The 57671-nt window shown below is 67.6% G+C and carries 47 protein-coding genes and 1 pseudogene (1 of these 48 running past the window's edge); 23 read left to right on the top strand and 25 right to left on the bottom strand.

Features of this window, described 5'->3' with window-relative positions:
• The 3 genes from ACFE7K_RS09920 to ACFE7K_RS09910 all read right to left on the bottom strand — a co-directional run.
• On the bottom strand, window positions 1-276 hold the start of the coding sequence (locus ACFE7K_RS09920) for a glycosyltransferase (RefSeq protein WP_375398026.1). Its footprint begins 894 nt before the window's first position; the window shows 276 of its 1170 coding nt (coding positions 1-276); it begins with the start codon at window positions 274-276; its stop codon lies off the left edge, out of view.
• Complete coding sequence (locus ACFE7K_RS09915; RefSeq protein ID WP_375398025.1) at window positions 276-1211, bottom strand: hypothetical protein; 936 nt, start codon at window positions 1209-1211, stop codon at window positions 276-278. Before ACFE7K_RS09915 ends, ACFE7K_RS09920 begins: the two co-directional genes overlap by 1 nt.
• A 72-nt stretch (window positions 1212-1283) precedes the next feature.
• Window positions 1284-2045, bottom strand: coding sequence for a DUF2334 domain-containing protein (locus tag ACFE7K_RS09910; RefSeq protein ID WP_375398024.1), 762 nt, complete (start codon window positions 2043-2045; stop codon window positions 1284-1286).
• 216 nt (window positions 2046-2261) lie between these two features.
• Between ACFE7K_RS09910 and ACFE7K_RS09905 the strand changes: the two genes are divergently transcribed.
• Both ACFE7K_RS09905 and ACFE7K_RS09900 read left to right on the top strand, forming a co-directional pair.
• Window positions 2262-2420, top strand: coding sequence for a hypothetical protein (locus ACFE7K_RS09905; RefSeq protein ID WP_375398023.1), 159 nt, complete (start codon window positions 2262-2264; stop codon window positions 2418-2420).
• 28 nt (window positions 2421-2448) lie between these two features.
• Entirely contained in the window at window positions 2449-2637 is a 189-nt protein-coding gene (locus ACFE7K_RS09900; protein ID WP_375398022.1) for an SDR family NAD(P)-dependent oxidoreductase, read from the top strand.
• A 430-nt stretch (window positions 2638-3067) separates the two neighbouring features.
• Here the strand turns inward: ACFE7K_RS09900 and ACFE7K_RS09895 are convergent, their stop codons facing one another.
• Window positions 3068-3520, bottom strand: coding sequence for an Lrp/AsnC family transcriptional regulator (locus ACFE7K_RS09895; protein WP_375398034.1), 453 nt, complete (start codon window positions 3518-3520; stop codon window positions 3068-3070).
• A gap of 113 nt (window positions 3521-3633) precedes the next feature.
• Here ACFE7K_RS09895 and phhA point away from each other — a divergent pair, with 113 nt between their 5' ends.
• Window positions 3634-4497, top strand: coding sequence for a phenylalanine 4-monooxygenase (gene phhA, locus ACFE7K_RS09890; protein WP_375398021.1), 864 nt, complete (start codon window positions 3634-3636; stop codon window positions 4495-4497).
• Between the two features lie 5 nt (window positions 4498-4502).
• Window positions 4503-5708 carry an amino acid aminotransferase gene (locus ACFE7K_RS09885; RefSeq protein ID WP_375398033.1) on the top strand — a complete coding sequence of 402 codons (1206 nt, stop codon included), beginning with the start codon at window positions 4503-4505 and terminating at the stop codon, window positions 5706-5708.
• Between the two features lie 5 nt (window positions 5709-5713).
• On the opposite strand, the gene ACFE7K_RS09880 is transcribed toward ACFE7K_RS09885, so the two are convergent.
• A complete protein-coding gene (locus tag ACFE7K_RS09880; RefSeq protein ID WP_375398020.1) occupies window positions 5714-6700 on the bottom strand; it encodes an enolase C-terminal domain-like protein in 987 nt (328 codons plus the stop codon).
• Between the two features lie 39 nt (window positions 6701-6739).
• Entirely contained in the window at window positions 6740-7480 is a 741-nt protein-coding gene (locus ACFE7K_RS09875) for a helix-turn-helix domain-containing protein (RefSeq protein WP_375398019.1), read from the bottom strand.
• Window positions 7481-7544: 64 nt separating this feature from the next.
• On the opposite strand from ACFE7K_RS09875, the gene ACFE7K_RS09870 reads away from it, so the two are divergent.
• From ACFE7K_RS09870 to ACFE7K_RS09855, 4 genes are all read left to right on the top strand, one after another.
• Window positions 7545-8903: a hypothetical protein gene (locus tag ACFE7K_RS09870; RefSeq protein ID WP_375398018.1), complete on the top strand. Its 1359-nt coding sequence runs from the start codon at window positions 7545-7547 to the stop codon at window positions 8901-8903.
• Window positions 8900-10294, top strand: a complete 1395-nt coding sequence (locus tag ACFE7K_RS09865; RefSeq protein WP_375398017.1) for an FAD-binding oxidoreductase — start codon at window positions 8900-8902, stop codon at window positions 10292-10294. Before ACFE7K_RS09870 ends, ACFE7K_RS09865 begins: the two co-directional genes overlap by 4 nt.
• Entirely contained in the window at window positions 10287-11324 is a 1038-nt protein-coding gene (locus tag ACFE7K_RS09860; protein ID WP_375398016.1) for a Glu/Leu/Phe/Val dehydrogenase dimerization domain-containing protein, read from the top strand. Before ACFE7K_RS09865 ends, ACFE7K_RS09860 begins: the two co-directional genes overlap by 8 nt.
• Before the next feature lie 95 nt (window positions 11325-11419).
• A complete protein-coding gene (locus ACFE7K_RS09855; protein WP_375398015.1) occupies window positions 11420-13513 on the top strand; it encodes a TonB-dependent receptor in 2094 nt (697 codons plus the stop codon).
• A gap of 9 nt (window positions 13514-13522) precedes the next feature.
• Here ACFE7K_RS09855 and ACFE7K_RS09850 read toward each other — a convergent pair whose 3' ends face one another.
• The 8 genes from ACFE7K_RS09850 to ACFE7K_RS09815 form a co-directional block, all read right to left on the bottom strand.
• Complete coding sequence (locus tag ACFE7K_RS09850) at window positions 13523-14518, bottom strand: dipeptidase (RefSeq protein ID WP_375398014.1); 996 nt, start codon at window positions 14516-14518, stop codon at window positions 13523-13525.
• Window positions 14519-14523: 5 nt separating this feature from the next.
• Window positions 14524-15552, bottom strand: coding sequence for a DUF1611 domain-containing protein (locus ACFE7K_RS09845; RefSeq protein ID WP_375398013.1), 1029 nt, complete (start codon window positions 15550-15552; stop codon window positions 14524-14526).
• A gap of 64 nt (window positions 15553-15616) precedes the next feature.
• Window positions 15617-16168 (bottom strand): helix-turn-helix domain-containing protein, encoded by a 552-nt coding sequence (locus tag ACFE7K_RS09840; protein ID WP_375398012.1) that lies wholly within the window; start codon window positions 16166-16168, stop codon window positions 15617-15619.
• A 58-nt stretch (window positions 16169-16226) separates the two neighbouring features.
• Entirely contained in the window at window positions 16227-17363 is a 1137-nt protein-coding gene (locus ACFE7K_RS09835) for a M20 family metallopeptidase (RefSeq protein ID WP_375398011.1), read from the bottom strand.
• On the bottom strand, window positions 17360-18706 hold the full coding sequence (locus ACFE7K_RS09830) for an MFS transporter (RefSeq protein WP_375398010.1): 1347 nt from the start codon (window positions 18704-18706) through the stop codon (window positions 17360-17362). Before ACFE7K_RS09830 ends, ACFE7K_RS09835 begins: the two co-directional genes overlap by 4 nt.
• On the bottom strand, window positions 18703-20187 hold the full coding sequence (locus ACFE7K_RS09825) for a hypothetical protein (RefSeq protein ID WP_375398009.1): 1485 nt from the start codon (window positions 20185-20187) through the stop codon (window positions 18703-18705). The genes ACFE7K_RS09830 and ACFE7K_RS09825 overlap by 4 nt, the downstream gene beginning before the upstream one ends.
• Complete coding sequence (locus ACFE7K_RS09820; RefSeq protein ID WP_375398008.1) at window positions 20184-21119, bottom strand: alpha/beta hydrolase; 936 nt, start codon at window positions 21117-21119, stop codon at window positions 20184-20186. The genes ACFE7K_RS09825 and ACFE7K_RS09820 overlap by 4 nt, the downstream gene beginning before the upstream one ends.
• The gene (locus ACFE7K_RS09815) at window positions 21116-22423 is read right to left on the bottom strand and encodes a serine hydrolase domain-containing protein (protein ID WP_375398007.1); all 1308 of its coding nucleotides are present in this window, start codon (window positions 22421-22423) and stop codon (window positions 21116-21118) included. The genes ACFE7K_RS09820 and ACFE7K_RS09815 overlap by 4 nt, the downstream gene beginning before the upstream one ends.
• Window positions 22424-22535: 112 nt before the next feature.
• On the opposite strand from ACFE7K_RS09815, the gene solA reads away from it, so the two are divergent.
• On the top strand, window positions 22536-23657 hold the full coding sequence (solA, locus tag ACFE7K_RS09810) for an N-methyl-L-tryptophan oxidase (RefSeq protein WP_375398006.1): 1122 nt from the start codon (window positions 22536-22538) through the stop codon (window positions 23655-23657).
• 121 nt (window positions 23658-23778) lie between these two features.
• Here the strand turns inward: solA and ACFE7K_RS09805 are convergent.
• Window positions 23779-24024: pseudogene (locus tag ACFE7K_RS09805) on the bottom strand (integrase core domain-containing protein); the annotation flags it as partial.
• A gap of 234 nt (window positions 24025-24258) precedes the next feature.
• Between ACFE7K_RS09805 and ACFE7K_RS09800 the strand changes: the two are divergent.
• The 4 genes from ACFE7K_RS09800 (at window position 24259) to ACFE7K_RS09785 (ending at window position 27998) form a co-directional block, all read left to right on the top strand.
• Complete coding sequence (locus ACFE7K_RS09800) at window positions 24259-25038, top strand: hypothetical protein (protein ID WP_375398005.1); 780 nt, start codon at window positions 24259-24261, stop codon at window positions 25036-25038.
• Between the two features lie 62 nt (window positions 25039-25100).
• Complete coding sequence (locus ACFE7K_RS09795; protein WP_375398004.1) at window positions 25101-25412, top strand: hypothetical protein; 312 nt, start codon at window positions 25101-25103, stop codon at window positions 25410-25412.
• On the top strand, window positions 25394-25996 hold the full coding sequence (locus tag ACFE7K_RS09790) for an ATP-binding cassette domain-containing protein (RefSeq protein ID WP_375398003.1): 603 nt from the start codon (window positions 25394-25396) through the stop codon (window positions 25994-25996). Before ACFE7K_RS09795 ends, ACFE7K_RS09790 begins: the two co-directional genes overlap by 19 nt.
• 169 nt (window positions 25997-26165) lie before the next feature.
• The gene (locus ACFE7K_RS09785) at window positions 26166-27998 is read left to right on the top strand and encodes a gamma-glutamyltransferase family protein (protein ID WP_375398002.1); all 1833 of its coding nucleotides are present in this window, start codon (window positions 26166-26168) and stop codon (window positions 27996-27998) included.
• A gap of 61 nt (window positions 27999-28059) precedes the next feature.
• Here the strand turns inward: ACFE7K_RS09785 and ACFE7K_RS09780 are convergent, their stop codons facing one another.
• From ACFE7K_RS09780 to ACFE7K_RS09765, 4 genes are all read right to left on the bottom strand, one after another.
• Window positions 28060-29997, bottom strand: coding sequence for a hypothetical protein (locus ACFE7K_RS09780; protein ID WP_375398001.1), 1938 nt, complete (start codon window positions 29995-29997; stop codon window positions 28060-28062).
• Window positions 29994-31526 carry an amidohydrolase family protein gene (locus ACFE7K_RS09775; protein ID WP_375398032.1) on the bottom strand — a complete coding sequence of 511 codons (1533 nt, stop codon included), beginning with the start codon at window positions 31524-31526 and terminating at the stop codon, window positions 29994-29996. The genes ACFE7K_RS09780 and ACFE7K_RS09775 overlap by 4 nt, the downstream gene beginning before the upstream one ends.
• A 148-nt stretch (window positions 31527-31674) precedes the next feature.
• The gene (locus ACFE7K_RS09770) at window positions 31675-32658 is read right to left on the bottom strand and encodes a Gfo/Idh/MocA family protein (protein ID WP_375398000.1); all 984 of its coding nucleotides are present in this window, start codon (window positions 32656-32658) and stop codon (window positions 31675-31677) included.
• On the bottom strand, window positions 32655-33617 hold the full coding sequence (locus ACFE7K_RS09765) for a zinc-binding dehydrogenase (protein WP_375397999.1): 963 nt from the start codon (window positions 33615-33617) through the stop codon (window positions 32655-32657). The genes ACFE7K_RS09770 and ACFE7K_RS09765 overlap by 4 nt, the downstream gene beginning before the upstream one ends.
• 56 nt (window positions 33618-33673) lie before the next feature.
• On the opposite strand from ACFE7K_RS09765, the gene ACFE7K_RS09760 reads away from it, so the two are divergent.
• Window positions 33674-35572, top strand: a complete 1899-nt coding sequence (locus ACFE7K_RS09760) for an APC family permease (protein WP_375397998.1) — start codon at window positions 33674-33676, stop codon at window positions 35570-35572.
• A 10-nt stretch (window positions 35573-35582) separates the two neighbouring features.
• On the opposite strand, the gene ACFE7K_RS09755 is transcribed toward ACFE7K_RS09760, so the two are convergent.
• Genes ACFE7K_RS09755 through ACFE7K_RS09740 form a run of 4 tightly spaced genes read right to left on the bottom strand, consistent with a single transcriptional unit; the run spans window position 35583 to window position 39000 of the window.
• The gene (locus ACFE7K_RS09755; RefSeq protein WP_375397997.1) at window positions 35583-36686 is read right to left on the bottom strand and encodes an inositol-3-phosphate synthase; all 1104 of its coding nucleotides are present in this window, start codon (window positions 36684-36686) and stop codon (window positions 35583-35585) included.
• Window positions 36687-36698: 12 nt separating this feature from the next.
• Entirely contained in the window at window positions 36699-37616 is a 918-nt protein-coding gene (locus ACFE7K_RS09750; RefSeq protein ID WP_375397996.1) for a glycosyl hydrolase, read from the bottom strand.
• Entirely contained in the window at window positions 37613-38407 is a 795-nt protein-coding gene (locus ACFE7K_RS09745; RefSeq protein ID WP_375397995.1) for a TIGR04290 family methyltransferase, read from the bottom strand. Before ACFE7K_RS09745 ends, ACFE7K_RS09750 begins: the two co-directional genes overlap by 4 nt.
• Window positions 38404-39000: a histidine phosphatase family protein gene (locus ACFE7K_RS09740; RefSeq protein WP_375397994.1), complete on the bottom strand. Its 597-nt coding sequence runs from the start codon at window positions 38998-39000 to the stop codon at window positions 38404-38406. Before ACFE7K_RS09740 ends, ACFE7K_RS09745 begins: the two co-directional genes overlap by 4 nt.
• 276 nt (window positions 39001-39276) lie before the next feature.
• On the opposite strand from ACFE7K_RS09740, the gene ACFE7K_RS09735 reads away from it, so the two are divergent.
• From ACFE7K_RS09735 to ACFE7K_RS09700, 8 genes are read left to right on the top strand one after another with little or no spacing between them, the layout of a single operon-like run.
• On the top strand, window positions 39277-40407 hold the full coding sequence (locus ACFE7K_RS09735; protein ID WP_375397993.1) for an NAD-dependent epimerase/dehydratase family protein: 1131 nt from the start codon (window positions 39277-39279) through the stop codon (window positions 40405-40407).
• On the top strand, window positions 40404-41492 hold the full coding sequence (locus ACFE7K_RS09730) for an NAD-dependent epimerase/dehydratase family protein (RefSeq protein ID WP_375397992.1): 1089 nt from the start codon (window positions 40404-40406) through the stop codon (window positions 41490-41492). Before ACFE7K_RS09735 ends, ACFE7K_RS09730 begins: the two co-directional genes overlap by 4 nt.
• A complete protein-coding gene (locus ACFE7K_RS09725; RefSeq protein WP_375397991.1) occupies window positions 41486-42586 on the top strand; it encodes a glycosyltransferase family 4 protein in 1101 nt (366 codons plus the stop codon). Before ACFE7K_RS09730 ends, ACFE7K_RS09725 begins: the two co-directional genes overlap by 7 nt.
• On the top strand, window positions 42583-43692 hold the full coding sequence (locus ACFE7K_RS09720; protein WP_375397990.1) for a glycosyltransferase: 1110 nt from the start codon (window positions 42583-42585) through the stop codon (window positions 43690-43692). The genes ACFE7K_RS09725 and ACFE7K_RS09720 overlap by 4 nt, the downstream gene beginning before the upstream one ends.
• Window positions 43689-44777: a glycosyltransferase gene (locus tag ACFE7K_RS09715; protein WP_375397989.1), complete on the top strand. Its 1089-nt coding sequence runs from the start codon at window positions 43689-43691 to the stop codon at window positions 44775-44777. The genes ACFE7K_RS09720 and ACFE7K_RS09715 overlap by 4 nt, the downstream gene beginning before the upstream one ends.
• On the top strand, window positions 44774-45808 hold the full coding sequence (locus tag ACFE7K_RS09710) for a glycosyltransferase (RefSeq protein WP_375397988.1): 1035 nt from the start codon (window positions 44774-44776) through the stop codon (window positions 45806-45808). Before ACFE7K_RS09715 ends, ACFE7K_RS09710 begins: the two co-directional genes overlap by 4 nt.
• 13 nt (window positions 45809-45821) lie before the next feature.
• On the top strand, window positions 45822-46835 hold the full coding sequence (locus ACFE7K_RS09705) for a UDP-glucuronic acid decarboxylase family protein (RefSeq protein WP_375398031.1): 1014 nt from the start codon (window positions 45822-45824) through the stop codon (window positions 46833-46835).
• Window positions 46832-48094 (top strand): hypothetical protein, encoded by a 1263-nt coding sequence (locus tag ACFE7K_RS09700; RefSeq protein WP_375397987.1) that lies wholly within the window; start codon window positions 46832-46834, stop codon window positions 48092-48094. Before ACFE7K_RS09705 ends, ACFE7K_RS09700 begins: the two co-directional genes overlap by 4 nt.
• A 55-nt stretch (window positions 48095-48149) precedes the next feature.
• Here the strand turns inward: ACFE7K_RS09700 and ACFE7K_RS09695 are convergent, their stop codons facing one another.
• Both ACFE7K_RS09695 and ACFE7K_RS09690 read right to left on the bottom strand, forming a co-directional pair.
• The gene (locus ACFE7K_RS09695) at window positions 48150-48593 is read right to left on the bottom strand and encodes a hypothetical protein (protein WP_375397986.1); all 444 of its coding nucleotides are present in this window, start codon (window positions 48591-48593) and stop codon (window positions 48150-48152) included.
• Between the two features lies 1 nt (window position 48594).
• Window positions 48595-50655 carry a S9 family peptidase gene (locus ACFE7K_RS09690; protein WP_375397985.1) on the bottom strand — a complete coding sequence of 687 codons (2061 nt, stop codon included), beginning with the start codon at window positions 50653-50655 and terminating at the stop codon, window positions 48595-48597.
• Between the two features lie 196 nt (window positions 50656-50851).
• Here ACFE7K_RS09690 and ACFE7K_RS09685 point away from each other — a divergent pair.
• The coding region (locus ACFE7K_RS09685; protein ID WP_375397984.1) for a hypothetical protein at window positions 50852-57671 on the top strand (6820 nt) is incomplete at its 3' end.

The raw sequence follows: 57671 nt of genomic DNA, 5'->3' as shown, positions 1-57671 counted from the left end.
GACCTCGACCAGGTCCGGCCGCCACCGGTCGAGTGCAGCGTGGAGCCGTTCCTGGTCGTCGAAATAGTGATAGTCGCGATCAAGCGGAAATGGCGGCGCGGCGATCGTCGCTATGACGGCGCCCGGCGCTACTTCCTCGATCCGGTCCTCGGGCCCGGGCGCAAGGATGACGACCTCGTGCCCTGCGGCCGGCACCGCTTTCAGCTTGCGCTCGACATAGGTCCTGACCCCGCCGCCCGCCGGCGTATAAAAGGCACAGACGTCGACGATGCGCATTACAGCGCCTCCATGTCCGCCGTCTCGCGCGCGAGGTCGGCCATCGCCAGCGCTGCGCCGATCACGATTTGCCCGACGAAGATCACGCCAGCCACCAGCGCCACCGTGTTGGCAATATCGGGTGCGCCGTGCAGCATTCCCGCTGCCAGCCCCGCGAACACCACGTCCTTGTTGGGCAGGAACGGCAGGCGGGTAACGAACTGCCGCCCAGCTGCGAGCAACAGCCACCATCCCGCCGAGACATCCGGCACCACCATCGACCATAGCAGCCCGATCATCGCGGTCATCGCCAGTGAGCGCAGCAAGTGGATCACGCCGATTCGCCAGAACTGGGCGCGATCCATCGCAAGCAACCGCTGCCGGAACAGCATCACTGCCATCGACGACGCGACCAGCAACACCGCCGACCACAGCACGTGCGGTCCCATCGCCCCGAACTCGAGCGGCCCGGGCAATGCGATGGCTGCGAGCAGCAGTGCAATCGTCACCACGTTGCCGGCCAGCGCCGACAACACTGCGACATCGCGTACTGCCCCGAACGGTGACCCCGGCACCGCCGCACGCCGTCGCGCCCACAGATAGAATTGCAGCTCGCCTGAATATCCGAATAGGAGCTCGTTTGATGCCGACTTTCTGTACAACGCGCCCAGCCCTGCCCAGGGCAATGGCCACAACCCGCGAAAGATCAGGAAATCCGCAACCGGTTGGATCGACAGGAACACCACGATGCCCGCCCAGAACCATGGCGTCGCCGGCGTCATGTGCCATAATGCGACCAGATCGCGCTGCCCCAGCGCCTTGGCCACGACCAGCAGGATCGCGAACGAGAGCAGCGGTCCAGCCCGACGGATCCACGGCGCCGCGACGCGATCGCTCGCATCCCTTGCCCAGTCGGCAACCGTGGTAACGTGCAACGCACGCGCAGTTTGTGACATTTCACCCATGCGTCGGCTGCCTTCCTGCCTTCCGTCTTTTCCCTTCCCCCGTTCAAACAGTCCGCCGCCGCCTCACGCGCCTGTGGCGGCCACAAGCTCGCGATACCGGGCGAAACGCGCGCCGCGCGATAGCGTGCCGATCGTCCGCGCGATACTGTCGGTCAGTGCAGGGACGCTGGTGTCTCCAGGATGAACGGCGACCCGCATCCACGGCCGCCGTGGCAGCGCCGCACGTGCCAGCGACGCGACCGCCAGCGACGACGCGATCCGCCACCGGCTGCGGCTGGCCCACGTGATCACTGGCCCCTTCGCCACGACGTCGCTCGTCTCCGGCCGCCACACTTTCATATGATCCTCGGCAAGGGCGAAGCCTTCATCGCTCAACGCCCGCATCGCGCCGTCGCCATATAGCCACGCAGGTGCGATGAATCCGGTCGCGGGTCGTCCGATAATGTCCTCGACGAGCTTGCGCCCGTTCGCCATCCTGGCGCGCGCCGTAGCGTGGTCGAGCCCGAGAAACTCACCCTCTCCCGCGGTCATCCGCTTGGCTTTGAACTGGGCCCGCGCGCTCGTGTGCTCGCTTTTGTCCAAATGGAACCAGCCATGCACGAACATGTCGACTCCCGCGTCCGACCAGGCGCGCAGGCGGGCGGCGAATGGCGTGCCGCCACGAATCGGTGCGTCGCCCCAGTGATCGGGCACGACCAGCATCGCGTAGCGCGGGCCATCGGTCATCCCGGCAGAGACGAGATCGGCAAGCCGGTCGACCGCGCCTTCGAACTTCGGCGAGACATCGTGGATAGAAACGAGCAGACTGGGTTCGGGTCGGGCCATGCGCACCAACGATACAGGTTACATCAGTTGCGTGCCGCTATGCCCGTTTCGGGCGGATCACAAGCGGGCGTTTGTCGCTACCTGTCGCGCGGGCACCAGTGGCAGCCTCAGCAATTAGGGGCTCGGCATTGGCGGAACTAACGGCTCTGATTCGCCGTTGGCGGTTCGAGGAACAGACGTCCCCGCAGATATTATCGCGAAGCCAAAAGAGCAATCATGACCAAGCCGGGCGCCGGATTTGTCTCTATCGAGCCCTGGCAGGGCTTTTCCGACCCGGTCGGCTATAGCGGCGACATTCGTGACAAGCCGGGGATCATCGAGATCGCCCCAGGCGACAGCAAGCACCTTGCCATGTGTATCACTCTTACCGACTGATGCCGACCTTTCCCTCGGCGACGACGTGATGTCTGATGACCAGGTGGCGATCGTGACAGGCGGTAAATCCGGCATCGGTGCGGCATGCGCCGAGGCGCTGGGCGATGCCGGCGCGCGCGTTGTCATCACCTATTACAGGTACGATGCCGCGGCACGGCGCGTCTGCGCCTCGATCGGCGATCAGGATCGCGCGATCGCGGCAGACCGATGTCGGTGATGAGGCAGCGGTAACCGCCCTGTTCGACGCAGCGGAACAGGCGTTCGGCACGGTCAGCCTGCTGGTCAACTCGGCCGGACTCAATATGCGGTGTGTTGCTCGCCGACATGGTCGAGCAAAAGCACGGGCACATCAATGGGGTGTCGGCAAGTGCGGAGGCGAGATCCGGACCAACTTGACCGAAAAACGGCATAAATTGCCGCCAACGCTTGCGCGTTCCCCACAGTTGCTCCCTCTTGAAGCCAAGGTATAGCCACGTCAGCGATCGCTCCGGTGATCGCGGCGATGCTTGATACGCCAGGGCCGGTGCTCGTCGACTGCCAAGTCGCCCATGTCGAGAAATGCTACCCGATGGTCCCCGCCGGGACGACGCATGACGAGGTCGTACTGGAATAGCCGCTGTTCCTCACGCATCGGCCGAGGCGCGCCGTCAAAGCGGCAGCACCGTCGTGTATTTGGTCACCGCAAGCACGAAGCGCGACGAACCGGCCGCGACCGAAGGATGGGGCAGCAAAGTGCTCATCAGGAACCGGTTGTAGTCGGCGACATCCGCAGCGACGATGCGCAGCAGATAGTCCCAGTCGCCCGACATCGAATAGCATTCCATCACTTCGGGCCGCCCGTCGATGAACTGTTCGAACGCGTTGCGGTGTTCCGCCGCGTGGCTGCGTATCCGGATGCTGCACAGCACGTTCACGCCGCGCCCGACCGCCTCCGCGTCGACCAGCCGGACCGTGCGCCCGAGCACGCCGGCCGCCTCGAGCGCCTTGATCCTGCGCCACGTCGAGGCCGGGGATGCGCCCACTGTCTTCGCCAGCTCCGCGCTGCTGAGCGAGCCGTCGCGTTGCAGCTGCTCAACGATGCGCCGGTCGACACCATCCATCTGAATGGGTTGTTTCACCAAATCCACGATCAATGCCAAACCTTCTCACAGAACACTGTTTTAAACACAAAAAATGACATGCGAGTTTCCAGTATTTCTGCAATCGTCTTCATATGACTGAAGCAGATCCGATCCGCCCCGAGGGGGCCGCCGCCGACTGGACTATCCCGCAGGGCTGGAACTCCTACACGCCGGAAGAGCACGCGACCTGGGACATGCTGTTCGAGCGACAGGTCGCCATGCTGCCGGGCCGGGTTACACCTGAGTTCATGGCGGGATTGGATGTCCTCCGCCTGTCCAGGCCCGGCATTCCCGAATTCGAGGAACTGTCCGACCGGCTGACGAAAGCAACCGGTTGGCAGGTCGTGGCGGTGCCCGGGCTCGTGCCCAACGACGTCTTCTTCGACCACCTCGCCAACCGCAGGTTCGTTTCGGGCAACTTCATCCGCAAGCCGCACGAGCTCGACTATCTCCAGGAGCCCGACGTCTTTCACGATGTCTTCGGCCACGTGCCGCTGCTCGCGAACCCGGTCTTTGCCGACTATATGCAGGCCTATGGCAAGGGCGGGCAGCGCGCCGCGGCGATGGGGGCTATCGACCGCCTGTCGCGGCTGTACTGGTATACGGTCGAGTTCGGGCTCGTCCGCTCGGACGAGGAGCTGAAGCTTTACGGCGCCGGCATCGTCTCCTCCTATGCGGAATCGGTGTTCGCGCTGGACGACCCGTCGCCCAACCGGATCGGGTTCGACCTGAAGCGGCTGATGCGGACCAAATACCGCATCGACGACTTCCAGCAGAATTATTTCGTCATCGACAGCTTCGAGGATCTGCTCGATCAGACGCTGAACACCGATTTCAGTCCGCTCTATGCCGAACTCGAAAGCGAGCCGGACATCGAGATCGAGACGGTCCTGCCGACCGACATGGTCTACACGCGCGGCACGCAGGCCTATGCGCGCAGCCGGATCGCGGCGTGACCGCGATGCCGGATCGCCCGGCCGCGCCGGCGCTGTTCGGCAGCCTGGAGCGCCAGCAGCCGGACGCGCTGCTCGCCGTCATCGCCATGCACCGCGCCGACCCGCGGCCCGACAAGATCGACGTGGGCGTCGGCGTCTACCGCGACGTTGCCGGCGCGACGCCGGTCATGCGGGCGGTCAAGGCCGCCGAAGCCAGGCTCCTCGCCAGCCAGTCGAGCAAGGGTTATCTGGGGGCAGAGGGCGACCAGGCCTTCACCGACCTGATCGCCGACATCGCGCTGGGCGAACCCTTGGCGCGGGACGGGCGGATCACCGGGATCCAGACTCCCGGCGGCACCGGTGCGCTCAGGCTCGCCGCCGAGCTGGTCGCCATGAGCCGTCCCGGATCGACGATATGGATGGGGAACCCCACCTGGCCGAACCATGGTCCGATCTTCCGCGCGGCGGGGCTGGCGGTGCGCGAGCATGCGTATTTCGATCGCGCGCTGGGCGACATCGATTTCGACGGCGTCCTGGACGGGCTGGCCGCGGCGTCGGCCGGCGACATCGTGCTCCTGCACGGATGCTGCCACAACCCGACCGGCGCTGCCTTTTCCGCCGCGCAGTGGCGCGCGCTCGCCGATCTCGTCGCCGCGCGCAGGCTCGTGCCGCTGATCGACCTCGCCTACCAGGGGCTCGGCGACGGCCTGGTGGAGGACGCCGCCGGTGCTCGCAAGATGCTGGCCGCCGTGCCGGAAGCCCTGGTCGCCTACAGTTGCGACAAGAATTTCGGCCTGTACCGCGAGCGCGTCGGTGCGCTGTGGGTCCAGTCGGCCGGTGCCGCGACGTCGCTGGCCGTGCGCGACACGCTGCTGACGCTGGCCCGCAGCCTCTGGTCGATGCCGCCGGACCATGGCGCCGCGGCCGTCCGGACGATCCTGGAAGACCCGGCGTTGGCGGCCGACTGGCGTGCGGAGCTCGCCGGCATGCGCGACCGCATCGGCGCCGTGCGCGCACGGCTCGGCGCCGCTCACCCGGCGCTGTCGCCGATCGCGCGGCAGCAGGGTTTATTCGCCCTGCTGCCGATCGATCCCGCCAGCGTGATGGACTTGCGCGAACGGCACGCGATCTACCTGCCTGCTTCAGGCCGCGTCAACGTCGCCGGTCTGCGCGACGAGACGATCGAAACGTTCGTGACCGCCCTTGTCCCATATCTTTCGCCGATGGCCTGACGATGTCAGCCCCACAGCTGGGGCTGGTGAGGCTCGGCGACCCGGCCATCCCGGTAGACGAAGGCGCAGTCCCAATCCTCCGATTGCGCCAAGGGGCCGTCCAGATCCACGAACCGGCATCGCTGCGCCAGCACCATTGCCGGCGCCATCGACAGGCTCGAGCCGTTCATGCATCCCACCATCAGACCGAACCCGCGCTGCTCGGCGGCATCGGCCAGGCGCAGCGCCGCGGTCAGTCCGCCCGCTTTGTCCAGCTTGATGTTGATCACCTGGAACCGGCCGGCGGCCTTGTCGAGGTCGGCGACGTCGTCCACCAGCTCGTCCGCCGCCAGCGGCACCGGCCCGGTCCAGCCGTCAAGCCCGCCTTCCGCGCCCACCGGGACCGGTTGCTCCAGCAGCACCGTCCCCAGCTCGGCCAGCCGGGGAGACCAGGCCTTGACTTGGTCGACCGTCCAGGCCTGATTGGGATCGACGATAAGCCGGGCCGAGGGGGCGCCCCGGCGGACCGCCGCCACGGCCGCGACGGCCTCGCCGCCACCGACCTTCACCTTTAGCGTCCGGTATCCCGAAAGCCGTCGCGCAGTTCGTTCATAGTCTGCGAGCGAGCGAATGCCGATCGTGCAGTCGCTGTCGACGGGCGCGGCAAGCACGCCGGCACACGCGAACGGCGACACCCCGTCGCGCTTCGCTTCCAGATCCCATAACGCCGCGTCCACGGCATGGCGCGCGCCGCCCGCGGGAAGGAGCTGGAGGAGGTCGTTGCGGCTGATGCCGCGTTCGACGTCCGACCGGACGCGTTCGATCTGGGCGCCCATCGTCACCGGGGTCTCGCCCGCATATGGCACGCCGACCGCCTCGCCGCGTCCCCACACGCCGTCGCCGTCCGTCAGCCGGACCTGCACCGTGGGCACGTCCACGTCCACCGCGTTCGACGTTACGAACGGCTCCGACAGCGGCCAGGTGCGGCTCCACTGCTCCAGCTTCAAACTCACCGCCGATCCTTTCTTCGCCTGTGGAAACCCGCTGCCGCATCATGCCGTCTCGTCCGCGGCCTCGCCAGCCGCCATCGCCCGCCAGGCGCGCGGACTCATCCCGATCAGCGCCCGGAACCGGCGGGAAAAGGCGCTCTGGTCGCTGAATCCGCATGCCTGCGCAACATCGCAGACCCTGGCATCGCCCCTGAGCAGGAAGAGGGCGTGTTCGATGCGCGCCTGCGCATGGAACGCCTGCGGGCTCACGCCGAACACGCGGCGGAAGTCCCGGTCGAACTGGGAGCGCGATACGCCGGCGCCGGCAGCGAGGCGGCTCAGCGCGAGCGGCCGCGCCGGATCGGCGCGAATGCGCTCGGCGGCGGCGGCGAGCCGCTGGTAGACGGGGTGGCGTCGGTCAGGCCGATCGAGCCGCCGAGCCGAGGCCGCGACTCCGATGATGCGGCCGGCCGCGTCGCGCACCGGTATCCGCGAGAAGATGAGCCAGGCGGGACGGATCCTGTTGGCGCGCGACAGGTCGAGCCTGCTCGTGATCGCACGACCTGTGGCGAATACCTGCCGATCGAGCGCCTCGTAGTGGATCGCCAATTGCCTGGGGAAGAAATCGCCGACCGTACGCCCGATAAGCGCATCGGGGCGCGGCGCCCCGCACAGGCGCGCCATGGCCCGGTTGGCCGCGACATAGCGCAGCGCCGTGTCCTTGACGAAGAAGGGACTGTCGGGAAGCGCGTCGAAGAGCGCCTCCAGCAGGACGAGGTCAGCCGCGCCGAAAAGCCGTGCCATTGTGCCGATATCCGCACGGATTGCGCGCCGAAGCAACAAGCATGCGAGCGCCGGCGGCGATAAATTGGTCGGGAAGGAGAGCTTCGTGGCAACCAGGCCTGTTTTCGAATGGGAGCGCCAGCCCGACGCAGAGGAGCTGCTGCTGCGTGAGATCGGCCGTCGCCTGGCGGCGGTCCAGGTGGCGGGCGACTATGCGGACCGGCTGCTCGCCGCCTGCGGAGTACGGCTGCGCGACATCGCCGACCACCTCACGTTTGACGACGACGACACCATGCGCGCCATCGAGGCGCACGGCTGGGTCGCACAGCATGATGGCGTATGGGAGCATTCCCGCGGGCACTTTCCCGGTTTCGTGCGCCGAGTGGGCGAGGACGGACTGTTCTTCCGCGTCGAGTCGGTTGAACAGCTGCTCCGCGCGACGGCGATCGACGCACCGATCGAAGGCAAGGCCTATGGCCCTTACCGTCGCACAGTGCTTTTCCGGGCCGGCAGCGTGCAGGTTGGCGGTGTCGAACGCAACGGATTCAGGGGATATGAGCTGCCGGAAGTCGACGACGCGTCGATCCGGAAGGCACGGATTACGCAGCAGCGTTTCCGCACCCGCCGCCGGCAATTCGACAGCGTCGAGCAAGGCCTCGACCATATCGAGGCGCTGGTCGACGCGGCCGTTGCCGCGATCGGTCCGGACTGGGCATGCGACCTGTGGCTGAAGGCCGAGCGCGACTATTGGATGACCCGCTGTCCGGCCGGCCGGCTGCAGAAGGCGCGTCAGGACGCGGCCGGCATCGGCTGGTCCAACATCGACCACCACACCTATGATGGCTCGCGCGCGCATTTCCGCCGCAGCATCCGCCTGCTGGAAAAGCTCGGCTACGAGCTTCGCGAGATGCTGTACGCCGGCGCGCTGGCGGGCTGGGGATCGCAGATCCTCGAGCAGCCGGCGATCGGATCGACGATCTTCGCCGACGTCGATCTCGCGCCGGAGGAAGTCGACATCGACTTCGCGCATGTCGCGCTGCCACCGCTGGACCGGCATCGGCGCGCGGGCGTCCTGTCGATCCTGCACGGCGAATCGCTGCTTGAAGGGGGCCTCAACCACGTCGCGGGCCTGTACGAGCAACGCACGCTGCGCGCCCAGCTGGCGGCGGAAGGCCTCAAGATGATGCAGCCGTTCTCCGACTTCCCGCACCTTTACCAGGAGCTGACCGAAGGCGACTGGGCCGCGGTCGACCCGGCGCGCGTCGACGCCCTCGTGGCGGGCGGGCACATGAGCGAGGAGGAGGGGGAGAAGGTCCGACTCAACGGCGCGATCGCCGCCCATCTCGAGAACATCGAGCGAAACGACGGCTACAAGGGTTTCAACAAGCCCGGTATCGACGGCGTGCTGCGCAAGCTCGATCCGCGCCGATACGAGAACGCGTGAGCGGCTACGGCTCCGTCCAGCCGCTGTTGCCGCTGCTTGCTGGGCGGTTCGGCGAGCGGCTCGCGACGACCGAGGCGGTGCGGGCGGCACACGGCGCGGGTGAGGGCGTGCGCGACCCGCATCCGCCCGATGCGGTCGTCTTCCCGACCAGCGCCGAGGAGGTCGCCGACGTGGTGCGGCTGTGCGCCGAACACCGCGTACCGGTCGTTCCGTTCGGGGTCGGAACCTCGCTCGAGGGACATGTTCAGGCGGTCCATGGCGGCGTGACGCTCAACCTGTCCGGGCTCGACCGCATCCTCCAGGTGAACGCGTCGGACCTCGACGCTCGCGTGGAGGCCGGCGTGACGCGCGAGGCGCTCAACGCCCATATCCGCGATCAGGGATTGTTTTTCCCGTTGGACCCGGGCGCCAACGCAACCCTGGGCGGGATGGCGGCGACCCGGGCGAGCGGCACCAACGCGGTTCGCTATGGCACCATGCGCGACGTGACCCTTGGGCTGACGGTGGTCACGCCCAAAGGCGAGGTGATCCGCACCGGCGGCCGGGCGCGCAAGTCGAGCTCGGGATACGATTTGACGCGGCTCTATGTCGGTTCGGAGGGAACGCTGGGCATCATCACCGAGGTGCAGTTGCGACTGTTCGGCATACCGGAGGTGATCGTGGCGGGGGTTTGCCAGTTCGATGCCGTCGAGCACGCGGTGGAGGCGGTCACCGCGGTCCTCCAGATCGGCCTGCCGATCGCCCGAATCGAATTTCTCGACCGGACCCAGATCGCGGCCTGCATCGCCTATTCGCGGCTCGACGACCTTTCGGCGGCGCCAACGCTGTTCTTCGAGCTTCACGGCTCGCCCGCCGCCGTCGCGGAGCAGCGGACCATGATGAGCGAGCTGCTCAGGAGCTTCGGCGGCACCGAGCCGCGCTGGGCGGAGCGGCAGGAGGATCGAACGCGGCTCTGGACCGCCCGGCATGACGCGTTCTGGGCGGCGCGCGCGCTGAAGCCCGGATACGACAGCCTGTCGACCGACGCTTGCGTGCCGATCTCCGCCCTACCGGCGATCATCGCCGCGGCGGAGCAGGCCGCGGCGGAAAGCGGGTTCACCTGTCCGATCGTCGGGCATGTCGGCGACGGGAACTTCCACATGATGGTGCTGTACCGGCCCGACGAGCGGACCAGGGCCGACGCGCTCGCCACCGAAATCGCGCGCCTCGCTATCGCGGCGGGGGGCACAGCGACGGGGGAGCACGGCATTGGGCTGCACCGTATCCCGCTGCTGGTCGAAGAGCACGGGCCGGCGGTCGACGTGATGCTGGCGATCAAGGCGTCGCTGGATCCCGACGACATCATGAACCCCGGCAAGACGTTGCCGCGACGGGAGACCGCCCTTGCCTGACCTGTTCGACGACATGGCGGTGGTGGCCGCCGCCCGCGTGCTCGCGTTGAGCGACCCGGCGTCCGGCCTGAAGGCGCTGGTCGCGCTTGACGACCTGACACTCGGGCCGGCCTGCGGGGGCATCCGGACCATGCGCTATTCCGGTGTCGGCGAGGCGCTCGCGGACGCGCAGCGCCTCGCCGCGGCGATGACGCTCAAATGCGCCATCGCGGGGCTGCCGGCGGGAGGCGGCAAGACCGTCGTGCTCGACCATCCCGGACTGGACCGGGCGGCGGCGTTCGGCCGGCTGGGCGAATTCATCGAGTCGCTTGGCGGGCTGTACCGGGCGGCTGGCGACCTCGGCACCCGTCAGGAAGACCTGCTGCGCGCGGCCGAGCGGACGCGCTACGTCAACACCACCGGCGCGCGCCTCGGCGAGGCCACGGGCGAGGGCGTCGTCAATTGCATCCGCGCGCTGGCGGCGCATCGCGGGCGCGAGATCACGGGGCTGAGCGTCGCCGTCCAGGGTTGCGGGCTGATCGGGTCGGGGGTCGCACGGTTGCTGGCCGCGGCGGGAGCGACGCTGGTCGTCGCCGACGTCGATGCCGGAGCCGCGGAACGGCTCGCCCGCGAGGTCGGCGGCGAAGCGGTCGGCGCCGGCGCGATCCTGCAGGCGCCGGTCGACGTGGTCTCGCCATGCGCGACCGGCGGCGTAATCACCACCGCGGCGGCGGGAGCAATGAGGGCGTGGGGCGTCTGCGGCGGCGCGAACAACCAGCTTGGAGACTCAGGCGCGCTGCCGACGCTGGTCGCGCGCGGGATAAGCTATGTCCCCGATTTCCTCGCCTCAGCGGGCGCGGTCATCGACGGTATCGCGCGCGAGGTCGGCGACGGCAATGGCGACGCCCTGATTGCGCGGCTGCACGACACGGCCGCCGAGGTGCTCGCCGAGTCAGCGCTGACAGGCGAAGACACCGACGCCGTGGCGCGGCGCATGGCTAGGCGGAATATCGCACAAGGACACAACCGCGCCCTGTCCGTTGACGGATAGGAAATTATCCATCAAGCTATAAAATTATAACCAACAGTCAATGAGGTTGGGGAAGGGGGAAAATGATGTCGCGACGGTTACTGCTTATCGCTGCCATGCTGGGGACCTCGGCGCCCGCTGTCGCTCAGGCGCAGGTCCGGGCGGATGCGCAAGGGGAGGCCGGGACTGGCAAGACGACGCCACCGGCGACCGACGACCAAACCGGCAATCAGCGGGACATCATCGTGACCGCCGGGAAGCGCGAGGAACGGATCACGGACGTGCCGTTCGCCATCACCGCTATCGGCCAGGCCGAGATCCAGGACCGCGGCTCCATCGACATCAAGGATCTGCAATATTCGATACCAGGGCTGAACATCCAGGAACTGTCTCCGGGCGCGAACAAGACCACCCTGCGCGGCATCAATCCCGGTGCCGGCACCGGGCTGCCGATCGTCGGCATCTACGTCGACGAGGTCGGCGTGACGGTGGACCAGCAACAGCGCGATCCGACCTTCCCGCTGGTGGACATCGCGCGCATCGAGGTGCTGCGGGGGCCGCAGGGCACGCTGTTCGGCGAGGGTTCGATCGCGGGTACGATCCGCTACATCACGCGCGATCCGAGCCTGACCCAGATCGGCGGGTTTGTGGAAGCGAAGGCGAGCACGGTCGAGCATGGCAGCAACGGCTATGGCATCGACGGTGCGATCGGGGTGCCACTCGTCACCGATCGGGTCGGGCTGCGCGTGTCCGGCGGCTACGACCGACTTCCGGGGTGGATCGACTACCCCGCCGCCGGGGTGGAGGATGCCAACAAGCAGCGCCGCGTGTTTATCAGGCCCAAGCTGCTCGCCCAACTCGACCGGCTGCGGATCAGCCTGCTCTACCAATATTACGATCAGAAGAGCGATACCGACGGCATCAGCGGCACCGCCGATCGATACACCCGTCCGGGCCGGACCTCGCTCTACCCGGCGTCGGACACCAGCCATCTCGTCAACGGCATCCTGTCCTACGACTTCGGCCCCGGGACTTTGCTGTCGTCATCCAGCTACCAGACGCGCGGGCTGACCTTCAGCGCGCCGTTCACGCCGTTCCTCGCCGTCTTCAGCACGCGCTACCATCAGTTCAGCCAGGAACTGAGGGTCAGCTCGAACGGTGACGGTCCGGTCAAATACGTCGGTGGGGTGTTCTATCGAAACTACACCTCTGCCATCGACCGCACGTTCTTTCTCAATGGAATAGCGTCGGCGGTCGCCCGGCGCGTCGGAACGGACCCCGTCAATTCCAATTCCTTTGCGGCGTTCGGCGACCTGACGGTGCGCCTGGCGCCGCGCCTCGACTTGAGCGGCGGCCTCCGATATTATTACGACCGGCGCTCCACCTCGTCGACGATCCCGGCCACGACGACCAACCAGGCGGACTTCCGGGCGCTGAGCCCGCGCGGCTCGATCCGCTATGGCTGGACCGATGATATCTCCACCTATGCCACCGTCTCGAAGGGATTTCGAAGCGGCGGGTTCAACGGATCGGGCACGAGCTTCGGCCCGGAGAGCCTGTGGAACTATGAGATCGGCACGAAGGCCTCGCTGTTCGGAGGTCGCCTGTTTTTCGACGTCGCCGGCTTCCACGTCGACTATAGCGACCGTCAGGCCAACGGCCTGGTCGCCGTTGCGCCCAACGTGTTCCTCACTGAAACCCGCAACGTCGGCAAAGCCTCGGGGAACGGCGTGGAGGGTTCGATCACCGCGCGACTCGGCGGCGGCTTCGAGATCGGCGGTACGGCGGCCTACAACGATATAAAGTCGGACGTGACCAACGCGGAAGTGGTGCGCGGCCAGCGCTTCGACTTCGTGCCGGCGTTCACCGGCTCCGCATTCGCCAGCGCGCGCGTGCCGCTCGGGGAGCGGCTGTACGGCATGGCGCGGGTCGACTACCAGCACTCCTCGCCCTACGCCTCGATCACGCGGCAAGGGCAGCCGAACGGCACCGTCGTCACCTTGGAAAACTTTCGCAACGAGCGGCAGGATTATCTGAACCTGCGTGTGGGTGTGGAGGTCGGCGCGGTCGGCTTTTATCTGGACGCCAGGAACATCCTGAACGAGGATACGATCCTCTTCCCCAACTCCCCGATCGCGGTCAACAAGGAGGGCACACGTCCGCAACCTCGCACCTTCCAGGCGACATTGCGGTGGAATTTCGATCGCTGACGCGCGGCCCTACTTCCAGACCTGGTCGGCTACCCGCAGCAGGTTGGCGCCGAGCAACCCCTCCACGTCGTCATCGCGCCAGCCGCGGGTGAGCAGGATGTCGACCAGTTCGGGGATGGCCGACGATGTCAGCATCGGCGGGAAATCCGCCGGCGAGGCGAAGCCGCCGAACCATTCCGGATAATCCCTGGCCAGTTGCGCGCCCTCGTTCACGTCAAAAACCTGGTCCAGGCCAAGCCCGACATGCGCGGGACCGACGAGCGCGGCGATATGGTCGGCCATGTCGGCCAGCCGCTCCAGCGGGACGGGTCGCTCGTCGCTGACGAACGGTCCGAACCCTACCAACCCGATCACCCCGCCTTTGGCCGCACAGGCGCGGATCAAGGCATCCGGAATGTTGCGCCGATGCGCGCGCAACGCCGCCGGATTGGAATGCGAGAAGATGACGGGATTGCGGCAATACTCGATCGCCTCGGCAGCCGTGCGCTCGCCGGTGTGCGAGCAGCACAGCAGCATCCCCACCTGCTCCATCGCGTCGATCACCGCACGCCCGAACGCGGTCAAGCCGGTGTCGCTCACCCGACAGCCGGCCCCGAGCCGATTATAGCGATCATAGGCGATCAGCATCCAGCGGACTCCGAGCGCATAATAGACCTCGACCAGATCAGGCAGATCGTCGACCGCCGCGCCGCCTTCGATGTCGAACAGGACCGCCAGCCTGCCGTCGCGCTTCGCGGCCCGGATCGAGGCGGCGCTGTCGCCGAGCACATATTTGTCGGGCCGTGCGGCGATCCAGCTTCGCATGGTGGCGAGCATTTTGAACGTCTGCGCCCAGGGGATCGGGTCCATTGCGACATTGAGCGTGACCGCCGTCACGCCGGCGCGGCGCACATCGTCGAGCCGGTCCAGAAACGCCGTGTCGCCGGGCCGCAGCGGCATGCAGGCGTGGTTGTCCCAGACGACCGCGTATCGCAGGAGCGCGGCCGCCCGGTCGCGCGTCGCCATCGTCGTCAGATCAGCGCGTCGACGATCGCGTCCACGCCGAAGCGGAGCGGGTCGATCACGGGCAGCCCGTGCTCGGCCGCCATGGCCTCCAGTAGGCCGCGCGCATCACCGTCGCTCAGTCGCGAGGTGTTCAGCGACAGGCCGACGCACCGCGCCGCCGGGTTGGTGAGCCGCGCGGCCTCGACGTTCCTGGCGATCGCGGTCGCGATATCCGGGATGGCGAAGCCTTCGCACCCGTCGATCTCCCGGCGCGCCGGGTCGTAGCAGAGCACCAGCGCGTCCGGCTGGGACCCGTGGATCAGCCCGAGCGCCACGCCCGCATAGCTGGGATGGAACAAGGATCCCTGCCCCTCCACCACATCCCAGTGATCAGGCGCGGCGGCAGGAGAGAGCAATTCGGCCGCGCCCGCCAGAAAGTCCGCCACCACCGAGTCGATCGGGATACCGCTGCCCGCGATCATGATCCCCGTCTGGCCCGTCGCGCGGAAATCGGCGGCGACGCCGCGCGCCCGCAACCCGCGCGCAATAGCGAGCGCGGCGTATTTCTTGCCGATCGCGCAGTCCGCGCCGACCGTCAGCAGCCGCTTGCCCGGCCGCTTGTGCCCGGTCCCGATCGGGAGGTCGTCGGGCGGCCGCCGCACGTCGTGCAGCGCCGCTCCGCCGGTCTCCGCCGCCGCCACCAGCGCGGGCAGGTCGCCGAGCCGGGCGTGGAGCCCGCTGACCACGTCGAGCCCGGCCCGTGCCGCCTCCGCCAGCGCGTCGACCCAGTGCGCGGGCAGCCGCCCGCCGACCGGCGCCGCTCCGACGACCACCGAGCGTGCGCCGGCGCGGACCGCCGCTTCCGGGTCCAGATCCGGCAGTCCGAGATCGACCGCGCGGTCCGAGAAGCGCCATTGGCCGACCACATCGTCGGGCAGCCAGTCGCGCAGCCCGAACGCCGTCTTGGCAACCACCGGATCAACGATATCCGCGAGCAGCAGCAGGTAAGGCTTGCGCAACGCGATAGGCGCTGCCCCGTCGATCTGTCCGCCCAATCGCCCCTCCCGTGGATAAAACTCTAACCACGGCGTAAGCCCCGCGCCGTCCGCACGCAAGCAGTCAGACGGGCGGGGTAGTCGCGCTGACGATCACGCAAACGCTCGTGCCGGTATTGCGCAGCTTGTGCGGGAGCGAGGTGGGAAACAGATAGGCGTCGTGCCGCCGCAGCACGCGCACCTCGTCGCCGATCGTCGCCTCAATCTCGCCCTCGATCACGACGCCTCCTTCCTCGCCGCCATCGACCCGGTACGGCTCGCGCGCGGTCTCGGCGCCGGGCGCGTAGGTTTCGAGCAGGACCTGGAGCGGACGCCCGACCAGCGACACGCCGACCTGGAGCAGTGATACGCCGCCGGTGCCCACTTCCACCAGTTCGTCGCGCCGAAAGAAGTAACGCGGCGCGGGCGCAACGTTTGGCGCGAAGAAGTGGGACAGGGTCAGGTCCAGCGCCTCCAGCAATTGGCGCATGGTACCGATCGACGGGCTGATCTTGCCGTGCTCGATGAAGGATACGGTGCCGTGGGTCAGTCCCGCGCGCCGGGCGAGTTCGCGCTGCGAGATGCCATTGCGCTTCCGCAGCTCGTGCAGCCGCTTCCCGACTTCGGCCTCTTCCACCCCGCCTCCTGTTCGCCTGCCCATTTGGGCCGCGTGGGCCCGCGCGTCAAATGAACGTTCAGCCGAGCGTCTCCATCAGCCGCATGAGCAGGCGCGTGCGCGGTTCGATGCTGGAGATGTACAGCCGCTCCTCCAGCGTGTGCCCGCCATCCCCGTCGACGCCCAATCCATCGAGCGTGGGCGCGATGGCGGCGGTGAAGTTGCCGTCGCTGCCGCCGCCCGTTTTCAGGTCCTGGAGTTTGAAGCCGATCTCGGCGGCGAGCGCTCGGGCATGCTCGAACAAGGCGGCGATCGCGGGCGACTTCTCGTAGCCCGGCCGATTGACGCCGCCGTGCACCTCGAGCCGGACGTCGGGGTCGCGCGGGCGCAGCGCATGGACGCGGGCCACCACCTCCTCGCACAGCGCCGGATTGGGAAAGCGCACGTCGACCTGGATCGTCGCCACGTCGGGTACGACGTTGCCGCGCGTCCCGCCGCTGATCGTGCCCACGTTGACCGTCAGCTCGCGCGCATAGTCGGTCATCGCCTCCAGCACCCCGACCTGATGCGCGATCTCGCGGATGGCGCTGCGGCCGAGATGGTGCTCGACGCCGGCGTGCGCGGGGCGGCCGTGCGCGGTCACGGAGAACATCGCGCTGCCCTTGCGCGCGGTGACGATCTTGCCGCCGGACCGGGCCGGCTCGGTCACCAGCACGAAGCGGGCGCGCGCCGCTTCGCGCTCGATGTGGGCGCGCGAGGTGCCGCTGCCCACCTCTTCGTCGCTGACGAGCAGGTGGCGGACGGGAAGCCGCGTCCGTTTCCTCTCGCGCGCCAGCTGCCGGAGCGCGGCGAGCGCGAGATAGGCGCCGCCCTTCATGTCCTCGGTGCCCGGTCCGTAGGCGCGATCGCCCTCGATCCGGAACGGCAGCGGACCTGCGAGCGTGCCAACCGGATGGACCGTGTCGATATGGCTCAGCACCAGCACGCCCGGCCTGTCGGCGGCGACAGCGGGGCAGAGCCTGTCCTCCGTCACCAGCAGATGGTCGCCGAAGCCGTCCTGTCCGGCGATCCGCTCCACGCGCGCGCCGATCGTCCGATACTCCGCCTCGACCCGATCGGCCATGCGCCCCATCGCGGCGAGGTCGTCGGTGGGCGACTCGATCTCCACCCAGGCGCGAATGCCGGCGAGGATCTCGTCGGTCGAGAGCGCGGTCATACCCGCGCCTCCTCGTCGCGCGCCGCGGCGATCGTGGCCAGGTAGCGCGGCACGCAGAGGAACAGCAGCGCCGCCGACAGCACGAGCGCCGCCATCGCGGTGCCGACCGTCGCCAGCATGAGCCCGTTCGCCCGCCCCTTGAGCTGGTCGGACAGCGCGCCCACCGCCACCGGTGCCAGCGCCGAGAACGCGATGTTGATCATGATGCTGATCGACGCCAGCCGAGCGCGCGACGGCGCCGGCGTCAGGTCCTGCAGCGCGGTCGGAAACACCATGGTGCCGCCGGCCAGGAAGAGGAAGTTCACGCCCAGGAGCAGGTAGATCTGCGTCGGCGTGGTCGTCAGCAGGAACAGCGGCGCGAAGGCCGCGGGCATGATCGAGGCGAGCAGCAGCAGCCAGATCGGGTAGCGCGCGCCCCACCAAAGTTGCAGCCAGCGCCCGCCGCCCGTGACAAGCAGGAGCGCGATCAGCGTGGACACCAAGGTCGCCACGCCGAAGCCCGCGCCGACCGCGCCCGGGCTCGCCCCCATCTGGCGCATCGCGACCACCGGCAGGAACGCGCCGAACGCGGACGTGCCGAAGATGAACAGCCCGATGCCGGCGTAGAAGCAGGCGAACATCGCGAGGTTGCGCGAGAGGAAAGGCCACACCGGCGCGGCGGGCGGCCTCGCCGCGGCCGAGGTCGCAGCCGGGCCGCTCGGCCGGTAGAGGCGGACGACCGCGACGATCAGCAGGAACAGCGGCCCCGGCGCCGCGACAGCCAGCAGCGCCAGCCGCCAGTCCTCCAGCCCCTGCCACGCCGCCGGCAGGAACGGCCGCATCGCGCCCGCATGCTGGGCGAGCTGCCCGCTCAAGGCGATCACGATCCCCGACCCGAGCCGCCCCACCACGGTCATGATCGAATTGGCGAGCAGGCGGGCGCGGCCAGCGAACAGCTCCGGGATCACCGCATAGCTGATCGGGATCAGCCCCGCCTCGCCCGCGCCGACGACGGCGGTCGCCAGGAACAACACGGCGAAGCTCTGCGCCAGCGCCGACGCGATCACCGCACCCGTCCACGCCAGCACGCAGAGCGCCAGCACTAGCCGCCGGCTGAACCGGTCGGCGAGCCAGGCGATCGGATAACCGACCAGGCTCGCGAAGATCGCCACGCCCAGTCCCTGCACCAGCCCGACCTGGAAATCGGAGAGCGAAAGCGACGCCTTGATGCGATCGGTCTGCAGCACCATGACGTGCCGGTCGCAATACATGTACAGGCCGATCAGCAGGAAGGCAGCGATCGTGGCCCAGGCCGCGGGCGAGGCGCGATCGGGCTCGGCGGTGACGGGTGCGTGCGGGGTCATCCGAGATACCTTTGCTCGAGGTGCGCGCGCAGCGCCGCGTCGGACAGCCGCTCCCCGGTCACCTCCGCCACCAGCGCTTCCGTCGTCAGCGCGGCGCCCCTGTGCCATACGTTCGGCGCGAGCCAGGCGGCATAGTCGCCGAGCCGGGCCGGATCGGTCTCCACGCCCGGGTGTTCGGCGCGGAAGCGCGCCGCGAGCTGGGCGGCGATCGCCGCGCCGATCAGATAGGACGGGAAATAGCCGAACATGCCTTGCGACCAGTGGATGTCCTGCAGTGCGCCATCCCGGTGCCGGCCGCACGTGTCGACGCCGAGCAGCCGGGCCATGCCCTCGTCCCAGCGCGCGGGCACGTCGGCGACGGCCAGGCCGCCATCGATCAGCGCGGCTTCGATCTCGGTTCGCAGCAGGATGTGCGCGGGATAGGTCACCTCGTCCGCGTCGACCCGGACCGGCCCGGGCCGGACGCGGGTCATCAGCCCGAGCAGATTGTCCGGTGCGAACGCCGACTGGTCGCCGAACGCGTCGCGGAGCAGCGGCGCGAGCCGCGCTGCGAACGCGGGGGTGCGCGCCAGTTGCCGTTCGAACGACAGCGCTTGCGCTTCGTGCATCGCCGCCGAGCAGGGCTCGCCCAGCGGCTGCCCCGCCCAGGCGCGCGGCAGACCGGCCTGGTACAGGCCATGACCCGTCTCATGCACGACGCCGAGCAGCGCCGGCAGGAAGGCGTCCGCGCGGTAACGGGTGGTCAAGCGCACGTCCTCCGGCACCCCGCCGGTAAAGGGATGGTGGCTGGTGTCGAGCCGACCGCCCGCGAAATCGAAGCCGAGCAGCGTCATCGCCGCGACGCACAGCGCGTGCTGGCGGTCCAGGTCGAACGGGCCTGCGGGCTCGATCACCGTCTCGCTGGCCTGCCGCGCGACGATCCGCGCGGTCAATTCCGGCAGCCAGCCCGCGACCGAATCGAACAGCGCCGTGACCCGCGCGTGGCGGAGCCCCCGATCGTGGCGGTCGAGCAGGGCGTCATACGGCGACAGGCCCAGCCGATCGCCGATCCGCGCCGCCTCCTCGCGCACCGCGTCGAGCAGGTCGCCAAGCGCCGGGGCGAACACAGCCCAGCTGTCTTGGTCTTTGGCCTCGCTCCAGGCATGCGACGCCGCGCGGACCAGCTCGGCGCGGCGCTGGACCAGCCCCTCGGTCTGCGCCTGCGCCAGCGCGCGCTCGCGCGCCATCAACGCCAGGTTGGCGGCATCGTCCGGCGCCAGCGTCTCGCTCGCGGCGTCCGCCAGCAGCGCGTCGAGCGACGGATCGCTCGCCATCCGCTGGAGCAGCGCCGCCAGCTCGCCCTGCGCCGCCGCGCGCGCTTTCGCCCCGCCCGGCGGCATTTTGGTCATCCGGTCCCAGCTGCCGAGCGCCTGCAGATGCTCCAGGTTGTGGATGCGGGTGCGATGCGCCTTCAGCGCAGCATAAGCAGGCGCATCGCTCACGGCCGATACATGCTGTAGCAGATACCGCGCGCGATGCCGGCGGGGACGACCGACCGGTGATCCTCGTCAGGGTGAACGACGAACTGGAGGTCGAGCCCATGTTCGCACAACGGGGCCAGCCGCTCGGCCAGCTCGGTCGGATTGCCCACCATGCGACAGTCGGCGGTCATCGCCGCGTACACCTCCCGCGTCATGTTGCGGATGCCCGCCGCGGGCAGGGGCGGGCGGGGCGGATCGGCCTCCTCCCATTCCCCTGTCGAGAGCAGCAGCCGCGCGCTGACCTCGCCCGCCCGCACCCGCTCGGCGAAGGCGTCCACGAAGCCGAGCACCCAGCGCCCGTTAACCCAGATCGACGGGCTGATCGCCACATATTGGTTGAAGGCCGCAGGGGTGCGGAACAGCGCCGCCAGCGTCGTCAGCCCGCCGAGCGAATGTCCCATCAGCGTCTGGTCGCCCGGATCGACCCGCACCCGCTCCGCGACGCGCGGCTTTACCTCCGCCTCCACCATCCGCAGATAATCGTCCATGCCGCCGTAATCGGCCGGCGTCGCGCCCATCGCCTGCTGCCAGCCGCTGCCGGTTACCGCCACGGGCGTGGGCGGCGTCAGATCGTGATTGCGCACGGTCAGTGCCGTGCCGACATTGTCGGTCTGGTAGCCGATCCCGACGACAACACAGTCCACAGTGTCGGGCCAGCGCGCCTGGATGCGCGCGGTATCCACCGCGATCCCGAAATGCAAATTGCCGTCGATCAGGTAGACTACCGGCCAGCCCGCCGCCGGCGGCTCGCCCACCGGCTCGGAGATGAACAGGCGATACTGCTTGCCGTTGATCGCGGAGGTGAAGTCGACCCGCGCGGCGTTCACCGCCATCTCGGTCGAGGGGCGTGGATCGGCGATGGGTTCTTCTCCGTTGACAGTTTCTTCGGTCATAGCGGCCAGGCCCAGTCGATCAGGCCGTCCGCCGTCATGCCGACTGCGACATGCTCGACCCGATCGGGATAGGTCATGCGGTATCGGCGCATGGTGCGGGCGGGCTCGCCCCATTCCTCGACCAGCGCGAGGCGCGGCATCTCACCTGCCCACAGGTCGAGCACGCCGCGCGTACCGCCGCGATCGATCGCGACCCGCAACGCGGGGGCAAAGCGGGCGCGGTCGGGCGCGCGGCCGTTGCGGAACAGCTCCCGCGCCACGATCGCGCTGAACGCCGGCGCCCGGTCGGCGATTGGCGCGAGCGACAAGGGCGTCGTTCCCGGCGCGAACGCCTCCAGGGCGCCGAGCGCGATCGCGCGGATCGCGCGGGTGTTGCCTGGTGCCAGGTTGCACATCGCGAACACGCCCGTGCCGGCTCCCGGGTGGACGTACAGCATCGCCGTCCAGCCGTCGAAATGCCCGCCGTGCCAGGCGGTCGGCACGCCGCCCAGCCTATCCAGGAACAGCCCGCAACCATAAGGCGCGTCGCCATTCACCAGCGTGGCGGGGCGCAAGAGCTCGACGCCGACCGCCGGATCCAGCGCACCCTCGGCCAGCACCCGCAGCCACGCTTCGGCGCCGGCCGCAGTGAAGGCCACGTCGCCGTCGCCGATTACCGCGCGAGTTGCGCTCGCCGCGTCTCGCGCGGCGGGACCCCGGCCTTCAGCGTTGGCGGCGCGCACCCAGTCGGGGCTGGCGATCGCGGCATCGCTCACGCCAGCGCGCGCCAGCAGCGCCTCCATCACGACCCCGCACGGCTTGCCGGCGACCGCCGCTACCAGGAAGCCGAGCAGGATGTAGTTGGTGTTTGAGTAGCTCCAGGCGTCGCCCTCCGCCGCGATCGGCATCATAGCGGCGTAGCGGCTCATGAACGCCGCCCGATTGTCAGGCACCGCGCCATCGCCCGGCTGCGCGAGATAGTCGGGCAGCCCGCTCGTATGATGGAGCAGCGACCGCACGCTTCGTCCGCCCCAAGCACGCGGCGCGTCCGGCAGCCAGTCGCCGATCGGCGCGGCCAGATCGATCCGTCCGCGCGCGGCGAGATCGAGCACGGTCACCGCGGTGACGTGCTTGCCCGCGGACGCCGCCTGAAACCAGGTCGATCCGCCGACCGCCCGCTCCGCATGCGCCGCGTCCACACCCCAGGTGAAGCGCTCACGCCGACCGCCGCCGATCAGCGCCACCGCAAAGCCGGGCACGCCGAACGCCCGCGCCAGCGCAGCCGTCCGCTCGGCTACGCAACCGCGCATACCGTTATCGGCCATCGCATCCGATCCGAGCAAAGCGCTGCGGGACACCCGAACTCCTCATCCAATCTGTGGCAATTATTTTAAACATGCTAATCCGGCAAGCCGGGATTGCACAAGGAGGGTTTGCGTGACGGACGTGATTGTCGTGGGCTTGGGCGCGGTAGGCAGCGCCACGCTCTACCAGCTGGCGCTCGCCGGGGTGCGGGCGATCGGCATCGACCGCTTCCATCCACCACACGACCGCGGCTCCAGCCACGGCGAGACCCGCATCACCCGCCAGGCGATCGGCGAGGGCGCGCAATATTCGCCGTACGCGCTGCGATCGCATGCGATCTGGCGCACGCTGGAGGCGGAGACGGGCGAACGACTGCTGCTCGAATGCGGCTTTCTCGGCGTCGACACGTCGGGCGGCTTGAGCGTGCTCCATGGCAAGCCCGGCTTCCTCGACACCACGATCGCGGCGGCCGAGCAGCACGGCATCGCGCACGAGCGGCTATCGCCTGCCGAGGCGCGCCGCCGCTTCCCGCAATTCGCCATCCCCGATGAAGCCCAGGTGTATCATGAGCCCGGCGGCGGCCTCGTCTTTCCCGAAGCCTGTATCCGCGCGCAACTCGGCCGGGCCGTGGCGCTGGGCGCCGAGCTTCATGTCGACGAGCAGGTTCTGACGCTTGAAGAGGACGCGGGCGGCGTGCGCGTGGTCACCACGCGAGGCGCCTATCAGGCCGCGCGCGCGGTGGTGACCGCAGGCGGCTGGACGCTGGGGCTGATCGGCGAGCGGCTCTCCCACCTCCGCCTGCTCCGCCAGGTGCTCCACTGGTTCGCGCCCGAAGACCCGGCGCGCTGGGATGCCGCGCGCACCCCGACCTATATCTGGACGCATGGCGCGGGGCCGGACGACAGCTTTTACGGCTTCCCGATGGTGCAGGGCCTGACACCTGGCGTGAAGGTCGCGACCGAGCAATATGCCGATGCCACCCCGCAGCCCGAGCTAATCGACCGGCAGGTCGCCCCGGCGGAAGTGACGACGATGTGGCGCGACCACGTCGCCGGTCGCCTCACCGGCGTGACGGCCACGGCGCTGAAGGGCACCGTCTGCTTCTACACGATGGCGCCCCACGGCGATTTCCTGATCGACGACCAGCCGGACGCCGGCCGCATCATGACCGTGTCGGCCTGCTCCGGGCACGGCTTCAAGCATTCGGCCGGATTGGGCGAAGCGATCGCGGCGAGGATCGAGGCGGCATCGTGACTAACGTATTGCGGGCGGTTGTGTCCGCCCTGCGCTGTGCAGGTGTCGGCGACCCAATCAGATGATGAGTGCGTGATCGAACTGAACCGCCCCGGGTTTGTCGGAGGCATTGGGTTGTGATTCACGCTGCCCTATCGATGTTGTCCGCGGCAGCATGATATTGATCTTCGGCTTCGGCAGGCGGGACGTTGCCGATGGTTCGGGCAGCCGGCGATGGTTGAACCAGTCGACCCATTCCAGCGTGGCGTACTCGACGGCTTCGAAGCTGCGCCACGGGCCACGCCTGTGGATGACCTGGGCCTTGTACAGGCCGTCGATCGCGCTCGGCCAAAGCGTTGTCGTGGCTGTCGCCGACGCTGCCGACTGACGATCATCGCTTGAAGGGGCGGTCGAGTTCATGATCATACCATCCGCACCCCCCGCTCGCGGACGTCAGGCGCAAACCTGTTCACTCGTCGTCTTGCTCGTCATCGCTCCACCTTCTCAGAAGTTGAAGCCTTCCGACAAACCCGGGGCGGTTCAAAATGGATCGAACAGCAAGCGCAACTAAATGCTCCATACTGGATAGGCTTCGCCAAAATCTTGCCACCCTTTCCGTTGAATGTTGTCGGTTGGCGTCGATCATTCGACCGAGCATGAGGGGAAACATTGTGAGCGAGATACTAATGATGACGGACGGCGTGCGTTCGAGGTGATTGATATTCAAGAATTAACGCTACTCGAAATCGACCTTGTCGCTGGCGGCAAGATGGTCGATCAGATCGATTGGAAGGCTGTGCAACACGTCTTGAACAGTAGAGTCAGGCCGCACACAATACGGCTGAAATTTGTTGGGGGGCTGCGGCGCTCGCTGCTGCCGGTGCATTGGCGCAGCTTGGGCTCGACATTCCGAACGATGTGCTGGCAGGCGCGCTTGACATTGCCGCGGGTGGCGTCGAGTTCAGTTCATGGGCGACAGGTCTGCTCGCAGACTGGGCCGGTTCATAACGACCTTTGGGACAGCTGGAGAGACGGGATGAATTCGCCAGTCGTCAGACTCTCGCTCTCCGGCTCCCGCACGTTTCCAAACCTGCTGTTGAGGCGCTCGCAGATCGGACGGATTTCGCTGATCGCGGGCGTTAGCTTCATGCTATCGCTCGTCACATTGATGATCGATATTTCGCCCCTCCGGCAATCGCTGATAATGATCAATCTCGGCACACTGGCCATCATCGTGGCGGGCATCTGCTGCTTCATAATCATGCGAGAGCGAACACAAGCGGTTGCGACAGGCGTAAAAGAGCACGAGATCGATCAGATAAAATCGCCATATCCGCTCCTTTTTATTGCACCCGCGGCAACCGTCATGCTGCTCGCAATTCATCGAATGATCAGCGGTTAGCTCACGTCATGATTGCGGTCTCAAGCGACACCTCATTCCATCAAGTGTAGGCGTTTTCGCGAGTGAACCAGGCCACGCTTTTCCGAACGGAAGCGGTCCAGCGCCGCAACGAACGCTTGCACGGGACTATCATCATCGCGACGCCGCTGGCTTGGCAGATCATCGGCTTTCTGATGCTGGGCAGTTTGGTCGGCACTGCGGCCTTCCTCAGCATCGCGTCCTACGCTCGCGTCGAGACGGTTTCGGGCGTTATCACCTTAGACAAAGGCGTCGCGACGATCTTGCCGTCGCGGGCGGGTGTTGTTCTGAACGTGTTGGTCAAAGAGGGGCAGAGAGTTAGGGGCTGCTTGATCCAGTGCGCGGCGACATCCTGATCGACGGCATTCCGCTCGCAGAATTTGGTATCAAGAATTTTCATGAGCAGATCGGCGCGGTGCTGCAGGATGACAGCCTCTTCGCCGGCACGCTTACAGACAACATAGCTCTATATGACCACGCGCCCGATGTGATCCGGTTGAAAGCCTCGACATCGATGGCCGAGCTGACTGACGACATAGCTACGATGCCAATGGGATATGACACCCTGATCGGCGATATGGGCTCAACGCTCTCGGGCGGCCAGCGGCAACGGCTATTACTATCCAGAGCGCTTTATCGCCGCCCGAAACTGCTGGTGATGGACGAGGGCACATCGCACCTCGATCGGCCCGAGAGCGTGCGATCAACGCCACCATCGGCGAGATGGATATCACAAGGGTCGTCATCGCTCAGCGCCGAGAAACCGTCGACGCCGCACGTCGCGTTCTCATCATGGAAGCCGGTATCACCCGCGAGGCGGAAAGAGAGCATTTCCCGCAATCATAATAGTTCGGCGCGACGGTCGCACGCTTCCTGGCCGAGGCGGCGCGACCGGTGCTGGAAAAGCCCTTTACCGCCGACAGCATCGCGCGCTTTTTAGGAGAGATAGACCAAATTATCGTAATGCAGCGATAAACGGCGTAAGTGGTTGACGACCCGCAGGCCACCCTTTCAAGCGCGGATGAGCGGCGTTCGGCGGTTTCGCGAAGATAGACCCTATCCATGACGAACAAGCCATGGTGTCATCGACCATGACATGGGAGACGCCAATGGATCGCAGGACCTTCATCACCGCCCTTCCCGCGACCACGATCGCGGCATCCTCTTTCGCGCAGGAAAGACCGGCGGCCCCCGCGGCGGATGCCGCCGCGCCCGCCGCGCGCTGGGTGGCAGGCGATGCGCGGTTCGTCCGCCGCGATGTCGGACCCGGCGACCGCCCGGTCGGAGCGAGCTTTGCGTCGCGTACCGCCGCTTATGGCCTGTCGGGTGCTGCGGGCAGCGCGCATCCGCTGGCGACGCAGGCCGGGATTGCAATCCTCCGGCGTGGCGGTTCCGCTGCCGATGCCGCGATCGCGATCAACGCCTGTCTCGGATTCCTTGAGCCGACTTCGTGCGGGATGGGCGGCGATTGCTTCGCGATGGTGTGGGATCCGAAGATGCGCAAGGTCGCCGGGCTTGCCGGATCGGGCGGAGCGCCGCACGCGCTGACGCTGGAGATCGCCCGATCGCGCGCGAAGAACGGCGCGTTGCCAGCACTCGGCGCGGTGTCGGTCTCGACGCCCGGCGCGGTCGACGCATGGTGGACGCTGCACAAAGGGTACGGCAAGCTGCCCTGGGCCGAGCTGTTCGACCCCGCCATCGCGCTCGCCGAGAACGGCGCGCCGGTGCCCGACATCATCGCCTGGTACATGCGCCGCAACCTGGAGGCGTTCCGTCGCCCCGGCACGGGCGTCGAGGAAACCGACAATGCGATGCGCACCTACGCACCCGGCGGCAAGCTGCCGGCCGCGGGCGGCGTGTTCCGCAACCCCGATCTTGCGCGCACCTATCGCATGGTGGCGCGAGGCGGCCGCGACGCCTTTTATGCCGGGCCGATCGCAAGGACGATCGATACGTATTTCAAGCGGATCGGCGGTTGGCTCTCCGCCGCCGACCTGGCGGCACATCACAGCGAATGGGTGACGCCTTATACGTCCGATTATCGCGGCACGACGGTGCATGCGCTGGGCGCGAACACGCAGGGCATCGCGACGTTGCAGATGCTCAACATCCTCGAGCATTTCAACCTGGCGGAGGCCGGCTTCCAGTCACCCCGCTCGATCCACTTGCAGGTCGAGGCCAAGCGGCTCTGCTTCGAGGATCGCGCGCGTTATTATGCCGACCCCCGTTTCGCAAAGGTGCCGGTCGAGTGGCTGGTGTCGAAGGACTATGCCGCCGAGCGCGCCAAGCTGATCCGGCCCGACCGCATTGCTACGGGCATTCGTCCCGGTGAGGCACCGAACCAGGGCGACACCACCTATTTCACGGCCGCCGACAAGGACGGGATGATGGTGTCGATGATCCAGTCGAACTTCCGCGGCATGGGCTCGGGGCTGGTCGCCGACGGGCTCGGCTTCATGTTCCAGGATCGCGGGCAGCTTTTCTCGCTGCGCGACGGCCACGCCAACATCTATGCGCCGGGCAAGCGGCCGTTCCAGACGATCATCCCCGGTTTTGCGACGCGCGGGCAGGAGCCATGGATGAGCTTCGGCGTGATGAGCGGCGACATGCAGCCGCAGGGGCAGACGCAGATCCTCGTCAACCGCATCGATTACGGGCTGGAGGTACAGTCGGCGGGCGATTCGCCCCGCTGGCACCATGAAGGATCGCCGCAATCGATGGGCGAGGACGTCGCCGGGCTGCCACCGACAGGCTTGTTGCGGCTGGAAAGCGGCGTCCCCGATCGGACCAGGGCCGCGCTGGCGGCGTTGGGCTGGACGATCGGATCACCCGATGGCGGCTTTGGCCGCTACCAGGCGATCGAGCATCGCCTGGACGGCCGCGACCGCGTCTATGCCGCGGCCAGCGAAATGCGCGCCGACGGCTGTGCCCTGGCCTATTGAAAGCCCCGCTCGCAGCCGTAGCGCGATGATTTCCCGGAACCAAGCGGCGCGGCCCGCCCGCCTATCGGCGATCGCGGTCCAGCCAGCGCGGACATTCCCGACCGTCGCGGCTCGTGCGGATGCGCAGCATCCACCATCCCGCGAAATAGGTCGGATCGTAGACGCTTTCGCACACGCCGCCGCAACGCGAGCTGGATTCCAGCACCCGCACAGCGCGCGAGCCATCCATCATGTTGCCGAGCTTCGTCGTCCCCGCAAAGATGACGACATGGCCATCACGGAGGAAAATGTCGCCTGCCCGCATCTCGGACAGGTGCCGAACTGGTTGCGGGCAACCATGGTCGGAGCCGCGTGGAACGCGATAGCGTTTGCCATTGCCGCCGACATAGAAAACGGGTTTCATCATGGTGCCGGTCGAGCGGACGCCGATCGCATAGACCTTGGCCAGCAAGGCCGAACAATCGATACCCAGGGGGTAGTTGCCGGCGGCTTGCGGCCATTCCATGCCTTCGCGGATATGGCCGATCGGCGGCGGGTTTGCGGCAGTGCCGGCATATCCGGCCGCCAGGCGCGCGAGGAAGGTGTCGGCAAGGTCGATCCCGCCGATCGAATAGGGTATGCCGCGCATGATCATGCCGGGCGCGACGCCGACCAGCTGGCGCGGCCGCATCCAGTTGGCGCCGCCTTGACGGTCGATCCTGTCGACGACCGGGCCGGAAAAAGCCGGGCCGATGCCCAGCGCGCCGCTCTGGTTCGCGCCGACCGTACAGCGATCGGCGCCCCCACAGGGCCGCGTCAGGGCACCGGCGGGGTACATCCAGGAAAAGGCGATTTGCCGGCGCACGAGCGAACGGGCGGCCGTGAACCATCGCCGGCGTGAGACGTCACTGAACGGGACGCGGCCGCCATCCTCGACTTCTTCGGCGTCATCCGCATCCTGCCGGTCGGTCGGGGAGGCACCAGGCGAGACCAGCCGCACGACGCGACGCCCGGCCGGCGGCAGGCCGGTAATGTCATAGCCGCGCAGAGCAAACTGCCGGTTGCCCGGCGACGCGCTGTCCGACACCATCAGCCAGAGCATATCCATACCCTTGGCCGAGGTCGCGGCGACATAATCGAACCCCGGCTTGCCCAGCAGCGACGACGCGGCAAATGGCGCGCCGGCCAGCAAAGGTGGACTGGTCGCGCTCTCCAGGCGCAGCACGGCGATCGGCGCGCCCCCCCTGGCCCCGACGACTCCGACATAATGCGACGCGCTTACCCGCCCGCCCTGGGGACTGCCGGCACCACCGGCGGAACCAAGAGGATAATCGTCGACCTCGCTCCACCAGACCAGGGTTCGGCCGTTCGAGAGGCGGCCGGCATCGCGGGCGGCATAGATTTCGGCGCGTATGCCACCTTGCGGCCGCAGCCGCGCGTGCACGCCATTGTTCATCCGAAAGAGCGCGACGGACCCCGGATGCTCTCCCCCGATCCAGCGTATCCGGGGAGCGCCGCGCCTACGCGCCTCGTAGCGTCTGACCGGAAAGGTGCAGGCGGCGCCGTCCGCCATGGTATCAAGCGCCGCCGCGGTAATCGTCATCTGGGTACGCGGCCGGAAATCATATCCCCGCCCGGGGTTCGGGCCATAGGGCTCGGCCACCAGCCGGATACCATGGCGCAACCGCTCGGCGCGCCAAGGCGAAAATGATCGTACAAACCGGCAGGCATGCGGTGCGGAAACCGGGGCGGCGGGGTCGTATCGCCTGATCTCGGCGGCCCAGGGATCGACCACCACCAGATAGCGCCCGACAACGATGAGGTTGCTCGGCCCGGAGCCATCGGCGACGTCACGGATGGGCATGCGCACGCTTGACTGTATCGGCCGTTCGCCTGACCCGAAATCTTGCGCGGGCGTCGCGGCGGCGGACACGATCCAGCCCATCAGCGCCAGGAAGGAAACGATGGCGGCGGCGCCGCCCGACCGTCCAGCCAGCGCACGGCGGGAGCCAACCGTCACGGGCATGTGCCTGGCATGGGCTTGTGGGGCAGGGCCCGGCCCGCCGCGCGGTTGGTCAGCGCGCCGTTGTCGACCGCCAGCTGGCCGTTGACGACGACCGTCCTCACGCCGACCGCCGGCAGGGTCGGCTGCCGATAGGTCGCCCGTGCGGCGTAAAGATCGGGATCGAACACGACGACATCGGCATAGCCGCCGACACGCAGGCGACCGCGATCGCCCAGTCCGAACGTGTCGGCTGTCAAGGCGGTGCTGCGCTCGATGAACTGCCTCAGCGTTATCAAATGCTTCTCGCGCACATAGACCGCATATTTACGGGCAAAGGTGCCGAACACGCGGGGGTGGCCGGGCGACGCATCGGATCCGGTCATCACCCAGGGCTGCGTCATGAACGTGGCGATGTCGGCTTCGCCCTGATTGAACGAGATGACCGCGGGATCGCCCGCCCTGATCAGCGCGATCGCGACCGTCACAGGATCGCCCCGATATTGCAGCGCGATCTCGCCCAGCGTACGATCCCGGTCGGGCAGCAGCAGGCGTTCCGCCCCGCCCCGCCGGCGCAGATTTTCCGTCATTTCCGGCTTGATCCGGGCGAGCGTCGCGGGATCGTCGAAACGGGCGATCAGCGCCGCCCTGCCGCCGTCCTGCGCCCATGGCGGGACCAGCGAGGCGACCAGGCTCGTGCCCGACGCCAGCCATGGATATTGATCGGCGGTGACCGCCTCGCCCGCGCGCCGGGCCGCCTCGATCTTTGCCACGATCGTGGGGGCCTGGCCCTGCACATCGACGCCCAGCGCCTTGATATGGGAGATATGCACCGGGATCGCGGCCTCGCGGCCGATCCTGATCGCCTCGTCGATCGCCGCGGCGAGACCGACGGTGTAGTTCGATTCGTCGCGGATGTGACTGTCATAGACGCCGCCGCGTATCGCCGCCTCGCGGGCGAGCGCCACCACCTCGTCGGTCTTGGCAAAGCTCTGCGGCGCATAGAACAGACCCGTGGACAGCCCCAGCGCGCCCTGGCACATGGCGCCGGCGACCAGCGCCCGCATGCGGGCGAGTTCGCTGGCGGTCGGCGCGCGATCGGCCTCGCCGATCACTTGCTCGCGGATTGCGCCGAACCCGGCATAGGCGGCAAAGTTGATGCCGACCGGCTTGTCCTTCACCGAACCCAATACCCTGGCCAGATCGGGATCGCCGCCGCCGTCATTGCCGATAAAGGCGGTGGTGACTCCCTGCAGCAGGAAAGCTGCGACCAGCCGGTCCCGGGGAACGTCCGATGCCAGGTCCGTGCCCATGTGGGTGTGCGGGTCGATGAACCCCGGCGCGACGATCATGCCGCGGGCGTCGATGATGCGCTTTGCCGGATCGTTCAGGCGGGGACCGATCGCGACGATCCGGTCGCCGACGATCTCGACGTCGCCGACGAACGGCGCATCGCTGCCCCGATAGATCGTCCCGCCGCGAATGATCAGGTCGGCGACCGGGCGCGCCGCGATCGAGGCGGGCGTCACCCAGAGGATGGCGGCCAGCGCCGCCAAAAAGGACAGGGGTCGTCTTGGAATGTTACTCAAGAATCGTCCAACCCTGCTGCCGCCGGCCAATGAGCTATGCCATAGCTTGCTTATCGCACAGTCGCCAACGTGCCGCCTATATTCCGGGCGAAAGATCCCGGAGATATCATCCCGCCGTGGCGTAGATCGCGTCGATTGCGACAGCGACCGGCACGAAGTGTTCGGCCGACGCGTCGAACGCCTGGTCGTGCGCAAGCCGGATCGCCCAGTCGGCGGCGGCGCGGCCGCCCCAATCCTCCGGCGGCTCAGCGATCGTCTCGGCGGCGGTGCCTGCGAAGCGTTCGGCGCGGAGGTCGTAGAACGATCCGCCCACATTGCGCAGGCTCGCGCCGCCGCCAGTCCCATAGAAACTTGCCTCGATCACCGCGTCGCGCCCCGCGTTCAACCGCCACGAGCAGGCCAGCCGTACATCGACCGTGCCGCCGAGCAGGAAGCGGGCGCTGGCATAATCCTCGACCCCGTCCGCCCGGAGCGGTGCGCCGCTCGCGAACAGCGCGGCGGACACATTGCTGACCGCTGGGAAGTCGAGCGTCCACAAGGCGAGATCGACGAGGTGGACGCCGAGATCGATGAGGCACCCGCCCCCGGACTGCGCGCGATCGTAGAACCACGGTTTGTCCGGACCATAGGCATTGTGGAAGACCAGATCGATGGCGAATACCTTGCCCAATGCCCCGGAGCGCGTCAGCTCGGCGATGCGCTGCATGCCCCGGCTATGTCGGTAGGAGAGGTCCACCCCCAGCAGCCGGTCCGCTTTGCGTGCCGCATCGACCACCGTCCTGGTTTCCGCGGCGCTGCGCCCCAGTGGCTTCTGGCAGAACACCGCCATGCCGCGGTCGAGCGCCTGGACCGCCTGATCGGCATGGTCCGCGCTGGGGGTGGCGATGACGATGCCGTCGAGATCAAGGGCCAGCATCGCCTTCAGCGAGGGCAGGCGAGCCGCCTGGGGGGCGAGCGCCGCCGCTTCGTCTGCACATGCCGGCGCGGGGTCGCAGATCGCCGCGGCCTCGACCGCCCCGGTCGCCAGCATCGCCGCCATCCGGTGCCGGCCGATCCAGCCGGTGCCGAGGAAGCCAAGCCGCGGCTTCATGGGAACAGCACCAGCGCCTTCACGAAGTCGCCGGGCTTGTCACGGGTCGCGTCGAGGGCCTCGCCCAGCCGATCAAGCGGATAGCGGTGGGTATATAAAGGATCGGGATCAAGCCGCCCGCTCGCGACCGCTTCGACCGCCTCGCGGATGCCGCGCATCGCTACTGCGAAATCGCGCTCATGGGCGTTGATGACGTCGATGCCTTTCCAGTTCCACATCTGCATGTTGACCTGCCGCGGCCCGTCCTGGTGATAGCCCGCGACGATCAACGCGCCGCCTTCCCCGACCAGTTCGCCCGCCAGGTCGAGCGGCCATTGCTTACCGACCGCCTCGATCACGCGCTCGCACAGCACGCCGCCGGTCAGCGCCGCGACCTGTTCGAGGATGGCATGATGATTGTCCATGACGATCGTTTCCGCCGCCCCGAACCGCCGCGCCAGGTCGAGCGAGGATTGCCGCCGCGAGACGGCGATCACCCGCGCGCCGGCATCGCTCGCCAGGCGGGTGAGGATCGCCCCCAGGAAACCGATGCCGATGATCGCCACCGCCTGGCCGGGCGCGATCCGGCTGCGGCGGAAGATGTTCATCGCGCACCCCAGGGGCTCGCCCGGAAAGGGCTTGCCGGCCAGGCTGTCGGGCAGTTTGGCCACCGCATCGGCGCGGGCGATGTCATAGGCGGCAAAGCTGCGATAGGACAAAGCGGCCACGCGATCCCCGACCGCCAGGCCCGTCACATCCGGTCCGATCGCGTCGACCAGGCCCCAGCCTTCGTGCCCCAGGCCGCCGGGGTCGCCGGGATAATCGATCCAGTCATTGCCGGCCCATGGCTCCAGGTTGGACGCGCACACGCCGCACCCTTCCAGCTTTACCCGTATCTCGCCGGGGCCGGGGTCGGGCACCGGCACGCGCGTCACGTCGATCCGTCCGGGAGCCGCCAGGATCGCGGCCGGCATGGTCATGGCCGCCCTCCCACGCGGTGCCACGCGGCACCAAGCGCCACCTTGTTGGTTGGGCGATGGCCATGACGCTGATCGACATCCTGCTCGGCCGCCGCCTCGCCAATCGCGAGCAGGGCGACCAAAAGATCGGCTGGTTTGCCGGCGTCCCGGCAATGGGGCTCGACGGCCTGGGATCGTCCTCTTATGGACCCGAGGCGGCGCTCACCGTCCTCATTCCGCTCGGCGCGATACGCCTGGCATGGATCGGCTGGGTGATCGCGCCGATCGTCGCCCTGCTCGCGATCCTGTACCTGTCGTACCGCCAGACGATCAGGGCGTATCCGTCGAACGGCGGCGCCTATACCGTCGCCCGGGAAAATCTCGGCGCGACCGCCTCGCTGCTCGCCGCGGCCGCGCTGATGATCGACTATGTGCTCAATGTGGCGGTGGGCATTTCGGCGGGGGTCGGCGCGCTCACCTCGTCGCTGCCCGCGCTCCAGCCGTGGACGCTGGAGCTGTGCCTCGGCATCCTCGCGGTCGTGGCGCTGGCGAACCTGCGCGGCACGCGCGAAGCGGGGTGGCTGTTCGCGGTGCCGACCTACCTTTTCCTGCTCAGCTTCATGGGCCTGGTCGGCTGGGGCCTGGTCCGGATGATCGCGGCCGGCGGGCATCCCGATCCCGTCATTGCCCCGCCGGCGATTAAGCACGGCGTGGAAGCGGCAAGCCTGTGGCTGTTGCTGCGCGCCTTCGCCGCGGGCTGCACCGCGATGACGGGGGTGGAGGCGGTCTCCAACGGCGTCGGCGCGTTCCGCGAGCCGGTGGTGCGCGAGGCGCACCGCACGCTCACGGTGATCTGCGTAACGCTCGGGTTGCTGCTCGCGGGCATTGCGGTGGTGGCCCAAGGCTATCGCCTGGGCGCCATGGACCAGACCACGCCGGGCTATCAGAGCGTCCTGTCGCAGCTGACCGGGGCGATCGCCGGGCACGGCGCGCTCTATTACGTCGCGATGGCGAGCGTGCTGGCGGTGCTGTGCCTGTCGGCCAATACCAGCTTCGTCGGCTTTCCGCGGATCTGCCGGCTGGTCGCGCTCGACGGATACCTGCCGCGCGGCTTTGCGGTCGCCGACCGGCGGCTGGTCTTTTCGGTGGGCGTCGTGTTCCTGACGGTGACCGCGGGAATGTTGCTGCTCGCGTTTGGCGGCATCACCGACCGGCTGATCCCGCTGTTCGCGGTCGGTGCGTTCCTGACCTTCACGGTCAGCCAAATTGGCATGGTCGTGCACTGGCACAAGCAGGGGCCGCGCAAGCAGGAGGGGCGTAACGCCGGCCGGCTCGCGATCAATGCCTTGGGCGCGGTAACGACCGCGGTCGCGCTGGGGGTCATCCTCGCCGCGAAATTTGTGGAAGGCGCGTGGATCGTGGTGCTGGCGGTGCCCGCGATCATGGCGCTGCTGGTCGCGATCCATCTTTATTACACCCGGCTGAGCGAACGAATGGCGGCCCGGCAACCGTTCAGCATCGACGAGACCGACGCCCCCACCGTGCTCGTCACCTATGAAGAGCGCAACCGCCTGACCGATCGGGCCTTGCGCTTTGCGATGACGTTGTCGCCCGACGTGTTGGCGGTACACCTGCTGCGGCTCGGCGGGCCGGAACAGGAGGAGGACGTTCGGGCGATCCATGCCCGATTCGACGAAGAGGTCGCGGCACCCCTCATCGCCGCCGGTCGCGCGCCGCCGCGGCTGGTGCTCGTTCCCGCGCCCTATCGCGAGATCGAAGGGCCATTGCTGGAGCTGGTGGACCGGATCGACAACGATACGCCGGGCCGATCGGTCGCGATCCTGATTCCGGAATTGGTGCTGCGCCACTGGTGGCAGCGACTGCTTCACAGCCGTCGCTCCGCCAAACTGCGCAATGCGCTGCTCGCGCATGCCGGGCCGCGGCTGATGGTCATCAGCTCGCCATGGCGGAGTTGAACCCACCCAGCTAACCCGCGATAAACGCTTCGAGCGCGGCATAGGCCGCGTCGTCGGTCATCTGTTCGGGCGGGTGCTTGCAGAAATAGGCGGCGGCCGGGTGGATCGGCCCGCCCAGTCCGCGGTCGCGCGCCAGCTTGGCACAACGGATCATGTCGATCGCGACACCCGCCGAATTGGGGCTGTCCTCGACCGACAGGCGCAATTCAAGGTTCATCGGCACGCCGCCGAACAATTGCCCCTCCATTCGCAGGAAACAGACCTTGTTGTCGTTCTGCCACGCGACATAGTCGCTGGGGCCGACATGGATGTTGTCGTCGTCGATGCGGGTCGCGGCGACCGACTGCACGGCCTCGGTCTTCGATTCCTTCTTGGCGGCCAGGCGCGTACGGTTGAGCATGTTGAGGAAGTCGGTGTTGCCGCCCGTGTTCAACTGATAAGTCCGGTCGAGTTTTACCCCGCGCTTGGCGAACAGGTCGGTCAGCACACGGTGGACGATCGTCGCGCCAAGCTGCGCCTTGATGTCGTCGCCGATGATCGGCACCCCGGCATCGCGGAACCGCGCCGCCCATGCCGGATCGCTGGCGATGAACACGGGGATGTTGTTGACGAACGCCACCCCGGCCTCCAGCGCGCATTCGGCATAGAATTCGGTCGCCTTCTGCGATCCGACCGGCAGATAGTTGACCAGCACGTCGGCCGCGGTATCGCGCAATACCGACACGATTTCGTCCCGACTGGGCTCGACGGCGGGGTCGATCAGGAACGTGCGGTCGTCGGGATAGTCAGCCATGTGTTCGGCCACGCCGTCGAGCACATGGCCCATGCGCACCGTCGTGCCGGTCGCCTCGACCTGGGGGCAGAAGATGGCGGTGCAATTCGGCCGGGCAAAGATCGCCTCGGTCACATCCCGCCCGACCTTGCGCGCATCGATGTCCCAGGCCGCCACCACCCTGATGTCGCTAGGGCGATAGCCGCCCAATTCCCAGTGCATCAGGCCGACGGCGTCGTTCGCACCGACGCGGTAATGCTCCAGCCCCTGCACGAGCGAACTCGCGCAATTGCCGATGCCGACGACCGCGATGTTGATGCCGCGCTGTTGTGGTGACAACATTGGGGGCTCCTTTCAGGCGGTGGCGTGACGCGGCAGCGCGGCGGTCGGCGCGTAGCGCTCGATCATCGCGCCGCAGAAATCGGCAAAGGCCTGCGGCTCGCGCGCGGCGCTGGTATGGTGGGGCGCAACGCCGAGATGCTCGGGCGTGAAGCAGAAGGTGAGCGTCACGTCGAAATCGGCGAGCGCCGTCATCTGCCGGTCGAACCAGTCGGTCGCGTTTGGCCTGAAGCTGTCGGCCCAGGACAGGCCGGTGCGCAGGCGCCGGGTGCCGAGCCGCTTCATCAAGGCGACGGCATCGTCGAGCCGCGGATCCTCGAAATGGAACCATTGCATCAGCCCCATCTCGCCCGCGACCCTGGCGTAATCGTCGAGCGCGGGCTTGGGCGCGCCGTCCTCGCGGATCAGCCCCATGTAGAAATGGCGGTAATAGCTCGACCCCTCCGCCTCGCGGTGGCGGGTTTCGGCGCCCCATGCCATCGGCAGGTCGTAGAGCGAATACCAGAAGATCCGTGGCACGCGTCCGATCAGCAGTTCGGCCGTGCGGTTGATGCCGAACACCTGCACCTCCTCCGCGCCGAACGAGCCCACGCCGACCTCGGTCACCCAGACGGGCTTGTCCGTCACTGCCTCGATCTCGGCGATCTTGTCGGGCCAGGCGTGGATCGGCCATAGATTCCAGTCGAGCGGAAATCCGTGGACGGCGACCGCGTCAACAGCGTCCAGCGCGCCGTGCCGCTCGATCCGCTGCAACCAATGCGCGTCGATCGGCGACATGCCGCCCAGCACGCGCGTGACGGCGGAATTGGCGCCGCCGATCGCGACGCCGGAGCGGACGACCATGTCGGCATAGATCGACCAGTCCGGGTCGATCTCCGGGTCCCAATGCGACTTGTTGTTGGGCTCGTTCCAGATCATCGCCGCTTCGATCACCCGCCAATTCCCCGCGCTGGATAAACCGAGGTCGCGCCGCCCCAATCCGCATACGGAACGGGCGCCGCGCGGCAGAGATACACCTCGGCCTCCAGCTGCGCCTCGATCGTGAATCCTGTCGCACGCAGCATCGCCTGGCTGCACGCCGCGTTCGGCGCCCACCAATTGGTCCAGTCGCCGGCGAACCGCCGTTCGATGAAATGCAGCTTCGGATAGCCGGGATCGTCGAAATAGGTCGGCGGGTCGAAGGTGCCGGGAAGGTGGAACGGATGGTCCTCCGGCACCGCCGCCACCGCATCCGCGCCCTGCTGCATCGTCTGGAACAGCAGCATGTCCCCCGCGACATGCTCGCGGATCAGGTCGAGCGCGAGCAGCGGATGGCGCAGATGATATAATACGCCCATGAAGATCACGATATCGAACCGCTTGCCGAGCGCGCCCACGTCATAGACCGAGAGATTGCGGAACTCGACGCGGTCAAACCCCAGCGCATCCGCGGCGAGTCGGGCCTGCGCCAGATAGCGGTCGTCGCTGTCGATGCCGACCACCCGATCCGCCCCGCGCCGCATCATCTCCAGCGCATAGAAGCCCGCATTGCAGCCGATGTCGAGCACGCTTCTGCCGGACATGTCGGTGGGTAGCGCCGGTTCGAAGCGGCGGAACTTGAAACCGGGATAGTCGCCGAGGAAATGATCGGGCGCGGTCCACAGCCCGCCGCCCAGGTCCATGTTGTGGAACCACGGCCCCAGTTCAGCGACGCGTTCGCGCAGCGAGTCCTCCCGCGCGCTCACGACACGACCGTGTTGATCGACAGGACCCGCCCCCCCCCGTCGCCGACCTCCAGCCGGCTGACCGAGGCGGGATCGACATCGAACCGCAGCATGTGGTCGAGCGGCAGCGACAGGTAATGCGCGATCGCCGCGCGCAGCAGGTCGCAATGGCTGACGATCGCGATCGCCTGTTCGGGGAACAATCGTGCCGCCGCCTCGATATGCGCCACGATCCGCGTCTGGGCATCGGCCATCGTCTCGCCATCGGCGGCACGCGCCGAACCGCGCGCCTGGTTCCAGGCCGACCAGCCGGGTTCCTCGTCCAGTTCGGCGAAGCCCCGGCCCGTCCATTGGCCGAAATCGATCTCGTCCAGCGCGTCCACGACGACCGGCGACAGGCCGCGCCCCGCGGCGATGGCCCGGGCGGTCTCGACCGCCCGCTGGACGGGACTGGTATGGATCGCGGCAAAGCGCAGCGGTGCCAGCGTTGCGGACAGGGTCCGCGCCTGGGTCAAGCCGGCCTCGCTCAACGCGATGCCGGGCAAACGTCCCGACAGCGTGTGGCCGAGATGTCCGTGCGCGGCATGGCGAATCAGGAAGATCGTGGCGGTCAACGGCGGGTGCGGCTCCATGGCGCTGCCCGACGGCAACAGGATTGTTACGCCACCAACCCTATGGCTGCCCGGGAGGTTCCACATAGAAGCAGCAAAGATGTAATAAAACCCAAGGAACCTAGAAGATGAAGAAGCATTGTGCTTTACTGCGCGACCGCCCGATGCGGCGTGCGGGGGAATGACGATGCATGTCATTGATCTGGATCAGGTAAATATCGAACGTTTCACTTACCGTCGAGCGCTCGGCGGCGCAATTCTGACGGTCGCGGTAAAATCATGAGCGAGACGGTTCTCGTTACCGGCGGGGCGGGCTTTATCGGCCGGTTCGTCTGCGCGGAATTGTTCCGCCGCGGCAACGCCGTTCGCGTGCTCGACGCGCTCATCCCCCAGGTTCACGGCCCGCAGGGTCTCGACAATATCGATCGGCCCTCCGCGCTTCCCGATGAGGTCGAGTTCATTCGCGCCGACATCCGCGATGGCGATGCGGTCGCCAAGGCCCTGAAGGGTGCCGACAGCGTGGTCCATCTGGCCTCGGAAGTCGGCGTCGGCCAGTCTATGTACGAGGTCGAGCGCTACACCTCGGTCAATGACGTCGGCACCGCGGTCCTGTTCGAGCGGCTGATCGACAATCCGGTGCGCCGCGTGGTCACCGCCTCGTCCATGTCGATCTATGGCGAAGGTCTCTATCGCGATGCCGACGGCGTGCTGGTGGAGGATGCCGAGCGCGGATCGGTACGCGACGGGCAGCAGGTGTGGGAACCGCTCGACCGGCAGGGCCGTCCGCTGACGCCGGTCGCCACGCCCGAATGGAAGCGGCCGAACCTCGCGTCGATCTACGCCCTGAACAAATATGTGCAGGAACGCACCACGCATATCATGTGCGCGCCCTATGGAATCGAGGGCGTATGCCTGCGACTGTTCAACGTCTATGGCCCCGGCCAGGCGCTGTCGAACCCCTATACCGGCGTGCTGGCGATCTTTGCGTCGCGGCTGCTCAACGGGCAGCAGCCGATGATCTTCGAGGATGGCGAACAGCGGCGCGATTTCGTCCACGTCACCGATGTCGCGCGGGCGTTTGCCGACGCGCTGGTGCTGCCCCAGGCGGCCGGCGGCACATTCAACATCGGCTCCGGCAACGACCGGTCGGTGACCCAGGTCGCCGAGGCACTGGCGCAGGCGATGGGCAAGAACGACCTCGCCCCCGACATCGTCGGCAAGACGCGGACCGGCGACATCCGCCACTGCTTCTGCGACACCGGGCTGGCAGCCGACCGGCTGGGCTTTACCGCCCGCCAGGATTTCGTCGAGGGTCTGGCGGAGCTTGCCGCGTGGGTGCAGCAACAGACCGCGCAGGATCGGGTAGGCGAAGCGCGTGCCGAGCTGGAAGCGCGCGGGCTGGTCGCATGAGCGGCGATCCCGGCCGCCCTTTCCTGGTCACTGGCGGCGCGGGCTTCATCGGCTCGAACATCGCCGATCGGCTGGCGGGCGAAGGTCATGGCGTGGTGATCTATGATTCGCTGGCGCGCCCCGGCACCGAGCGCAACCTGGCATGGCTGCAGGACCGGCATCCCGGCGCGATCCATCCGGTCAAGGCGGATATCCGCAACGCGGGCGAACTGCGGCGCGCAGTGAATGAATCGCAGGCGGTGTTCCACATGGCGGCGCAGGTCGCCGTCACCACCAGCCTGGACGATCCGCGCGACGATCTGGAGATAAACATCCTCGGCACCTTCAACCTGCTGGAGGCGTTGCGGACCAAGGGCGACGTGCCTCTGGTCTTTGCCTCGACCAACAAGGTCTATGGCGATCTCGCCGATCTCGATTTCGGCGCGACCGACGAGGGATACATGCCGCTAGACGGCGACGTACGACGGTTCGGGATCGGCGAGCATCATCCGCTTAATTTCCATACGCCCTATGGCTGCTCCAAGGGAGCGGCGGACCAATATGTGCTGGATTACGCGCGCAGCTTCGGCGTGCCGGCCGCCGTGTTGCGGATGAGTTGTATCTATGGCCAGCGCCAGATGGGCACCGAAGACCAGGGCTGGGTAGCGCATTTCCTGATCCGGGCGCTCGAAGGCAAGCCGATCACGCTGTACGGCGACGGGCATCAGGTGCGCGATATACTTGACGTGTCCGATGCGGTCGGTGCCTATCTGGAGGCGTGGCGGCGGATCGACCGCATCAAGGGACGTGCGTTCAACCTGGGCGGCGGTCCGGCCAACGCCGTCAGCCTGCGCATGTTGCTGGACCATATCGGGCGGCTGATCGGGCATTCGGTGGACGTGTCGTTCGCCGACTGGCGCGCGGGCGATCAGCGCTATTTCGTCGCCGATACCCGGGCAGCGGAGGCAGCGCTGGGGCTTGGTCCGAAAATGGCATGGCGCGAGGGTGTCGCCAAGCTGGCGGCGTGGCTTGCCGGCGAGCGCGGGCTGCGGATCGATGCACCGGCGACCGACCCGCCGCAGCGCCGGCAGGCGGCGACGTGGTGACGCGCCTGCTGATGACGACGGACGCGGTTGGCGGCGTCTGGCACTATTCGCTCGAGCTGGCCGCGTCGCTGCGACGGTCGGGCGTGGACACGATGCTGGCCGTCCTCGGCCCCGCGCCGACCGCCGCGCAGCGCGACGAGGCGCTGGCGACCACGGGCATCACCCTGATCGAGACGGGCCTGCCGCTGGACTGGCTGAGCGACGGGCCGGCGCCGATCCGTGCGGCGGGACAGGCGATCGCCGATCTGGCGCGCGCCGAGGGCGTCGATCTTGTCCAGCTCAACATGCCGACGCTGGCGGCCGGTGTCCGCTTCGCGGTTCCGGTGGTGGCGGTCACGCACGGCTGTGTCGGCACCTGGTGGCAGGCCGCGCGGTCGCTTCCCCTTGCCCCGCAATATCACTGGCACAAGCGGGCGATGGCCGACGGACTGGCCGCGGCCGCGCGCGTGGTGGCGCCGAGCGCGGCCTATGCCGCCACGGTCGCCCGTCATTACGCCCTGCCGGCGATCCCCCGGGTCGTCCATAACGGCCGTACGCCGGGCCCGCGCGATGCCCTCGGCCCGCTCGCCGATGATGTGATGACGGTCGGTCGTCTGTGGGACCCCGTGAAGAACGCGGCCCTGCTGGATCGCGTGGCCGCTGGGCTGGCGGTGCCGTTCCGGGCCGCGGGCGCGATCCGCGGTCCGCATGGCGAAACCGCGACGCTGGAACACCTGGACCTGCTGGGCGAGATCCCCTCGCCCGATCTGGCGCGGCAGCTGGCGGCGCGGCCGGTATTCGTGTCCGCCGCGACGTTCGAGCCGTTCGGTCTCGCGGTGCTCGAGGCGGCTGCGGCAGGATGCGCGCTCGTGCTTTCCGATATCGCCACGTTCCGTGAACTATGGGACGGCGTGGCGACGTTCGTGCCCGCCAATGACGAGGCCGGCTATACCGAGGCGATCGAGACGCTGATCGGCGATACGGCCCTGCGGACGCGGCTGGGCGAGGCCGCTCGCCGCCGCGCCGCGCGCTACACGCCGGAGCGGACCGCCGACGCGATGCTGCGCGTCTACGCCTCGGCGCTGCCGACCGGTGCGGTGAGGGCGGCGGCATGAGGATCGTCTATTTCACGCATTCGCTCGCGTCCTGCTGGAACCACGGCAATGCGCATTTCGTGCGCGGCGTACTGAGCGAACTGATCGCGCGGGGTCACGATATCCGCGTCTTCTCTCCCGAAAATGCCTGGAGCCTGGCCAACCTCCTGGCGGATCACGGGCCGGAGGCGCTGGCACCGTACAATGCCGCCTATCCCGAACTCGGCTCGGCCTGTTATCCCGAGGACGCCGATCTCGCCGAGATGGTCGACGGGGCCGACCTCGTCATCGTCCATGAATGGAACGCGCCCAGGCTGGTCGCCGACCTCGGCCGACTGCGCGCGCGGGGCGCGTCTTTCCGCCTGCTGTTCCACGACACCCATCATCGCGCGGTGAGCGAGGCCCAGGCAATGCAGGCCTATGACCTGTCGGGCTATGACGGCGTGCTGGCGTTCGGCGCGGCGCTGGCCGAGGTGTATCGCGGCTGGGGATGGGGCGGCCGCGTGTGGACCTGGCACGAGGCCGCCGATACCCGCCGTTTCCGCCCGCTCGGGGGGGATGGCCCGCGCACCGGGATCGTCTGGATCGGCAATTGGGGCGACGACGAGCGCACCGCCGAGATCGAGCGATTCCTGCTCGCGCCCGTGGTCCATGCCGGGCTGTCGCTCGACATCTATGGGGTACGCTATCCGCCGGGCGCGAAGGCGATGCTGGCGGCCCATGGCGCACGCTATCACGGCTGGCTCGCCAATGCGCAGGCGCCGACCGTCTTTGCCGACCACCTCGCCACCGTCCATGTCCCGCGCCGTTACTATGCGACGATCCTGCCCGGCATCCCCACGATCCGGGTGTTCGAGGCGCTTGCCTGCGGCATCCCGCTTGTATCCGCGCCATGGGACGATGCGGAGCATCTGTTCCGGCCCGGCACCGATTATCTGATCGCCCGCGACGGCGCGGAGATGACCCGGCACCTTGCCGCCATCCGCGACGACGCCGGGCTGCGCCAATCGCTGATCGATCACGGGCTGGAGACGATCCGCGCCCGCCATACTTGCGCGCACCGCGTCGATGAACTGCTGGCAATCGTGGCCGCGTTGAGCCAGGCGCCGTCGCGGAGGGCCGCATGAAGATCGCCTTCTACGGATCGAGCCTGCTCTCCTCCTATTGGAACGGCGCCGCGACCTATTATCGCGGCATGCTGAAGGCGCTGGCCGACCGTGGCTATGCCATCACCTTCTACGAACCCGACGCCTTCGACCGGCAGCAGCACCGCGACATCGATCCCCCCGACTGGGCGCGCTCGGTGGTCTATCCCGCCACGCCGGAGGCGGTGCGCATGGTACTCGCGGAGGCGGCGCAGGCGGACATCGTCGTCAAGGCGAACGGGGTCGGGGTGTTCGACCGCGAGCTCCTGGAAGGCGTCCTTCGCGACGCGCGGCGCGATGCGCTGAAGATATTCTGGGATGTCGATGCCGCCGCGACGCTCGACGAGATGCGCGGCGATCCCGACCATCCGGTGCTGCGCGCGCTGCCCGAACTCGATCTGGTGCTGACCTATGGCGGCGGCCCCCCGGTGATCGACGCCTATACCGGCTTTGGCGCGGCGGCCTGCGTGCCGGCGTACAATGCGCTCGATCCCGCGATGCACTATCCCGTGCCGGCCGATCCCCGCTTCGCTGCCGATCTCGCCTTCCTCGGCAACCGGCTGCCGGATCGCGAGGCGCGGGTCGAGGAATTCTTCCTGAAGCCGGCCGCCGCGCTTGCCGGCAACAGCTTCCTGATCGGCGGCAATGGCTGGGAGACCAGGGACATGCCCGACAATGTCCGGCACCGTGGGCACGTCTACACCGCCGAGCACAATGCCTTCAACTGCACGCCGCGCGCGGTGCTGAACGTCGCGCGCGATTCGATGGCGCATATCGGCTTTTCTCCGGCGACCCGCGTGTTCGAGGCGGCGGGCGCGGCCGCATGCCTGATCACCGACGCATGGGACGGGATCGAACAATTCCTCGAACCCGATGTCGAGGTGCTGGTGGCGCGCGACGGACAGGATGTCGCGGCGCACCTATCGGCGCTGACCCAGGAACGCGCGCGAGAGATCGGCGCGGCGGCGCGGGCCCGCGTGCTCGCGGAGCATACCTATGCGCAGCGCGCGGTGCAGCTCGACGCGCTGCTGAAGGCGCATCGCGCCCGCGCGCTGGAGGCGGCATGAAGCTGGTCGTCCTGGGTCTCAGCCTGTCCTCCTCCTGGGGAAACGGCCATGCCACCACCTATCGCGCGCTGCTCGGCGCGTTCGCCGCGCGGGGGCATGACGTGCTGTTCCTGGAACGCGAGGCGCCGTGGTACGCCGAGCACCGCGATCTCGCCGATCCCGGTTTCTGCCGGCTGGAATATTACCCCGATCTCGCCGGGCTGGAGTGCTGGCAGGACGAAATAGCCGCCGCCGACGCGGTGATCGTCGGTTCCTACGTGCCCGAGGGCGTCAGCGTCGGCCGCTTCGTCCAGGCGCATGCGGGCGGCCTGGTCGCCTTTTACGACATAGACACGCCCGTTACCCTCGCCAAGCTCGTGCGGCAGGACTTCGATTATATCTCGCCCGGGATCATCCCCGGTTACGACCTCTATCTGTCCTTTACCGGCGGCCCGACGCTGGCGCGGATCGAGCGCGAGTTCGGTTCTCCGGCGGCGCGCGCGCTGTTCTGTTCCGCCGATGCCGACACGTATCGGCCGATCGACGTGCCCAAGCGCTGGGACCTGTCCTATCTCGGCACCTACAGCCCCGATCGCCAGCCGGCGCTTGAACGGCTGTTGATCGCGCCTGCCCGCCACGCGCCGGACCTGCGCTTCGTGGTGGCCGGGCCGCAATATCCCGCCGACATCGACTGGCCCGACAATGTCGAGCGGATTGACCATTGCCCGCCGGCCGACCACGCCGCCTTCTATTCGGCTTCGCGCTTCACCCTCAACGTCACCCGCGCCGACATGATCGCGGCCGGCTGGTCGCCCTCGGTTCGTCTGTTCGAGGCAGCGGCCTGCGGTACGCCGATCCTGTCGGATGCGTGGGCGGGGCTCGACGAGCTGTTCGAGCCGGGGCGGGAGATCATCATCGCCGAAACCGCCGAGGACGTCCTGCAAGCGCTCGGGCAGGATTCGGCGGCGCTGGGCAGCGCGGCGCGCGCGCGCGTGCTCGCCCGCCACACCGCCGCCCATCGCGCAGCGGAGCTGGAAACCTATCTTGCCTGAGGAGACGTACGTGATGCACGACGCCGGCGCCGATCTGGTCCTCGTCGCCGGCGGCGCCGGCTTTATCGGCTCGCATCTGTGCGCGGCGCTGCTCGATCGCGGCGACCGCATCGTGTGCCTGGACAGTCTTCAGACCGCGCGCCGCTCGAATCTTCAGGCGCTGCTCGATCGCCCGGGTTTCGAGTTCATCGAGGGCGATGTGACACGTCCGCTGCCCGATGCGATTACCGGCCGCGCCGCGCGCTTCGGCCGGGTCTACAATCTGGCGTGCGCGGCTTCTCCGCCTGCCTATCAGATAGATCCCGAGCACACGATGCTGACAAACGTCGTCGGCACCGCGCATTTGCTGCGCTTCGCCGAGGCCGCGGGCGCGCGGTTCCTGCTCACCTCGACAAGCGAGGTCTATGGCGACCCGGAATGTCACCCGCAGCGGGAGGATTATCGCGGCTGGGTCAACTGCACCGGCCCGCGCGCCTGCTATGACGAAGGAAAACGCGCCGCGGAGGCGATGACGTTCGACTTCGCGCGCATGGGGCGCGCCGACGTGCGGGTCGCGCGGATCTTCAACACCTATGGCCCGCACATGCATCCCGACGACGGCCGCGTCGTCTCCAACCTGATCTGCCAGGCACTGAGCGGCCGCGACATCACGATCCATGGCGACGGCAGCCAGACGCGCAGCTTCTGCTACGTCGCCGACCTGGTCGACGGGCTGATCCGGCTGATGGAAAGCGAGATCGACGGGATGGAGCCCGTCAATCTGGGCAACCCCGTCGAACTGACGGTGAACGAGCTGCTCGATCTGGTCGTGTCGCTCACCGGTTCCAGCGCAGGCGTGACCTACCTGCCGCTGCCGGTCGACGATCCCCGCCGCCGGCGGCCCGATATCGGCCGTGCCGAACGCCTGCTCGGCTGGACGCCCAAGGTTCCGCTCGACGCCGGGCTGGCCATGACCTGCGCCTGGTTCGCCGACGAATTGGGGATCAGCGGGGCGCCATTGCCGGCGATCGCGCACGCCGCCGAGTGACGACGCATATCGAAGCCGCTCCGGGCACGATCGACGGCGTCGAAGCCGCCCAGGACACGATCCGCTGGCCGGTCGTCTTCCTGCCCCTGTTCGCGCCATTCGGGATCGCGAACGGATATGTCGCGGTGACGCTCGCCTTCCTGCTCGGCCGTGCCGGGCTCAGCACGATCGCGATCACGACGATCATCGCCGCCGGGATATGGCCGCAGACGTGGAAGGTGCTGTGGGCGCCGCTGATCGACACGATCGGCAATCCCAAATGGTGGTACGGGCTCGGCGCCGTTCTCGTCGGGGCCGTTTTGCTGCTGATGAGCGTGCTGCCCGCGACCGCGCGCGAGGTGCCGGTGCTCACGATCCTCGTCATTGTGTCCTCGATCGCCTCGACGCTGGTCAGCATGTCGACCGAGATCTTCATGACGCACGGCTTGCCCGTCGCCATGCGCGGCCGCGCCAGCGGCTGGGGGCAAGCCGGCAATGTCGGCGGATCGGGGGTCGGCGGCGGCATCGGGCTGGCACTGGCCCAGCATGTCGCCCAGCCCTGGGTATCGGGCGCGGTGCTGGCGGCGATCTGCTTCGCGTGCTGGGCCGGCGTGCTCGTCGTGCCGCGCGCGCGGCGGACGCGAGTGACGGCGACCTATTTCGCCAATCTGAAAGGCGTCGTCGGCGACGTGTGGGCGGTGGCGCGCTCGCGTCTTGGCTATCTCGCGCTGATCATCATGATGCTGCCCATTTGTTCGGGCGGCGTCCCCTGGCCGGCGATCGCCGGGGAGTGGCGCGCGGACGCCGATCTGGTCGCGCTGATCAACGGCGTGGTGGGCGGGATGGTAACGGCATCCGGCGCGCTGGCCGGCGGATATATCTGCGACCGATTGGATGCCAAGCGTGCCTATTGCCTGTTCGGGCTGCTGAGCGGCGCGGTCGCGATGACGATGGCGTGGGCGCCGCGCAGTCCCGCCACGTTCGTCGTGTTCACCCTGTGCTACGGCGCCGTCGTCGGGGCCGGCTATGCGGCCTATTCGGCGATCGTCCTGGAAGCGATCGGGAGGAAGTCGGCGGCGACCAATTTCAACCTCATGGCGGCCTTGTCCAACGTGACGATCGCCGCGATGACCAGTTTCGACGGCTGGGTTCACGATCGGTTCGGCACTGACGTGATGCTCTACGGCGAACTGGCGCTGCCTGCCGCGACCATCATTGCGTTTGCCCTTTTCGTCGCACTTACGCGGTCGCGCCGATCAACCGGCTGGAGCGGGTTGTGACCATTCGGGACTCAGAGGATAGCGGATGGCGGATGGCGGGTGGCCCGTCCTCGGCTCACTTTACCGCACACCCCTTGCCCGTCTCCTTGCAGAAGGCGGCGAGCGAATCGGTCGTCATGTCCAGCTTGTCCATCGATTGCATCGCCTCGGCGACCGCAACGGGCTCGATCGCGCGCCGCCGCGCCGCCGCCGGGCTTTCGGCCGCCTCGGCCAGCACCCGCATGTCCGCGACCGACAACCTCTTGGCATAGGCCCGCCCCAGCGCGAGCACGATCGCGTCGATCTTTCCCGACGCCATGCGGCGCGCGATCACGCGGTATCGGGCGATGTCGTCCTTGGTCCATTCGGGATGGTCGGCGATCGTCTCGCCGATGTCGCGTTCGGCCAGCGCGGGCCCCATCGTCGCCAGCGCGCCCGCGCGCGCCATCCGCATGCCGAGTTGCTCGGCCTCGCTCAGCGGCTGCGCCGCCGCGGCCAGCGCGATCAGCCAGATCATCATGTCAATCCTCCACCCCCAATTGCCACAGCACGAACGCATGTTCCTCGGCGCCTTCGTAGAGGCTGTCGAAGCGGCCCGACTTGCCGCCATGCCCCGCGCCCATGTTGGTCTTGAGCAGCAGGACATTGTCGTCGGTCCTGGTCGCGCGCAGCTTCGCCGCCCATTTTGCCGGCTCCCAATAGGTCACGCGCGGGTCGTTGAGCCCGCCCGAGATGAACAGCGGCGGATAGGCCTGGGGCCTGACATTGTCGTAGGGCGAGTAACTGCGGATCAGCTCGAACGCCGCTTTGTCCTCGATCGGGTTGCCCCATTCGGGCCATTCGCCCGGCGTCAGCGGCAGCTCGGCGTCGAGCATCGTGTTGAGCACGTCGACGAATGGCACGTCGGCGATCACGGCGCCCCACAATTCGGGATCGGAATTGACCACCGCGCCCATCAGCTCGCCGCCCGCCGACCGCCCCGCAATGGCGATCCGCCCCGCGCTGGTCCAGCCGTCGGCGATCAACCCCCTCGCCACGTCGACGAAATCGGTAAAGGTATTGGTCCGCTTTTCCAGCTTGCCGTCATGATACCATTGCTGGCCCAGATCGTCGCCGCCGCGGATATGCGCGATGGCATAGGCGAAGCCGCGATCGAGCAGGCTGAGCCGTCCGGTCGAGAAACCCGGCGGGATGGCATGGCCGTAGGCGCCATAGGCATAGAGGAACAGGGGCCGGCTGCCGTCCCTGGGGAAACCGGCGGGGTAGACGATCGACACCGGCACCCGCATTCCGTCGCGCACGGCGACGTGCAGACGGTCGGAGCGATAGCGGCCCGCGTCATACCCGCTGGGGATTTCCTGCACCTTCAGCTTGGTCATTTCGGTGGTCGCGACGTCATAGTCATAGACCGTCCACGGCGTGACCATCGATTCGTAGCCGAGCCGGAGGACGGTCATGTCATATTCGGGATTGTCCCCCAGACCCGCGGCATAGGTCGCTTCGGGAAACACGATCCGCTCGGGCGCGATCGTTGGGTGATAGCGATGGATCGCGATCTGATCGAGCCCGTCCTCGCGGCCCTCGACCACGAAGAAGTCGCGATAGCATTCGACGCCGGTCATGTAGAAGTGCGTCGACGGCGCGATCAGCTCCGACCAATTGCCCGGATCGGACAGCGGCGCGGTGACCAGCCGCCACATCGGATCGGTATCGTTAGTGTGGATGTAGAGCGTGTCGCCATGCGTCTCGACATCATATTCGCGTCCGGCCAGGCGCGGCGCGACGCAGAGCGGGCGCGCGGTCGGATCGGTCGCCGGGACCAGCCAGACCTCGCTCGTCACATGGTCGCCGGTGCCGATGACGATCCAGCGCCGGTCGCTGGTCTCGCTGACGCCGACGCGGAAGCCCTCATCGGCTTCCCTGAACAGCTCGACGTCGCTGTCGATCGGCGTCCCCAGGCGGTGCAGCCGGGCATTGTCGGTGCGCCATTGCTCGTTGGCGAGACCATAGAGGAAGCCGCTGTCGTCGGCGGTCCACACGATCTCCGACAGCATGCCGGGGATGATTTCGGGCAGGTGCTCGCCGGTGGCCAGGTCCTTGATCCGGATCTCGAACCGCTCCGACCCGTTGTCGTCGATCGCATAGGCCAGCAATTTGCCGCCGTTCGATACCGAAAAGGCGCCGAGCCGGAAATATTCCCTGCCCTCGGCCAGCGCCGGCTCGTCGAGCAGCAGTTCGTCCGGGCCGCCGGCGACGGGCTTGCGCCACCATTTGCGATACTGCCCCCCGGTCTCGAACGCGGTCCAGTACAGCCAGTCGCCGTCCTTCTGCGGGACCGAGGAGTCGTCCTCCTTGATGCGGCCCTTCATCTCTTCGTACAGCCGGTCGGTCAGCGGCTTGCGGGGCGCCATCACCGCCTCGAAATAGGCGTTCTCCGCCTCCAGATAAGCCAGGATGTCGGGATCGGCGACGTCCGGATAGTTGGCGTCCTTCAGCCAGGCATAGGGATCGTCGATGGTGATGCCATGGGCGGTGAAGCGGTGCGCGCGCGTCGCGGCGGCGGGGGGCGTCGGAACGGTCATGCCACCGGCCCTTACCGGCCGGGCGCCGGTGAAGTCGAGAGTAACAGGCGCATGCACCATCGGCCGCGCCAGGAAATGCATGAACGAGGCGCGGCGGACAGGGCGAAAATAAATTTCTAAACATATCGCGTTTTTTACCGACTTATCTCCACCGCCGGGAGATTGCCTGTGCCCGCCGGTAAGGGGGTAGGCGGACATGGTTGCGATTTTCACCGGAGCGGGAACCGGCGCGGAGCGGGGCTCGGCCAACGTGCTGGGCCGGGCCGGATTGCTGGGATCGGGGACGCTCGGCCGCTCTGGCGAGCAGGTCCTGCTCAACGCCGCCACCGGCAATCTCATGATCGCGCGGCAGGACGAGTTCCTGGTCGGGCGCGGCCCGGATGCGGTGGTCAACCGGACCTATAACAGCCTGGGCGACCTGTCGGACGACAATGGCGACAATTGGCGGCAAAGCACGCAGCGGCGGGTCTATGACCTGCAGGGAACCGCGAATACTGCGGGAAGCTCGATCAAGCGGGTGGCCGGCGACGGTTCGGTCACGACATACAGCTGGGACGGCACGTCCTATGTATCCACAGAGGGAACGGGTGCGTACGATCACATCACGTACGATAGCGCTTATAATACGTGGAAATGGCACGACGGCGACACGCAGGCGTTCGAGGTCTATAACGGCCCGAATTACCAGATCGACCAGCTCAGCGATCCCGATGGGGCCGAAATATACTATAGCTATACCGGCAATCAGCTGACCGATATCTATACCGCCAATGGCGAGAAACTTAGCTATGGCTGGTCGGGAAACAACCTTTCCACCGTGGCGCGGCACTATAAGGATCCGGCCGGTAACTGGGTCACCAACGTCCGGACCAGTTACGAATATGACAGCCTCAACCGATTGAGCGGGGTCACGGTCGACCTTACGCCGGCGGACAATTTGGTCGCGGACGGGAACGTCTATCACACGACATACACGTATCAGGGAAACAGCACCCTCGTCGCGTCGATCGCGCAAACCGACGGCTCCCGGCTGGAGGTCGATTACGACGGACAGGGCCGCGTCCAGGCGCTGCGCGAATTTACCACCGGCACCAGCTATCGCCAGACCAGCATCAGCTATGCGAGCGGCAGCACCAGCGTCACCGACGCGCTGGGCCAGGTGACGACCCTTGCCTATGACGCGGCGAACCAGCTGACGGGCATCGCCTTGCCGCCGGCCGCGATCGGGCAGTCGGCAATCACCACCAGCTTCACCTACAATGTGAAGGGCGACCTGGTCGGCGCGACCGACGGTACGGGCGCCGCCACCATTTATGATTACGACGATCGCGGCAACCTGACCCATGTCGGCCGTCCCGCGGGGGACGATGTGTGGCGTCGCTACGATGCCGCCAACCAGCTCGTGGTCGAAACGCGGGTCGCCTCCGACGAGGTGAGCGCGGGTGAATATCAGTCGACGCGCTACACCTACGATCAATATCAACGCCTGCGCTTCACCATTGCGGCGGACGGCACCGTAACCGAGAACCAGCGCGGCTATTCCGGGCGTGTGTATCAGGTCCGCCAATATATGACGAGCCGCGTCGACGTGTCGGCGCTGGCCTGGGATGCGGCGATCGACAATGCGACGATGGAAAGCTGGGCCGCCGGCGCGGACAAGACCGGCGATCTGGTCACCGCCTATGACTATGACGAGCGACTGGAGGTCGTCCAGTCCTACCGTTTCGCTGGCTCCGACGCCTATGGCTACGTCAATTATCTGGACGGGACGACCCACGACTATTTCACCTACGACCAGACGGGACAATTGCTCCAGCATGTCCTGTCGGGGCAGAACGGCTATGCGGGCGTTGCCGAGACGTATGTCTATGACGGACTCGGCCGGCTGACCGCGTCGACCGACGCGGCGGGCGCGACGACCAGCATCGTGTTCCAGGATGCTGCGACCACCACGATAGTGACATCGGCGAGCGGACTCGTGACGACGTCGACGTACAACAAGGCCGGCGAACTCGTCAGCACGATGCAAACCGGGGCGTATGCGACTGGCGGGATCACCTATCGCTACGATGCGCTCGGGCGGGTCCGCGGCGGCACGGACGGCAACGGCATCGACAGCTATGTCGTGTACGACAGGCTGAGCCGCAAGGTCGCCGACATCACCCAGGACGGGGCGGTCACCGAATATCGCTACGATGCGGACGACCGCCTGGTGGCGACGGTCCGTTACGCCAATCGGCTCGATGCCGCGCAACGGGCGTTGGCGGCCGATACAGGCGTAAGCCCGGACATGTCGGCGCTGCGCCCGGCGGGTGACGCGGCCGATATCTATGCGTGGAGCGTCTATGATCAGGGCGGCAGGCTGATCGAGACGCTGTCCGGCGACGGCTCGGCGGAGCGTTTCGACTATGACACGGGCGACCGGCTGATCCGGACGACGCGGTTCGTCGGCAAGGTCGCGGTTTCGGTCATCGACGCGCTGAAGACGGGCGCGCCGACCGGCCTGGCATTGCCGGCGGCGGACGCGAATGACGAGGTCACGCGGACATTCTACGATCGGCTGGGTCGGCTGGTGGGTACGCTCGACGGCGAAGGGCATCTGACGCATATTGTCTATGATGCCGGCGGCAGGGCGGTCCTGACGACGGTCTTCCACAACCTCGCCGGCGCATCCCTGCGGGCGACCGGGACGCTGGCCCAGCTGGTCGCAAGCTGCGGGACGCATGCCAGCGACGCGGCGACCCGCTCGGTCTATGACGGCCAGGGCTTCCTCCGCTTCCGGATCGACGGACTCGGCGGGGTTACCGAATATGGCTACATCTATCATACGCCGGTGGTCGACTATAACGAGACCGCCACGGGTAATGTGCGGCAGGTCACGCACTATGCGGGTATGATCGGGACGCTCGGAAGCTATACGGTCGACAGCGTCCGCCAGGCAGTGGCGGGGCTGGCATCGAACCCGGCCAACCGGACCAGTTACTCGGTGTACGACCCGGCCGGCCGGCTGACCTACACGATCGACGCCGGGGGGGCCGTCACCGGCTATCGCTACGATGCGGGCGGCAACCTTGTCCGCAAGACCGACTATGCCGATCTGCGCGCGACCCCCTATCTGCCGACGCGAGGCGAGATGGACGGCTGGAGCGGCGGGGTGGCGGGCAACGCCGCCAACCGGGTCACGCGCTATTTCTATGACGCGGCGGACCGGCTGCGCTTCTCGATCGACGCCGAAGGCTATGTCACCGGCAGCGACTATGATGCCGGCGGGCAGCTCGTCTCGACCACCTTGTGGAGCGTCGCCGTCGCTGCCACCGATAGCTGGACGATCGCCAACGTCGCGGCGGCGGCGACCGGCACGACGGCGACGACCAGCTTCCACTATGACGCCGCCGGGCGCGTGTCGCGGACGACCGACGCCGCCGGGTCGACGACCGACACGGTCTATCGCGGCAACGGCACCATCCAATACACGATCGCCAGCGACGGCACGGCGGACGTAAGCCGCACGCGCTACGATTATGACGGCAACGGCAGGCTCGTCGGGCGCCGCGACGCGGCCGGCACCGCTTATGAAACGCTGACCAGCTTCACCTATGACGGGGCGGGCAACCTCGTTGGCGAAACCGATGCCGACGGCCACGTCACGACCCATGGCCATGACCGCGCCGGCCGCCTGATCTCGACCACCGACGCGCTGGGCCACACGACGACCTACGATTATGACGCGCTCGGCAACCAGGTTCGCATCGTCGATGCCGACGGCAACGCGACCTGGTCCTATTACGACAAGCTTGGCCGGATCGTGGCGGTGCGCGATGCCGAGAATTACGTCACCGAGACGAACTACACCGTTTTCGGAGAGGTTTCCTCGGTCACCCGCCGGGCCATGCGGACATTGGTCGCGGCGAGCGCCGATGCCTTGCCGACCGTCACGCCCGACGCCAAGGACGCGACCACCACCTTCTACTATGACCGACTGGGCAGGGTCATCACCACGCGCGATGCAGGGGGTCATGCGGACCAGCAATGGTATGACGCCTTCGGCCAGATCGTCCAGACGCTGAACAAGCTCGGCGGGGTCACCCGCAACGTGTACGACCGGCGCGGGCTGCTGGTGGCGCAGACCCAGCCGATCGGCACGTCCGACGAATGGGGGGGCGCACCGGCCCGCGCGGCATCGGCCACCCAGTTCGACGCCTTCTATTACGGCACGAGCTATGCCGATCTGTCGGGGATGCTCTGGAACCCGAGCTGGCTCGAATGGCATTGGAACAATTACGGCCATTATGAAGGCCGCAATCCGAACGCGTTCTTCAACACGAGCTATTATCTCGCCGCCAACCCCGACGTCGCGGCGGGCGGGGTGAATCCGCTCGACCATTATCGGACCTACGGGATGGCCGAGGGCCGTCGTCCGTCCGACATTGTCACCGATCCTTCGCCGGCGCTGACCGGCGGCGTCGTCACGCGCTTCGACTATGACGCGCGGGGCAATCGCACCAGGATGATCGAGGCGGCCGGGCTCGCCGAACAGCGCACCACGACCTATGCCTATGACGCGGTCGGCCGTCTCGCTTCGAAAAGCGGCGACGCGGTCCAGGTCGTCGACGCGACCAATTTCGCCAGCTTTACCGCACAGGTCCCGACCGAGACCTATGCCTATGACCGCCGGGGCAATCTGATCCGGTCGGTCGATGCCAATGGCGCGGCGACCTTCTCCTATTACGATGCGCTCGACCGGAAGATCGCCCAGGTCGACGCGGTCGGCACGCTGACGCACTATGCCTATGATCCGGCCGGCAATCTGACCAGGATGACGGTCTGGGGGACCCCGGTCGCGCTCCCCGCGACGCCCGGCGGGACGCCCCCGGCGGCGCCCGGCGGAGAAAGCCGCGTCACCGATTACGCCTATGACGCGCTCGACCGGCTGACCAGCACCGGCGTCGAGAACGTCCGCACCGGCGCCTGGAACGGCACGAGTTTCCAGCTCGCGCTGGGAACGGTGACGACGAGCTACGTCTATGACGCGCTCGGCAACGTCCTCCGGACCACCGACGGCGCGGGCGGCTCGACCTATGCTTATCATGACCGGCTGGGGCGCACGACCCGCGAAGTGGATGCCGAAGGGTTCGTGACCGATTGGGGGTATGATGCCGAGGGCAATGTCAGGTACGAATATCGCTGGGCCAACGCCACGCCATCATGGGGCCTGGGCGGCGCCGTCGATCCCGCCTACCAATATCAGGAGGACAGGGTAACCACCTTCGCCTATGACCTCATGGGCCGGCGTACAGCCGAATACCGGGACCATGTGGAATCCTGGAGGGTCTACGGGAATGGCGAACTGATCGGCGACAACGATGGGTCCGCGATCTATTATGCCTATAACGCGCTGGGCCAGGTGATCAGCAAGACCGAGGCGACGGGCGACGTGACGACCTATGGCTATGACGTGGCGGGTCGGTTGGTTGCGGAGATGCGGGCGGGGTTTGTGGATGGCGACGGCGTTTGGGCGGTGCCGGTGCTGCGTTACGGATATGACGGGCTGGGCGATCTGGTGCGGACCAGCCAGGGCGCCGAGGGCGGCGGGGAGGAGCGGGTCACGCGCTACGACTATGCGGCGGGGGGCCGGCTGTCGCGGAGCGTGGATGCGGCGGGGGCGGCGACGGATTATGGCTATGACGCGGCGGGCAATGTGCTGCGGCAGAGTTATGGGCGGCGCGACGCCGACTGGAACTGGTCGTATGAGGGGGCGCTGTACACGCGCGATGCGCTGGGGCGGATCGTCGCGCAGACGGTCGGTGTTTACGACGGCGCGGCGTGGGCCGGGGGCGATATCCAGCGGATCGAGTATGACGCCTATGGCGCGGTCGCGCGGCGTGGGCTGAACGGGGTGTGGCAGGAGCGGTTCGTCTATGACGCGGCGGGACAGCTGGCGCAGTCGAACACCGGCGACGGGGTGTGGCGGTTCCACCTTCATGACGGGGCGGGGCGCGAGACGCTGACCCTGGAGAGCGCGGGCGCCGATCTTGTCGGGCAGTCGCGCGATGCGGTGCTGGCGATGATGATGCCGGGGGGCGCGGCGCCGGGCAGCGTGCCGGTGCCGGGCATCGTCCTGTCGGTCGCGGTCCTTGACCGGCGCGGGCAGCAGGTGGCGACCTGGCTGCCCGGGCGCCAGCTGGCCGACAGCGAGGGGGTCCAGGACCTGTGGACGCACCGCACGACCAACGCGTTCGGCGAGGTGACCGGCGAGAGCGACGCGCGCGGCAACTGGACCCATTATCGCTACAACACGATGGGCCGCATGGTCGAGGTGACGCATCCGGGGGTGTGGACGACCGACGCGCATGGGGTCACCAGCTTTGCCGCGCCGGTCGAGCATAGATATTACGACCGGTCCGGCCGGCTGGTGGGGACGCGCGACGCGAACGGCAATGCGACCGCGCAGGCATTGCTGGCGGGGACCGGCTATGGCGGGTCCGAGGCGCTGGTGACCGCGGAGTTCCATGCCGATGGCGGGGTGAAGCGGCAGGGTTATACGCGGTTCGGGGAGCTGCGGTCGTCGACCGACGAGATCGGGCGCAGGACGTGGATGCGCTATGACGCGATGGGCCGCCTGGTCGAGGTGACGCGGCCGGGCGGGCATGGCGATCATTACGACTATGACCAGCTGGGGCGGCAGGTGCGGCACATGCTGGACGCCGACCAGCTGCCTTATTGGGATGCCGAGCTGACCTGGTATGATGCGCAAGGGCGGGTGATCCGGCAGCGGGGGTTCGGCTATGAGGAGACCGCCACCAGCTATGCGTGGCACGATGCGGCCAATGCCGGGCTGGGGACGCAAGGGGGGTGGGACGTGACCGTGACCCGGTCCAACGGCCGCACCTCGTTCCAGCGCAGCGACCTGTTCGGCCATGTGCTGTCGTCGCGCGACCTGGGCGGGCGGGTGACCGAATACGGCTATGACCCGGCGGGGCGGCTTGCTCGGACGACGGGGCCGGAGACGGTGGATT

This window comes from uncultured Sphingomonas sp., from assembly GCF_964244265.1.
In the GTDB taxonomy this organism is placed as follows: domain Bacteria; phylum Pseudomonadota; class Alphaproteobacteria; order Sphingomonadales; family Sphingomonadaceae; genus Sphingomonas.
Note: the sequence above shows the minus strand (reverse complement) of the source record. Positions and strands in the feature narration are given on the sequence as shown.

What these genes read in the sequence shown, in the direction of transcription:
- ACFE7K_RS09770 (WP_375398000.1), bottom strand. Translation starts at nt 32,658, where the DNA reads ATGAAGCCGCGGCTTGGCTTCCTCGGCACCGGCTGGATCGGCCGGCAC.
- ACFE7K_RS09710 (WP_375397988.1), top strand. Translation starts at nt 44,774, where the DNA reads ATGAAGCTGGTCGTCCTGGGTCTCAGCCTGTCCTCCTCCTGGGGAAAC.
- ACFE7K_RS09850 (WP_375398014.1), bottom strand. Translation starts at nt 14,518, where the DNA reads ATGGCGACGCGCGACCGGGCGGCCGCGCTCCTGCGATACGCGGTCGTC.
- ACFE7K_RS09910 (WP_375398024.1), bottom strand. Translation starts at nt 2,045, where the DNA reads ATGGCCCGACCCGAACCCAGTCTGCTCGTTTCTATCCACGATGTCTCG.
- ACFE7K_RS09730 (WP_375397992.1), top strand. Translation starts at nt 40,404, where the DNA reads ATGAGCGGCGATCCCGGCCGCCCTTTCCTGGTCACTGGCGGCGCGGGC.
- ACFE7K_RS09715 (WP_375397989.1), top strand. Translation starts at nt 43,689, where the DNA reads ATGAAGATCGCCTTCTACGGATCGAGCCTGCTCTCCTCCTATTGGAAC.
- ACFE7K_RS09855 (WP_375398015.1), top strand. Translation starts at nt 11,420, where the DNA reads ATGCTGGGGACCTCGGCGCCCGCTGTCGCTCAGGCGCAGGTCCGGGCG.
- ACFE7K_RS09815 (WP_375398007.1), bottom strand. Translation starts at nt 22,423, where the DNA reads ATGGCCGATAACGGTATGCGCGGTTGCGTAGCCGAGCGGACGGCTGCG.
- ACFE7K_RS09895 (WP_375398034.1), bottom strand. Translation starts at nt 3,520, where the DNA reads ATGGATGGTGTCGACCGGCGCATCGTTGAGCAGCTGCAACGCGACGGC.
- ACFE7K_RS09905 (WP_375398023.1), top strand. Translation starts at nt 2,262, where the DNA reads ATGACCAAGCCGGGCGCCGGATTTGTCTCTATCGAGCCCTGGCAGGGC.
- ACFE7K_RS09695 (WP_375397986.1), bottom strand. Translation starts at nt 48,593, where the DNA reads ATGATGATCTGGCTGATCGCGCTGGCCGCGGCGGCGCAGCCGCTGAGC.
- ACFE7K_RS09720 (WP_375397990.1), top strand. Translation starts at nt 42,583, where the DNA reads ATGAGGATCGTCTATTTCACGCATTCGCTCGCGTCCTGCTGGAACCAC.
- ACFE7K_RS09705 (WP_375398031.1), top strand. Translation starts at nt 45,822, where the DNA reads ATGCACGACGCCGGCGCCGATCTGGTCCTCGTCGCCGGCGGCGCCGGC.
- ACFE7K_RS09885 (WP_375398033.1), top strand. Translation starts at nt 4,503, where the DNA reads ATGCCGGATCGCCCGGCCGCGCCGGCGCTGTTCGGCAGCCTGGAGCGC.
- phhA (WP_375398021.1), top strand. Translation starts at nt 3,634, where the DNA reads ATGACTGAAGCAGATCCGATCCGCCCCGAGGGGGCCGCCGCCGACTGG.
- ACFE7K_RS09765 (WP_375397999.1), bottom strand. Translation starts at nt 33,617, where the DNA reads ATGACCATGCCGGCCGCGATCCTGGCGGCTCCCGGACGGATCGACGTG.
- ACFE7K_RS09900 (WP_375398022.1), top strand. Translation starts at nt 2,449, where the DNA reads ATGTCTGATGACCAGGTGGCGATCGTGACAGGCGGTAAATCCGGCATC.
- ACFE7K_RS09915 (WP_375398025.1), bottom strand. Translation starts at nt 1,211, where the DNA reads ATGTCACAAACTGCGCGTGCGTTGCACGTTACCACGGTTGCCGACTGG.
- ACFE7K_RS09690 (WP_375397985.1), bottom strand. Translation starts at nt 50,655, where the DNA reads ATGACCGTTCCGACGCCCCCCGCCGCCGCGACGCGCGCGCACCGCTTC.
- ACFE7K_RS09820 (WP_375398008.1), bottom strand. Translation starts at nt 21,119, where the DNA reads ATGACCGAAGAAACTGTCAACGGAGAAGAACCCATCGCCGATCCACGC.
- ACFE7K_RS09800 (WP_375398005.1), top strand. Translation starts at nt 24,259, where the DNA reads ATGTTGTCGGTTGGCGTCGATCATTCGACCGAGCATGAGGGGAAACAT.
- ACFE7K_RS09830 (WP_375398010.1), bottom strand. Translation starts at nt 18,706, where the DNA reads ATGACCCCGCACGCACCCGTCACCGCCGAGCCCGATCGCGCCTCGCCC.
- ACFE7K_RS09735 (WP_375397993.1), top strand. Translation starts at nt 39,277, where the DNA reads ATGAGCGAGACGGTTCTCGTTACCGGCGGGGCGGGCTTTATCGGCCGG.
- ACFE7K_RS09835 (WP_375398011.1), bottom strand. Translation starts at nt 17,363, where the DNA reads ATGACCGCGCTCTCGACCGACGAGATCCTCGCCGGCATTCGCGCCTGG.
- ACFE7K_RS09760 (WP_375397998.1), top strand. Translation starts at nt 33,674, where the DNA reads ATGGCCATGACGCTGATCGACATCCTGCTCGGCCGCCGCCTCGCCAAT.
- ACFE7K_RS09755 (WP_375397997.1), bottom strand. Translation starts at nt 36,686, where the DNA reads ATGTTGTCACCACAACAGCGCGGCATCAACATCGCGGTCGTCGGCATC.
- ACFE7K_RS09875 (WP_375398019.1), bottom strand. Translation starts at nt 7,480, where the DNA reads ATGGCACGGCTTTTCGGCGCGGCTGACCTCGTCCTGCTGGAGGCGCTC.
- ACFE7K_RS09785 (WP_375398002.1), top strand. Translation starts at nt 26,166, where the DNA reads ATGGATCGCAGGACCTTCATCACCGCCCTTCCCGCGACCACGATCGCG.